This is a genomic window from Actinomadura physcomitrii (assembly GCF_008923205.2).
GTDB lineage: Bacteria > Actinomycetota > Actinomycetes > Streptosporangiales > Streptosporangiaceae > Spirillospora > Spirillospora physcomitrii.
This window is the reverse complement of record NZ_WBMS02000007.1, coordinates 227,450-279,188: the sequence shown is the minus strand read 5'-3', so window position 1 is coordinate 279,188 and position 51,739 is coordinate 227,450. Positions and strand designations below refer to the sequence as shown.

The 51,739-nt window shown below is 75.7% G+C and carries 40 protein-coding genes, 2 tRNA genes and 1 pseudogene (1 of these 43 only partly in view); 27 read left to right on the top strand and 16 right to left on the bottom strand.

Annotation, left to right across the window (positions count from 1 at the left end):
• From F8568_RS11785 to F8568_RS11765, 5 genes are all read left to right on the top strand, one after another.
• Window positions 1-461: alpha-glucosidase C-terminal domain-containing protein (locus tag F8568_RS11785; RefSeq protein WP_202124808.1), on the top strand; the 461-nt coding region annotated here is incomplete at its 5' end.
• A 2-nt stretch (window positions 462-463) separates the two neighbouring features.
• Complete coding sequence (locus F8568_RS11780; RefSeq protein ID WP_151593557.1) at window positions 464-1,882, top strand: maltokinase N-terminal cap-like domain-containing protein; 1,419 nt, start codon at window positions 464-466, stop codon at window positions 1,880-1,882.
• A 141-nt stretch (window positions 1,883-2,023) separates the two neighbouring features.
• Entirely contained in the window at window positions 2,024-3,130 is a 1,107-nt protein-coding gene (locus F8568_RS49515) for a C40 family peptidase (RefSeq protein ID WP_328600825.1), read from the top strand.
• A 137-nt stretch (window positions 3,131-3,267) separates the two neighbouring features.
• A complete protein-coding gene (locus F8568_RS11770) occupies window positions 3,268-4,254 on the top strand; it encodes an aldo/keto reductase (protein WP_151593556.1) in 987 nt (328 codons plus the stop codon).
• 181 nt (window positions 4,255-4,435) lie between these two features.
• Complete coding sequence (locus F8568_RS11765; RefSeq protein WP_151593555.1) at window positions 4,436-5,284, top strand: SAM-dependent methyltransferase; 849 nt, start codon at window positions 4,436-4,438, stop codon at window positions 5,282-5,284.
• 16 nt (window positions 5,285-5,300) lie between these two features.
• On the opposite strand, the gene F8568_RS11760 is transcribed toward F8568_RS11765, so the two are convergent.
• The gene (locus F8568_RS11760) at window positions 5,301-6,089 is read right to left on the bottom strand and encodes an SAM-dependent methyltransferase (RefSeq protein ID WP_151593554.1); all 789 of its coding nucleotides are present in this window, start codon (window positions 6,087-6,089) and stop codon (window positions 5,301-5,303) included.
• Window positions 6,090-6,381: 292 nt separating this feature from the next.
• Between F8568_RS11760 and F8568_RS11755 the strand changes: the two genes are divergently transcribed.
• From F8568_RS11755 to F8568_RS11710, 10 genes are all read left to right on the top strand, one after another.
• Window positions 6,382-7,440: a rod shape-determining protein gene (locus F8568_RS11755; RefSeq protein WP_151593553.1), complete on the top strand. Its 1,059-nt coding sequence runs from the start codon at window positions 6,382-6,384 to the stop codon at window positions 7,438-7,440.
• A gap of 43 nt (window positions 7,441-7,483) precedes the next feature.
• Window positions 7,484-7,554: transfer RNA gene (locus F8568_RS11750), tRNA-Cys, on the top strand.
• 26 nt (window positions 7,555-7,580) lie between these two features.
• Window positions 7,581-9,233 (top strand): ankyrin repeat domain-containing protein, encoded by a 1,653-nt coding sequence (locus F8568_RS50305; RefSeq protein WP_151593552.1) that lies wholly within the window; start codon window positions 7,581-7,583, stop codon window positions 9,231-9,233.
• A 55-nt stretch (window positions 9,234-9,288) separates the two neighbouring features.
• Window positions 9,289-9,361, top strand: a tRNA-Ala gene (locus F8568_RS11740).
• A 35-nt stretch (window positions 9,362-9,396) separates the two neighbouring features.
• Window positions 9,397-10,800 (top strand): SDR family NAD(P)-dependent oxidoreductase, encoded by a 1,404-nt coding sequence (locus F8568_RS48010; RefSeq protein WP_151593551.1) that lies wholly within the window; start codon window positions 9,397-9,399, stop codon window positions 10,798-10,800.
• Between the two features lie 5 nt (window positions 10,801-10,805).
• A complete protein-coding gene (locus F8568_RS11730; RefSeq protein ID WP_151593550.1) occupies window positions 10,806-11,939 on the top strand; it encodes a leucine-rich repeat domain-containing protein in 1,134 nt (377 codons plus the stop codon).
• The gene (locus F8568_RS11725; RefSeq protein WP_151593549.1) at window positions 11,936-13,624 is read left to right on the top strand and encodes an ankyrin repeat domain-containing protein; all 1,689 of its coding nucleotides are present in this window, start codon (window positions 11,936-11,938) and stop codon (window positions 13,622-13,624) included. The genes F8568_RS11730 and F8568_RS11725 overlap by 4 nt, the downstream gene beginning before the upstream one ends.
• Entirely contained in the window at window positions 13,621-14,811 is a 1,191-nt protein-coding gene (locus tag F8568_RS11720) for an AAA family ATPase (protein ID WP_328600824.1), read from the top strand. Before F8568_RS11725 ends, F8568_RS11720 begins: the two co-directional genes overlap by 4 nt.
• Window positions 14,808-15,983, top strand: coding sequence for a vWA domain-containing protein (locus F8568_RS11715; protein ID WP_151593548.1), 1,176 nt, complete (start codon window positions 14,808-14,810; stop codon window positions 15,981-15,983). The genes F8568_RS11720 and F8568_RS11715 overlap by 4 nt, the downstream gene beginning before the upstream one ends.
• Before the next feature lie 36 nt (window positions 15,984-16,019).
• Window positions 16,020-16,958 (top strand): MBL fold metallo-hydrolase, encoded by a 939-nt coding sequence (locus tag F8568_RS11710; RefSeq protein ID WP_151593547.1) that lies wholly within the window; start codon window positions 16,020-16,022, stop codon window positions 16,956-16,958.
• A 37-nt stretch (window positions 16,959-16,995) separates the two neighbouring features.
• On the opposite strand, the gene F8568_RS11705 is transcribed toward F8568_RS11710, so the two are convergent.
• The 6 genes from F8568_RS11705 to F8568_RS46725 form a co-directional block, all read right to left on the bottom strand.
• Window positions 16,996-18,984, bottom strand: coding sequence for a hypothetical protein (locus F8568_RS11705; protein ID WP_151593546.1), 1,989 nt, complete (start codon window positions 18,982-18,984; stop codon window positions 16,996-16,998).
• The gene (locus F8568_RS50300) at window positions 18,981-20,171 is read right to left on the bottom strand and encodes a VWA domain-containing protein (RefSeq protein ID WP_202124806.1); all 1,191 of its coding nucleotides are present in this window, start codon (window positions 20,169-20,171) and stop codon (window positions 18,981-18,983) included. Before F8568_RS50300 ends, F8568_RS11705 begins: the two co-directional genes overlap by 4 nt.
• Window positions 20,168-22,441 (bottom strand): DUF5682 family protein, encoded by a 2,274-nt coding sequence (locus tag F8568_RS11695; protein ID WP_151593545.1) that lies wholly within the window; start codon window positions 22,439-22,441, stop codon window positions 20,168-20,170. The genes F8568_RS50300 and F8568_RS11695 overlap by 4 nt, the downstream gene beginning before the upstream one ends.
• Window positions 22,441-23,493 carry an ATP-binding protein gene (locus F8568_RS11690; protein WP_328600823.1) on the bottom strand — a complete coding sequence of 351 codons (1,053 nt, stop codon included), beginning with the start codon at window positions 23,491-23,493 and terminating at the stop codon, window positions 22,441-22,443. Before F8568_RS11690 ends, F8568_RS11695 begins: the two co-directional genes overlap by 1 nt.
• Window positions 23,421-24,872 (bottom strand): DUF4132 domain-containing protein, encoded by a 1,452-nt coding sequence (locus F8568_RS11685; RefSeq protein ID WP_202124805.1) that lies wholly within the window; start codon window positions 24,870-24,872, stop codon window positions 23,421-23,423. The genes F8568_RS11690 and F8568_RS11685 overlap by 73 nt, the downstream gene beginning before the upstream one ends.
• Window positions 24,873-24,977: 105 nt before the next feature.
• A complete protein-coding gene (locus tag F8568_RS46725) occupies window positions 24,978-25,175 on the bottom strand; it encodes a hypothetical protein (RefSeq protein ID WP_202124804.1) in 198 nt (65 codons plus the stop codon).
• 201 nt (window positions 25,176-25,376) lie between these two features.
• Between F8568_RS46725 and F8568_RS11680 the strand changes: the two genes are divergently transcribed.
• Window positions 25,377-26,522: a cystathionine gamma-lyase gene (locus tag F8568_RS11680; RefSeq protein ID WP_151593542.1), complete on the top strand. Its 1,146-nt coding sequence runs from the start codon at window positions 25,377-25,379 to the stop codon at window positions 26,520-26,522.
• Here F8568_RS11680 and F8568_RS11675 read toward each other — a convergent pair.
• From F8568_RS11675 to F8568_RS11655, 5 genes and pseudogenes are all read right to left on the bottom strand, one after another.
• Window positions 26,487-27,209 (bottom strand): annotated as a pseudogene (locus tag F8568_RS11675) (DUF4132 domain-containing protein); the annotation flags it as partial. The gene F8568_RS11680 and the pseudogene F8568_RS11675 sit on opposite strands and share 36 nt — an antisense overlap.
• The gene (locus F8568_RS11670) at window positions 27,185-28,042 is read right to left on the bottom strand and encodes a hypothetical protein (protein WP_151593540.1); all 858 of its coding nucleotides are present in this window, start codon (window positions 28,040-28,042) and stop codon (window positions 27,185-27,187) included. The pseudogene F8568_RS11675 and the gene F8568_RS11670, both read right to left, overlap by 25 nt.
• 24 nt (window positions 28,043-28,066) lie before the next feature.
• Entirely contained in the window at window positions 28,067-31,441 is a 3,375-nt protein-coding gene (locus F8568_RS11665) for a DUF4132 domain-containing protein (protein WP_151593539.1), read from the bottom strand.
• 56 nt (window positions 31,442-31,497) lie between these two features.
• The gene (locus tag F8568_RS11660; protein ID WP_151593538.1) at window positions 31,498-32,886 is read right to left on the bottom strand and encodes an FAD-dependent oxidoreductase; all 1,389 of its coding nucleotides are present in this window, start codon (window positions 32,884-32,886) and stop codon (window positions 31,498-31,500) included.
• 62 nt (window positions 32,887-32,948) lie between these two features.
• Window positions 32,949-34,058, bottom strand: coding sequence for an amidohydrolase family protein (locus tag F8568_RS11655; protein ID WP_328600822.1), 1,110 nt, complete (start codon window positions 34,056-34,058; stop codon window positions 32,949-32,951).
• Window positions 34,059-34,183: 125 nt separating this feature from the next.
• Here F8568_RS11655 and F8568_RS11650 point away from each other — a divergent pair, with 125 nt between their 5' ends.
• The 3 genes from F8568_RS11650 (at window position 34,184) to F8568_RS11640 (ending at window position 37,662) form a co-directional block, all read left to right on the top strand.
• Window positions 34,184-35,596, top strand: coding sequence for a glutamine synthetase family protein (locus F8568_RS11650; RefSeq protein WP_202124803.1), 1,413 nt, complete (start codon window positions 34,184-34,186; stop codon window positions 35,594-35,596).
• Between the two features lie 119 nt (window positions 35,597-35,715).
• Window positions 35,716-36,249 carry a CGNR zinc finger domain-containing protein gene (locus tag F8568_RS11645; protein ID WP_151593535.1) on the top strand — a complete coding sequence of 178 codons (534 nt, stop codon included), beginning with the start codon at window positions 35,716-35,718 and terminating at the stop codon, window positions 36,247-36,249.
• Between the two features lie 90 nt (window positions 36,250-36,339).
• Complete coding sequence (locus tag F8568_RS11640) at window positions 36,340-37,662, top strand: FUSC family protein (RefSeq protein WP_160573589.1); 1,323 nt, start codon at window positions 36,340-36,342, stop codon at window positions 37,660-37,662.
• Here the strand turns inward: F8568_RS11640 and F8568_RS11635 are convergent.
• Window positions 37,653-38,426: an MFS transporter gene (locus F8568_RS11635; protein ID WP_151593533.1), complete on the bottom strand. Its 774-nt coding sequence runs from the start codon at window positions 38,424-38,426 to the stop codon at window positions 37,653-37,655. The two genes, F8568_RS11640 and F8568_RS11635, sit on opposite strands and share 10 nt — an antisense overlap.
• 60 nt (window positions 38,427-38,486) lie before the next feature.
• On the opposite strand from F8568_RS11635, the gene F8568_RS11630 reads away from it, so the two are divergent.
• Genes F8568_RS11630 through F8568_RS11620 form a run of 3 tightly spaced genes read left to right on the top strand, consistent with a single transcriptional unit; the run spans window position 38,487 to window position 40,516 of the window.
• On the top strand, window positions 38,487-39,104 hold the full coding sequence (locus F8568_RS11630) for a TetR/AcrR family transcriptional regulator (RefSeq protein WP_202124802.1): 618 nt from the start codon (window positions 38,487-38,489) through the stop codon (window positions 39,102-39,104).
• A 28-nt stretch (window positions 39,105-39,132) separates the two neighbouring features.
• Window positions 39,133-39,711 carry a TetR/AcrR family transcriptional regulator gene (locus tag F8568_RS50295; RefSeq protein ID WP_151593532.1) on the top strand — a complete coding sequence of 193 codons (579 nt, stop codon included), beginning with the start codon at window positions 39,133-39,135 and terminating at the stop codon, window positions 39,709-39,711.
• 13 nt (window positions 39,712-39,724) lie between these two features.
• A complete protein-coding gene (locus F8568_RS11620; protein WP_151593531.1) occupies window positions 39,725-40,516 on the top strand; it encodes an MBL fold metallo-hydrolase in 792 nt (263 codons plus the stop codon).
• Here F8568_RS11620 and recD2 read toward each other — a convergent pair.
• Together recD2 and F8568_RS11610 are read right to left on the bottom strand one after the other, a co-directional pair.
• Window positions 40,507-42,699 carry an SF1B family DNA helicase RecD2 gene (recD2, locus tag F8568_RS11615; protein WP_328600829.1) on the bottom strand — a complete coding sequence of 731 codons (2,193 nt, stop codon included), beginning with the start codon at window positions 42,697-42,699 and terminating at the stop codon, window positions 40,507-40,509. The two genes, F8568_RS11620 and recD2, sit on opposite strands and share 10 nt — an antisense overlap.
• A 464-nt stretch (window positions 42,700-43,163) precedes the next feature.
• Entirely contained in the window at window positions 43,164-43,322 is a 159-nt protein-coding gene (locus tag F8568_RS11610; RefSeq protein ID WP_160573588.1) for a hypothetical protein, read from the bottom strand.
• 113 nt (window positions 43,323-43,435) lie between these two features.
• On the opposite strand from F8568_RS11610, the gene F8568_RS11605 reads away from it, so the two are divergent.
• Window positions 43,436-43,717 carry a transferrin receptor-like dimerization domain-containing protein gene (locus F8568_RS11605; RefSeq protein WP_268896231.1) on the top strand — a complete coding sequence of 94 codons (282 nt, stop codon included), beginning with the start codon at window positions 43,436-43,438 and terminating at the stop codon, window positions 43,715-43,717.
• A gap of 25 nt (window positions 43,718-43,742) precedes the next feature.
• Here the strand turns inward: F8568_RS11605 and mtnA are convergent, their stop codons facing one another.
• Window positions 43,743-44,777: an S-methyl-5-thioribose-1-phosphate isomerase gene (gene mtnA, locus F8568_RS11600; protein ID WP_151593529.1), complete on the bottom strand. Its 1,035-nt coding sequence runs from the start codon at window positions 44,775-44,777 to the stop codon at window positions 43,743-43,745.
• 159 nt (window positions 44,778-44,936) lie between these two features.
• Between mtnA and F8568_RS11595 the strand changes: the two genes are divergently transcribed.
• The 4 genes from F8568_RS11595 to F8568_RS11580 all read left to right on the top strand — a co-directional run.
• A complete protein-coding gene (locus F8568_RS11595) occupies window positions 44,937-45,710 on the top strand; it encodes a hypothetical protein (protein ID WP_202124801.1) in 774 nt (257 codons plus the stop codon).
• Window positions 45,707-47,281 carry a DNA polymerase Y family protein gene (locus F8568_RS11590; RefSeq protein ID WP_151593528.1) on the top strand — a complete coding sequence of 525 codons (1,575 nt, stop codon included), beginning with the start codon at window positions 45,707-45,709 and terminating at the stop codon, window positions 47,279-47,281. The genes F8568_RS11595 and F8568_RS11590 overlap by 4 nt, the downstream gene beginning before the upstream one ends.
• Before the next feature lie 202 nt (window positions 47,282-47,483).
• Complete coding sequence (locus F8568_RS11585) at window positions 47,484-50,669, top strand: error-prone DNA polymerase (protein ID WP_328600821.1); 3,186 nt, start codon at window positions 47,484-47,486, stop codon at window positions 50,667-50,669.
• Between the two features lie 123 nt (window positions 50,670-50,792).
• On the top strand, window positions 50,793-51,739 hold the 5' end (the start) of the coding sequence (locus tag F8568_RS11580; protein ID WP_151593526.1) for a protein kinase domain-containing protein. Its footprint extends 1,144 nt past the window's final position; only the first 947 of its 2,091 coding nucleotides appear in the window; the start codon lies at window positions 50,793-50,795; its stop codon lies off the right edge, out of view.

Genomic DNA, 51,739 nt, shown 5'->3' with positions numbered 1-51,739 from the left:
CCGGATCCCTGCTGCACTGGACCCGCAAAATGATCGAGATCCGGCAGCGCCACCCCGTCTTCGGCGTCGGCAGCTACGTCGAACTGTCCGCCTCCAACCCCTCCGTCCTCGCCTTCACCCGCGAGATCGACGCGGCCGACGGGGACCGCTGGGGCGGCACCGACACGGTGCTGTGCGTGGCGAACCTGTCGCGCTTCCCGCAGCCGGTCGAGCTCGACATGCGGCGGTTCGAGGGCCACTCCCCCGTCGAGTGCATGGGCGGCGTGCAGTTCCCCGCCATCGGCGAGCTCCCCTACCTGCTCACCCTTCCCGGCCACGGGTTCTACTGGTTCCAGCTCACGCCACCGGATACTTCTCCCGCCGACCCGCCGGACGCCCCGTCCGCGACCGCGGACCCGGCGCACGACGCGAACGCGGGCGCGGCGGGCGAACCCGGCACCGGCGCGGAACGGGACGGCTGAAAGTGCTGCCACCCGAAGACGTCCTCACCCGGGACCTCGCGGAATGGCTGCCGCGGCAGCGGTGGTTCGGCGGCAAGGACAGCCCCATCGAGCACCTCGCGATCGGCACCGCCACCGAACTGCGGACCGGGGACCCGGGCCTGCACCACCTCGTCCTCGACGTCCGCCAGAACGGCGCCACCGAGCACTACCAGGTCCTCCTCGGCGTCCGCCGCGACCTGCCCGGACGCCTCGGTTACGCGCGGATCGGCCCGCCCGGGGGCGGCGCCGCGAAGCAGCAGACCTACGACGCCGCGCACGACCCGGACCTGACGCGGACCCTGCTGGAGCATCTCGCCTCAGGGGCGTCGGCCGGCCCGCTGCGCTTCCGGCACGTGCCCGGCGCCCGCATCCGGACGGACCTGACGAGCCTGCCCATCACGGCCGAGCAGAGCAACACCTCGCTGCTGTTCGGCGACGACTACATCTGCAAGCTGTTCCGGCGGCTGGGCGACGGCGTCAGCCTCGACCTGGAGGTCAACCTCGCGCTCACCCGCGCCGGCTGCGAGCACGTCCCCGCCGTGCACGGCTGGATCGAACTCGACCCCGGCGACGGCGGCGGCGAGCCCGTCACGCTCGCGCTGCTGTCGGACTACCTGCGCACGGGCGCGGACGGGTGGAGCCTGGCGATCGCGAGCGTCCGCGACTGGTTCGCGCACGCGACGCAGCCGGAGGACGACGAATGGGCGGAGCTGGACGCCAGCGCCGCCGGCGGCGACTTCGCCGCCGAGGCCGAACGGCTCGGCGCCGCCACCGCGGACGTGCACCGGGCGCTCGCGAACGCGTTCGGCGTGACGGTCGTGCCGGCGGACGAGGTCCGCGCGCTGGCCGCGCGGATGAACGGGGAGCTGACCGGGACGTGCCGCGCCGTGCCCGGCCTCGCCCCGCACGCCAAGGCGCTGACCGGCGCCTTCATCGATCTGGCCGCGCAGGCCGAGCCGCTGCCGGTGCAGCGCGTGCACGGCGACTACCACCTCGGGCAGGTGCTGCGCTCGGAGTCGGGCTGGTCGCTGCTGGACTTCGAGGGGGAGCCGGCCCGCACGCAGAGCGAGCGCCGCGCCCTGTCGCACCCGCTGCGCGACGTCGCGGGGATGCTGCGCTCGTTCGAGTACGCGGCGCGGTACCTCATCACCAGGTCCGGGACGGTGCCGCTGGAGTCGGGCGGCCATCTGGAGACGCGCGCGCACGCGTGGGCGGCCCGCAACCGGGCCGCGTTCTGCCGGGGCTACGCGGCGGCGGGCGGCGCCGACCCGGCCGCGCACGCGGTGCTGCTGCGCGCGTTCGAGTTCGAGAAGGCGGTGTACGAGGTGCGGTACGAGGCGCGGAACCGGCCGGCGTGGCTGCCGGTTCCGCTGAAGTCGCTCGCCCATCTGACCTCCTGATAAAAGACACCGAATTCCGGCATCAATTCCATTCCATGATCACGCAAAATCGGCCGGTTCTCCCCCATTCAAGGGCGGCCACCGGGTACCCGAGCTGTCGGCGGGATGATCAACTGACGAGGGAAAACGGGGAGCATGCCAATGTGCATCGCACATCGTTCACAGCGGGACGGCGCCGGCCGGACGGCCCGCACCGGCCGGTCCGCGCGCCATACCGGGCCGGCGGCCCGAAAACACCGGGCGATCGCCGTCGCCGTCACCGCGACGGCCGCGGGGTTCGCGCTGGCGGTCCCGATGAGCGCGCCGGCGAGCGCGCACCTCAACCCGACCGTGCTGAGGCGGCTCAACCTGGACGCCGCGACGCTGAGCAAGGTCAAGGCCTACGACCGGTACCGCACCGAGGTCGCCGAGCAGCGCAGCGACGCCCGGCGGGCGCTGGCGTTCGCGCGCGCGCAGATCGGCAAGCCGTACCGGTGGGGCGCGGCCGGGCCGTCCAGCTACGACTGCTCGGGCCTGGCGATGGCCGCCTGGCGCAGGGCGGGGGTGCGGCTGCCGCGGATCACCTACTCGCAGTACCGGTCGGTGAAGCGGAAGGTGGGGCTGCACGGGCTGAAGCCCGGCGACCTCGTCTTCTTCCACGGGCGAAGCCATGTCGGCATCTATGTCGGCCACGGCCGGTTCCTGCACGCGCCGCATACCGGTGCCCGGGTGCGGATCGACAAGCTGGGCCGGGCCCGAAAACGGCAGTTCGCCGGGGCGGTACGGCCCGGCGCTCCGGCGAAACAGAGTTTCTCCCCGTCCATCCGCGAACTCGTCGACAAGATAGACAGAATGGCGGCGCAGGATCGCGAGGCCCGGCGAAAGCCGCCAGATAAGCGGCGGACCCCCCATCTTCCGCCACCGGACGACAGGCCAGTCCAGCACCCAGGAAAGCCCCCGGCGAACACCCCCGCACATTCCGCGGCCCAGGCACCGCGAAGCGACGACGCGTCGAACCACATCAAGCCTGGCAGACCGGACAGAGATCCGGCCCCGCGGCCGAGGCACGTCAGGCCCGCCGCGCAACACCCGCACCACGCGGACGCGCACCACGCGCACCACGCGCACCCGCACCACACGAGACCTCACCACGCGAACCCACCGCACGGACGCGCCGGGGACGGCTCCCGGTCCGACTCCGACTGGCGGTCCTGGACACCGTTCGCGCACTCCGGGGCGATGACGGCGCCCGGCCACGTACCCGGCTGATCCCGGCCGCCCGCAGCACCATCGGTACCGCCCCGGCGCCGTCGGGGCGGTACCGCCCGCGTGCCGCCGTGGACGTCCGGACGTCATGGCGGCACGCCGGTTGATCTGGAGCGCACTCCAGGTGCTTGGCTTGGCCCATGAAGTACACGCAACTCGGCCGCACCGGCCTGAAGGTCAGCCGCCTCGTCCTCGGCACGATGAACTTCGGCCGCCACACCGAGGAGGCCGACGCCCACGCCATCATGGACTCCGCGCTCGACGCCGGCGTCAACTTCTTCGACACCGCGAACATCTACGGCGGCAAGGGCCGCACCGAGGAGATCATCGGCGCCTGGTTCGCCCAGGGCGGCGGGCGCCGGGAGAAGACCGTCCTCGCGACCAAGGTGTACGGCGACATGAGCCCCGAGGGCGACCCGTGGCCCAACCGGGACCGGCTCTCGGCGCTGAACATCCGCCGCGCGTGCGAGGCGTCGCTGAAGCGGCTCGGCACCGACCACATCGACCTGTACCAGTTCCACCACATCGACCGGACGACGCCGTGGGAGGAGATCTGGCAGGCCGTCGACGTCCTCGTCCAGCAGGGCAAGGTGCTGTACGCCGGGTCGTCGAACTTCCCCGGCTGGGGCATCGCGCGGGCGAACGAGGCGGCCGCGCGGCGCGGCTCGCTCGGCCTGGTCAGCGAGCAGTGCCTGTACAACCTGGTGGAGCGGCGCGCGGAGATGGAGGTGATCCCGGCGGCGCAGGCGTACGGTCTCGGCGTCGTCCCGTGGTCCCCGCTGCACGGCGGCATCCTGGGCGGCGTGCTGCGCAAGCAGAGCGAGGGCAGGACGGCCCGGTCCGGGTCGGGGCTGTGGGCGAAGATGCTGGAGGAGCCGGCGGAGCGCGCGCGGATCCAGGCGTACGAGGACCTCTGCGACAAGCACGGCGTCGAGGCCGGGGACGTCGGGCTCGCCTGGCTGCTGACGCGTCCCGGCGTCACCGGTCCGATCGTCGGTCCCCGCGTCCAGGACCAGTTCGACTCCGCGCTGCGCGCCGTCGAGCTGGAGCTGTCGGAGGAGTTCCTGGCGGCGCTGGAGGAGATCTTCCCCGGCCCGGGTCCCGCCCCGGAGGCCTTCGCCTGGTAGGACGGCGGACTCGGCGCCCGCGCCGGGCTCAGCGCGGCGCGGGGCCCGAGTCCGGCCGGGGCCGGCCGCGCCGGGCCGGGCCCGGCCGGAAGGCGGCGAACGATCAACGCGGGGCGGCGAAGCGGTATACCGTTTCCAACCGACACAGATCCCCACCTACTGCGCAGATGCGGAGCGGGCCGTGAACGACGACCAGCCCTCGATCGCCGACATCCCCAACGACGTGCCGACCTCGGCGCGCGCCTACGGGTGGCTGCTCGGCGGCAAGGACAACTACGAGGTCGACCGGCAGTTCATCCGGGGCCAGCTGGAGCACCACCCGGCCGGGCTGGACATCACCCGGCAGAACCGGCTGTTCCTCTACCGGGCCGTCCGCTACCTGACGGCCGAGGCCGGCATCCGGCAGTTCATCGACATGGGGTGCGGGCTGCCGACCGACGCCAACGTGCACCAGGTCGCCCGGCAGTTCGCGCCGGACGCCCGCGTCGTGTACGTCGACATCGACCCGATCGTGCTCGCGCACGGCCGCGCGCTGCTCGCCGGCGACGCGGCCACCACGGTGATCACCGCGGACATGCGCGACCAGGACGCCGTCCTGGAGCACGAGGACGTCAAGCGGCTCATCGACTTCTCCGAGCCGGTCGCGACGCTGTTCCTGTCCGTCGGCCACCACCTGCCGGACGCCGACGACCCGAAGCGGATCCTGCACGCCGTCATGGACCGAGCCGCGCCGGGCAGCCACCTGACGTTCTCGCAGGTCGCGTGCGACGACCCGGTGCGCAGCGCGGAGATGACCGCGCAGGTCACCGGCGCCGGCATCCCGTGGCAGACGCGGACGCCGGGCGAGATCGACGCGCTGCTCGCGGACTTCGACCCGGTCGAGCCGGGCCTGTGCAACCTGGTCGACTGGCGGCCGATGGACCTGCAGCCGCCGCTCGCGCCCGTCCCCGAGGAGCTGCGCAGGTACGAGGGCGCCTCGAAGCTGGACACCGGCATCTACGAGTACGGCGGCGTCGTCCGCAAGCGCTGACGCGCCCGCACCCGTCTCAGGGCTTGCGCGCCACTCCCCCGTAGGTCGTAACGGCCTGCGGGGGCCCGAACGGGCCGTCCTCCGGGCGCCACCGCGACACCGGCACCACGCCCGGCTCCAGCAGGTCGAGCCCGTCGAAGTAGCTCGCGATCCGCTCCGGCGACCGCAGGTGGTAGGGGACGGCGCCGGTGCCGGCGTACTGGTCGTGCGCCTGCGAGCGCTCCCGGCTGAGGTCGGTGCCGTCGCTGAGCACGAGGTGGCTGCCGGACGGCAGGCCCCGCATCAGCTCCGCCACGATCGAGCGCGGGTCCTCCTCGTCGGAGACGTGCCCCATGATGCCGAGCATCATCAGCGCCACCGGGCGGTCGAGGTCGAGCGTCGCCGCCGCGCGGCGCAGGATCCGCTCGGGGTCGCGGGCGTCGGCGTCGATGTAGTCGGTGGCGCCCTCGGGCGTGCTGGTGAGCAGCGCGCGGGCGTGCAGCAGGACGAGCGGGTCGTTGTCGACGTACACGATCCGCGCGTCCGGCGCGGCGCGCTGCGCGACCTCGTGGGTGTTGTCGACGGTGGGCAGGCCGGTGCCCACGTCGAGGAACTGGCGGATGCCGGCCTCGCCCGCCAGGTACCGGACGGTCCGCGCGAGGAAGTGCCGGACGGCCCGCGCGACGTCGGTCATGCCCGGATAGACCGTGAGGAACCGGTCGCCGGCCTCCCGGTCGACGGGGTAGTTGTCCTTGCCGCCGAGCCAGTAGTTCCAGATCCGCGCGGAGTGCGGAACGGTCGTGTCGATCCGGGGCTCTTCGCTCATGGGCGCCGTCTCCCGTCCGGGGGCTGTCGCGGTCAGCGGTCCGTCGTGATCAACGGTAGGCCGCCTTCCCCGGCGGCGCGACACCGTCCGCACATGATCTCTTGACGTCCGCTCGGCACTGGCGGCCGGGCGGGCGCGGGCCGCCGGCCGCCGTATCCGGAATTCCGGACCGCTGATCGCCGGGACGTTGCGATTCGCTTACCCGCCGATGGGCATCGCCGCAGGTCGGCAGGGCATCAGCACTCTGCGACCGCAGGGCGACAGCTGACAGGGCGACAGGGAAGGGGACGCGATGTGGGACTTCGCGGGCCGGGACACCGCCATCGACCTGGGGAGCGCGACGGTGCGGATGCATGTGCGGGACCGCGGGGTCGTCGCGCGCGAACCGTCGCTGCTGGCCCGCTGCCTGCACACCGGCAAGATCCTCGCGCTCGGCCTTCCCGCGCAGGAGATGGCCGGGCGCAACCCCGACGTGCGCCTCGTCCGGCCCATCCGCGAGGGCGCGCCCACCGAGACCGACGAGGCCGAGTACCTGATGCGCGCCCTTGTCCGCACCCACCACAAGCGCCGCTACACCGCGCGGCCGCGGCTGGTCGTGACGGTGCCGAGCGGCATGTCGTCGGTGCACTACCGGGCGCTGCAGTTCTCGGCGTTCCAGGCCGGCGCGCGCCGCCTCACCCTCGTGCCGACGCCGATCGCCGCCGCGGTCGGGATGGGGCTGACCTCCTCCGGGCGGCCGGAGATCGTGGTCGTCGCCGACATCGGCGCCGACATCACCGACATCGGCGTCATCTCCTTCGGCGGGCTGGTCACCTCGCACACCGCGCTGGTCGGCGGCTCGTCCCTGGACCGGGCGATCGTCGCGCTGGTCCGCCGCGAGCACAAGGTGCGGATCTCGCCGGCGAGCGCCGAGGCCGCGAAGCTGGAGGTCGGCGCGGTGCCGCCGATCGGCCGCCGCCCGCTGCGGCAGACCGTCGTGCACGGCCGCGACCTCACCACCGGCCTGCCGCGCGGGATCGTCCTCACCACCGCCGACGTGGCCCGCGCCATCGCCGCGCCGGTCGCGGAGATCGTCGCCGCGATCCAGCGGGGGCTGTCCGGCTGCGGGCCGGAGATCTCCGGGGAGCTGCTCGGCGTCGGCATCACCCTGACCGGCGGCACCGCCCGGCTGCCGGGCCTGGACCGGCTCATCCGGGAGCGCACCGGCCTGGCCGCGCGCATCGGCGACGACACCGGCGACGCCGCCGTCATCGGCGCGGCCGACGTGCTCCGCTCCGCCGGGTCGCAGGAGCCGCCGGCCCGCCGCAGCTCCCCGCGTCCGCACCTGCTCACCACCGTGCCCGAGCAGTGACGCCTCGTCCCGCCGCGCCGGGGCGGCTAGGCTGCCGCCCGGCAGGGCCGTAGCGCAGAGGTCGACGCACCGCCTGCACGGCGGAGGACGCCGGTTCGATTCCGGCCGGTCCTGCCCCTGATGCGGCGATGGGGGGACGGGTGGCGGACGACGCTCAGATCGTCCCGCCCGTGGTGCCCGTCGGATGGTACCGCGGCTATCTCCACGCCTGGCGGCGGACGCGCCGCCACCGGGTCCCCCGGTGGATGATCGAGCGGTCGGCCCGGCGCCGGCGGGCGGGCGACTGGCGCGGCGCCTGCGCCGCGGCGCACGTGGACGTCAGGTTCACGCTGGACGGCGTGGCGCGCGAGCACGGGTCCGCCGTGGCCCGCCGGCTCTCCGAGGATCTGCGGCACCTCGTGCCCGACCTGCTCCGCTGGCACCTGCCCCGCGGGTCCGGCGACCTGAGCGTCTTCGACGCGCATCTGCGATTCGTCCTCGCGCGGTACGGCGACGGCGGCCCGGTGCTCCAGGTGTTCGGCCCGCCGTCCCTGCGGGCGCCGCAACGGCTGCGGCTGGTGGTCTCCGCCGAGGCCGCCCGTTGGGCGCGCGACTGGACGGGCGCGCGCCGCCTGTTCGACGACCGGCACTGCGGCGAGCTGATCGACGACCTCGGCGGCGCCGGCCGCATCCCGTTCTTCCACGCCGACGGGACGCCGCTGGCCCCGGAGGACCGGCCCGTGTCCGATCCGGGCCCGGGCGACGCCGTGGCGCGCGCCGAATGGTCGATCCTGCGCTACGAGCGCGGCGACGTCGCCGGCGCCTTCTCCGCCGCGGGCTTCGACCTTCGGCCGCCGCCGGACCCGAACGGCCGGGACCGGTTCATGGACGGCGTCCGCGCGTACCTCGAACGGCCGCCGATGCTGGCCGGCCGGCTGGGCCGCCTGGTCACCGAGCGCGGCGGCGGCCCGGTCACCGTCGTCCTCGGAGCGCCGTACGACCCGAGCCGGACCGTGGCCGTGGAGGCGGGCGGCGGGCGCGCGCGCCCGCTGGTGCGACCGGGGGCGCGGGACGAGCTCCGGGACGCGCCGAAACCGGACCACTGGTGGATGCTCCCCGACGCCGACCTGCTGCTCACGGGGATGATCACCCCGGACGAACTGCATCCGCTGGTCCGGTCCGCGCTGTTCCCCGCAGCCGCGGGACCCGCCGGGCCGCCGGATCCGGAGCCGCCGGTGCCCGTACGGGTCCGCTGCCGGGGCGAGTGGCACGAGGTCCGCTGGTCCGGCGGCGCGCTGTCGGGGCCGCACACCGCGGAGGAGGACGGGCGCGAGCAGGCGCTGCGCGCGTTCGGCGGCGAGGTCTCCCGGTGCTTCGCGGTGCGGGAGGCGTGGCGGACGGGCCGCGGCCGGCTGCCGCGCGAGCTGCGGCGCCGGCGGAGCGAGCTGTTCCTGCGGGCGGTGCACGGCGACACTCCCGGCGTGCTCCAGCTGCTGGACGCGGGGATGGACCCCCATGCGCGCGACGGCGAGGGGCGCACGCTGCTGCACTTCCTGTACGCCATGGACCACCGCCTCGTCCTTCCCCGGCTGCTGGCGGCCGGGCTCGACGTCGACGCGCGCGACAGGTCGGGCCGGACACCGCTGTCCACGGCGGTCACCGAGCACGGCTCGGCGGACGCCGTCCGGGCCCTGCTGGAGGCCGGCGCGAGCAGGGACGCCGCGGCGGGCGCCATCGGCGCCCGGAGGACGTTCGCGCGGCTTGTCCGGGACCACGCGCGGACGGACCTCGAACCGCTGCTCGCCCGGTCGTGAAGATCGCCGAAATTCGGGTGGTTCGCCAGGATGGTTCCGTTACGCTGCCGGTGGTGGGGCTGTAGCGCAGTGGTCGGCGCACCAACCATGCAAGTTGGAGGACGCCGGTTCGAATCCGGCCAGCTCCACCCTTAGTCGTCTGACCGGGGGGCGAGGGAGTGCAGTGACGGCCGTTGCGCGAGCCGGGGAGCCGCGACCGCCGGTCGAGGACGAGGCGCCCCGCCCCGAGGAGGTCGAGGCCTGCCTCCGGCTGCTGGAGCGCGCGCGGGCCACCGATCCGGACGATCCGCGCTGGCGGGCCGTGCACGAGGCGGCGTCGCAACTGCACCGGTCCGGCAAGAAGGCGCGCAAAGCCGCCCGCAGGACGCGGCGGCGCGCCGAGGACCTCGACGCGATGGCCGCCGCCACCCGGTTCCAGGACCAGAACCCCGGCGCCGATCCCGAGCCCGCGCCGGCCGGGCCCGTGTCCGGGCGGGTGCTGTCGCGGGCGCGGACCTGCTACGTCTGCAAGGCGCCCTACCGGGACGTGCACCCCGACTACCACCTGATGTGCCCGCCGTGCGCGGCGGAGAACCTGGCGCGCCGGCACGCCCGCTGCGACCTGCGCGGGCGGCGCGCGCTGGTCACCGGCGGCCGGATCAAGATCGGCTTCCAGGTGGCGCTGAAGATGCTGCGGGACGGCGCGGAGGTGCTGGTCACCACCCGGTTCCCGCGCGACGCGGCGCGCCGGTTCGCGGCCGTGCCCGACTCCGCCGACTGGCTGCCGCGGCTGCACGTCCACGGCGTCGACCTGCTGGACCTGCCGGGCGTCGCGGGGCTGCTGGACGCGGTGCACGCCCGGTTCGACCACCTGGACGTCCTGGTGAACAACGCGGCGCAGACCGTCCGGCGGCCGCCCGCCTACCACCGCGAGGTCCGCGCGGCGGAGGCGCTGCCGCTGTCCGGCGCGGCGGCGCGCGTCGACATCGCCGAGGGCGGCCGGGCCGAGCTCGAGGCGGGCCCGGCGGCGGCGCTCGCGGTGCGGGACGACGCGCTGTTCCCCGCGGGGCTCACCGACGAGACCGGGCAGCCCCTCGACCTGCGCGACCGCAACAGCTGGACGCTGCGGCTGCACGAGGTCGACCCGGCCGAGTGGCTGGAGGTCCAGATGGTGAACGCGTTCGCGCCGTTCCTGCTGACCTCGCGGCTGCGCGGGCTGCTGGAGGCGTCGCCGTTCCCCGACCGGTACGTGGTGCAGGTGTCGGCGATGGAGGGCAGCTTCTCCCGCGAGCACAAGACCGTCCGCCACCCGCACACGAACATGGCGAAGGCGGCGCTCAACATGATGACCCGCACGTCCGCCGCCGACTACGCGGCGGCGGGCGTCCACATGACCAGCGTGGACACCGGCTGGGTGACCGACGAGCGGCCGCACCCCGGCAAGCTCGCGCAGTTCGCCGCCGGGTTCCGGCCGCCGCTGGACGTGATCGACGGCGCGGCCCGGGTGTACGACCCGGTCGTGCGGGGCGTCGGCGGCGAGCGGCTGTCCGGCGTGTTCCTGAAGGACTACCGACCGGTGGAGTGGTGAACAGCATGGAGCCGACCCCCGTACGCTGCCCGGCGATCGAGCACCCGGACGTGCCGCCCGCCGACCCGGCCGCGCTCGCACCGCTGCTGGCGCGGCTCGCCGACGCGGCGCCGGTCGGCGGCGACGAGGCGTTCCCGGTCGGGACGCTGCGCGGCGACGGCCGGGTGGACCTGTGCAAGCAGGGGCTGGGCGCGGCGGGCGTGGCGCGGCTCGTCCCGGCGGCGGTCGCGTCGCCGCACGCGGTGCACCTGCTGCTCGGGACGAACGCGATGGGCGTCGAGGGCGCGCGGACGATCGCCGCCGCGCTGGCGCCGGGCCACGGCGTCCGGACGCTCTACCTCGGCTGCAACCGCATCGACGGCGAGGGCGCGGCGGCGCTCGCGGACCGGCTCGCGTCCGACGGCGAGGTGCGGGCGCTGTGGCTGAAGCGCAACCCGGTCGGCGACGCGGGCGCGCGGGCGCTCGCCGCGATGCTGCGGCGCAACGCGGCGATCCGGACGCTCGACCTGGTCAACACCGGTCTCGGTAAGGAGGGTCTGCGGGCGCTGCTCGACGCGCTCGTCGCCCGGGACGCGCCGCTGGAGCGGCTGTTCCTCGGCGGGAACGGCATCGGGCCGGACGCGGCGGACCTGCTGGCCGCGCTGGTCCGCGACGCGGGCGTCCGCGAGCTGTACGCGCCCGCCAACCACCTCGGCGACGGCGGCGCCGCCGTCCTGGCGTCGGCGGCTGCGCGGGCGGGGCGGCCCGTCCGGTTCGGGCTCGGCGGGAACGGCGTCGGGCCGGCCGGCGCGCGGTCGCTGGCCGGGGCGCTGGACGCGATCGAGGCGCTCGACCTGAGCCGCCCGCCGTCGGAGCGGGCGCTCGGCGCGCCGCCGAACGCCACCGGCGACGAGGGCGCGGCGGCGCTCGCGGCGGCGCTGCCCGGCAGCCCGCTGCGCCGGCTCGGGCTGAGCCACACCGGTGTCACCGGGCGCGGCGCGAAGACGCTGCTGGCGGGCGTCGGCGCGGACAGCCGGCTGGAGTACGTGGGACTCGGCCCCGGCGTCCCGCGCAAGGTGAAGCGCGCGTTCGCGCAGCGGCTGCGTCCGGCGGGCCGCCCGCACCCCGACGTGCACGCGATCGCGAGCGTCTACCGTTGACGCGCCCACGCCGAGACCCGTCGTTCCCCTCGTCGCTGCGGGCATGGCGCCAGGTCCGCCGGCTCGCGGTCCCGCGCGGGTGGATCGAGCGCGCCGCCGAGCGGCGGGCGGCCGGGGACTGGCGGGGCGCCTGCGCGGCGGCGAACGTCGACGTCGCGTTCGATCTGGCTGACGCGGGCCGCGAGTTCGGCGCGGACGTCCGCGCGCGGCTCGAGAAGGATCTGCGCCACCTCGTCCCCGACCTGCTGCACTGGCACCTGCCCCGGGACGTGACCGACCGCGGCGGCCTCACCGCGCTCACCTCCGGGTTCCGGGTGGTCCTCGCGCGGTACGGGACGTCCCCGCGCGGCCCGGTCCCGGCGCTCAGCGTCACGGCGCCGCCCTCGCCGTCGGCACCGCAGCGGCTGACCCTGGAGTTCGGTGTCGCGGTCCGGGAGTGGGCGGACTGGTCGGTCGTGCCGTACCTGTTCGACGACCGGCACCACCGCGGGCTGCTCGGCCACTACGGGGGCGACGTCCGCGCGCCGTTCTTCGCCGCCGACGGCACGCCCCGCGACCCCGCCGACCTGCCCGCATCCGACCTGCCCCCATCCCACCTGGAGGCGGGTGACCGCGCGGCCCGCAGCGAGCGGTCCGCGCTGCTCGCCGAGCGGCCGGACGGCGGCGACGAGGCCATCGCCGCCGCGTTCGCCGCCGCCGGCATCGGCGTGATCGTGGAGCAGCGGCCCGGCGGGCGCCCGACCGAGCGGCAGACCTGGTCCCGGCTCGCCCTGCTGGCCGGCTGCGCGCCGATGCTCGCGCACCAGATCGAGCGCGTGACCGGCGGCGGCACCGCGTCGCTGTCGGTCCGCCTGCCCGATCACCGCTTCGGGCTGCACGTGGAGGCGGGCGGACGGCACCGGCGCCCGCTGCTGTGGGTGGCGACCCCCGAGGAGTCCAGGCGGCGCCGCCCGTCCCCGGGCTGCTGGCACGCCCTTCCCGACCTCGCCCTGCTGCGCGCCGGGCTGGTCGCGCCGGACGAGCTGCATCCGCTCGTGCGGTCGGCGCTGTTCCCGGCGCGCCCGGCCCCGGACCGTCCGGCCGGGCCGCCGGACGCGCGGCTGCCGCCGCCGGTCCGGGTGCGCTGCCAGGGCGAGTGGCACCTCGTCCGCTCCGGCGACGGCGGCCTGCGGATCCCGCACGCCGATGAGGAGCGGCGCCGCGAGCAGGCGCTCGGGGCGTTCGGCGGCACCGTGAACGGCTGTTTCGTCGCCCACCGGACCTGGCGAACGGGAACGGGGTGGCTGCCGCGCGCGCTCCGCGCGCACCGCCGGGAGGTGTTCCTGCGGGCGGCGCACGGCGACACCGAAGGCGTCCTGCGGCTGCTGGACGCGGGGCTCGACCCGCGCGTCCGCGACGGGCGCCGCTGGACGCTGCTGCACGCCCTCTACGCGATGGACCACGAGGTGCTGCTGCCGCGCCTGCTGGACGCCGGCCTGGATCTCGACGCGACCGACTGCGAGGGGCTCACGCCGGTCCTGGTCGCCGTGCTGAACCACGGCTCGCCCGCCTTCGTGCGGGCGCTGCTGGACGCGGGTGCGAGCCCGCGGACACCGGACGGCGCCGCGCGGGCGGCCGGGCGTCCGGACACCCTGCCGAAGGCGATCGAGCGAGCGAAACGCGAGGATCTGGAGTTCGTGCTGTGACCACCGAGACCGTGACGGGGCCGCTGGACGCGGCGGACGAGCTGAACCGGCGGGCCGCCGCATGGCGGGCCGAGCCGGCGCGCAGCGTGCAGCTGGAGGCGCTGGCGCTGGCGGTGTCGGCGAACATCCCGGTGCTGCTGTGGGGCGAGCCGGGCATCGGCAAGTCCGCGGGCATGGAGCGGCTCGCGGAGGGCCTCGGGGTGCCGCTGGAGACGGTGATCGCCAGCGTGCACGAGCCGTCCGACTTCGCCGGGCTGCCGGTCATCGGCGACGACCCGGCCGCGACCGGGGTGCCGATGGCGCCGCCGGACTGGGCGGTGCGGCTCGCGTCGGCGGGCCGCGGCATCGTGTTCTTCGACGAGCTGTCCTCGGCGCCGCCCGCGGTGCAGGCGGCGCTGCTGCGGGTCGTGCTGGAGCGGCGGGTCGGCAGCCTGCGGCTGCCGGAGCCGGTCCGGGTCGTCGCGGCGGCGAACCCGCCGGCGAGCGCGGCGGACGGCTGGCACCTGTCGCCGCCGCTGGCGAACCGGTTCGTCCACCTGCGCTGGACGCACGACCCGCGCACGGTGGCGCGCGGGATGGCGGGCACGTGGCCGGAGCTGACCGTCCCGGTGGTGGACGGGACGAAGGCGCCCGCCGCGATCGCCCGCGCGCGCGGCGCCGTGTCCGGTTTCCTCACGGCGCGTCCGGGCCTGGCGCACCACCTGCCGGAGGACGCCGAGGCGCGCGGCGGCGCGTGGCCGTCGCCGCGCAGCTGGGAGATGGCGCTGCGGCTGCTCGCCACCGGGTACGCGACGGGCGCCGGGCAGGACGCGGTGGCCGCCGCGGTGGTCGGCGCGATCGGCGACGGCGCGGGCATCGAGCTGCTCTCCTACCTGGAGGAGCTGGACCTGCCCGACCCCGACCGGGTGCTGGCCGACCCGAAGGCGTTCGCGCTGCCCGAGCGCGGCGACCGGCAGCTGGCGTTCCTGACCGCGGTGGTGTCCTCGGTGCAGAGCGACTGCACCCGCCGGCGGTGGGAGGCGGGCTGGGAGGTGCTGGCGAAGGCGGTCGACGCGGGCGTCCCGGACGTGGCGGCGCGCGCCGCGGCCGACCTCGCGGCGCTGCGGGACGTCCGCTGGCCGGTGCCGCCGGGGATCGACGCGTTCCTCGACATCCTGCGGCTGTCCGGCGCGCTGCCGAGCGCGTGACCGCCGTGCTGGACCGGACGAAGCTGCTCGCCGCCCGCTACAAGGCCGCCGGCGACCGGCCCTACCTGGCGTCCGCGCTGTACTCGCTGACGGTCGTGCCGAGCGACCGCGTGCCGACGATGGGCGTCGACCGGCACTGGCGGTGCTACGTCTCCCCCGCGTTCGTGGACGCCACGCCGGTCGAGGAGCTGGCGGGCGTGTGGATCCACGAGGCGGCGCACCTGCTGCGCGACCACCACGGCCGCGCGTCCCGGCTGCCGGCCGCCGACCAGCGCGACCACGGGCGGGTCAACATCGCGGAGGACTGCGAGATCAACGACGACCTGCTCGCCGACGGGCTGCCGCTGCCCGCCGGCCGGGTGCATCCCCGCGACTTCGGGCTGCCCGAGGGGCGGATGTTCGAGGAGTACCTGAAGGGCGTCCCGGCGCAGCCGCACCACGACTGCGGGTCGGGCGCGCACGGCGTGCCGATGCCGTGGGACCTGGACGGGGCGGGCGCGCCGTCGGTCCGCGCGACCGAGGCGGAGGCGCTGCGGCGCGCGACCGCGGAGGCGATGCGCGCGCACCAGCGGGCGCGCGGAAGCCTGCCGGGCGGGTGGCGGCGGTGGGCCGACCAGGTCCTCGAACCGGTCGTGGACTGGCGGCGGATGCTGGCGGGCGCGGTGCGGGAGGCGGTCGCGTGGGCGGGCGGCGCCGTCGACTACACCTACCGGCGGCCGTCGCGCCGCACCCCGGCACTGCGCGGGGCCGTGCTGCCGAGCCTGCGCCGCCCGCTGCCCCGCGTCGCGATCGTGATCGACACGTCCGGGTCGATGGGGGACGGCGAGCTCGCGGCGGCGCTCGCGGAGGTCACCGGGGTACTGCGGGAGGTCGGCGTCCGGGGGAACCGGGTGAGCGTCCTGGCCTGCGACGCCGACGTACAGGCGGTGTCGCGGGTGGCGTCCGCCGGGCAGGTCGAGCTCGGCGGGGGCGGCGGCACCGACATGCGGGTCGGGATCGAGCGGGCGCTCGCGGACCGCGACCGGCCGCAGGTCGTGATCGTCCTCACCGACGGGTACACGCCGTGGCCCGCCGAGTCGCCGTCGTGCCGGCTGATCGCCGCGCTGGTCGGCGACGGCGCGCCCGACCCGCCCCGGTGGATCGAGACGGTCCGCATCGACCGGGCCGCGTGAATCCTCGTAGGGTACGTCCGAGGACCTGGAGGACACATGAGCGACGTGCCCGGACGCGACGGCCCCGGCGAGCCCCGCCTCGAGGAGGTGTCGGACGGCGTGTTCGCCTACGTCCAGCCCGACGGCACCTGGTGGATCAACAACACCGGCTTCGTCGCCGCCGAGCGGGGCGTGATCAGCGTCGACGCGTGCTCGACCGAGCGCCGCACCCGCGCCTACCTGGACGCGATCCGGACCGTCACCGACCGGCCCGTCCGGACGCTGGTGAACACCCACCACCACGGCGACCACACCTTCGGCAACTACCTGTTCTCCGGCGCGACGATCGTCGGCCACGAACGGACCCGCGAGAGCGCGCTCGCGTGGGGCGAGCCGTTCGACGAGCCGTTCTGGACGAAGGTCGAGTGGGGCGGCGTCGAGGTCGAGCCGCCGTTCCTCACCTACACCGACGGCGTGACGCTGTGGGCCGGGAACCTGCGCTGCGAGGTCCGGCACGTCGGCACCGCCGCGCACACCACCAACGACTCGATCGTGTGGCTCCCGGAGCGCCGCGTGCTGTTCTGCGGCGACCTGCTGTTCAACGGCGGCACCCCGTTCGTCCTGCAGGGGTCGGTGGCGGGCGCGATCGCGGTGCTGGAGGAGGTCGTCGCGCCGCTGGACGCGGCGGTGATCGTCCCGGGCCACGGCCCCGTCGCGGGCCCGGAGCTGATCGGCCGCGTCCTCGGCTACCTGCGGTTCCTGCAGGCGACGGCGGCGGACGGCAAGGCCGCCGGGCTGTCGCCGCTGGAGGCGGCGCGGGAGGCCGACCTCGGCGCGTACGCGGAGCTGACCGACTCCGAGCGCATCGTCGGCAACCTGCACCGCGCCTACGCCGAGCTGGACGGCCTGGAGCCGGGCGGCGAGATCGACGCCGCCACGGCCCTGCAGGAGATGGTCGACTACAACGGCGGCCGTCCCCTGACCTGCCGGGCGTGACGGGCGCCGCCGCGCCCGCCCGGGCCCGTGCATCCCGTCAGCGGAGTTCGGCGGTCGCCAGCAGGCGGATGTGCGCGGTGGCCCAGGCCTCCGCGATGCGGTCCGGGTCGTCGGAGCCGACCGTCCCGGCGAGGTCGGCGAGCGTGGCGCCGGCGGCGCGCAGGCCGATGCGCGCCAGGTCCTCGCCGGTGCGGGCGATCCGGTCGCGCAGGCCGGGCGCGGCGTGCAGCAGGCCGCGGTGCGCGGCCTCGGCGCAGACGTCGAGCCCGGCCCGGACGGCGTCGCCGAGCGGGTCGGGCGCGGCGGCGGACGGGCCGTCCAGCACGGCGGCGCCGTCGCCCGGCGCCAGGTCGGGGACGACGGGTCCCGACGCCGTCAGCACGGCGAACGGGTCGATGACGAGCCCGCCCCGGTCGCGGCGGACGGCGCCGGCCACCATGCGGGGCGCGTCGGCCAGCGCCGCGGCGAGCGCGTCGAGCGCGCCCGGCCGGTACGCGCCGTGCTCGGCGGACACGACGGCCGTCGCGCCCGAAGCGTCCGCGACCAGCGCCTCGAGGCGCTGCGCGCCGGGGTGGTAGCCGACGTCCCGCACCTCGGCGATCTCGACCGCGCGCACCAGCTCGGCCTCCACCCGCGGCCGGATCAGCCGGGGCGGCAGCACGTCCAGCGCCCGCTCCTCGCGCTTCAGGTCGCGGACGAGCAGCCCGGCGGGCAGCCCCTCCCAGGCGTTGCCGAGCGGGGTGACGGTCGTCTTGGCGATCCGCCCGGCGGCGACGCGGACGACCCGTCCGGCGCTGCGGGAGGCGCTCTCGGACACCACGTTCGCGGCGGCGAGCGCGCGCAGCGGGGACCCGAGGATGCGGCGTCCGGCGAGGTCGGCGCCGGTGAGCGCCTCGCCGTCCGGGACGTTCCAGCGCCGCTTGAGCACCAGGACGACGCCGGTGCCGGCGTGCGCGAGGAACACGTCGGCGGTGCGGACCAGGTCCGTACCGCCGACGCGGCAGCCGAGCGCGGCGAGCCGGACGCGGCGCAGCGGCGTCTCGGCGGACTCGTCGGTGCCGAGCACCTGCGAGCGGGTGCCGCCGGCGGCGGACGCGCGGTGCCGCGCGTGCACCTCGGCGATGAGCGCGGCGAACCGCGCCGGGTCGTGCGCAGCGTCGCGGTCGTGGTAGGCGGCGAGCTGCCCGGCGAGGTCGTCGACGGCGCCGGCGGGCCAGTGCAGGTTCCGCGCGGCTAGCTCGGCGGCGGTGCGGCGCAGCGCGGTGGCGAGGACGGGCCCGGCGTGCACGGCGCCCTCCAGGAGCACCTGGTCCACGAGGCGGACGGCCGCGGCGAGCCCGCCGGAGGCGTTCCCGGCCTTTTCCTGCCCGCTCGTCCCGTCGCCGCCGACGTCGAGCCGGACGTCGGAGCCGGTCAGGCCGCGCTCGTCGGCGGCGCGGAACGCCCAGGCGGCCAGCACGGTCATCTCGCCGCGGACGGACGCGACCGCGTCGGTGTGCACGTAGCCGAGCTCGCCCGGCACCAGGAACCGGACGGTGCAGGTCTGCAGCTCGACGCGGGCGACGGGGTCGTCCGGCGTCGGCCGGTGGATCGCGGCGGAGTACCCGGCGCGGTGCGTGCGGCGGGCGGCGGTGAGGGCGCGGCGGCCGAGGACGGCGGCGAGCGCGTCGTCGTCGAGCGATCCGGGCGACCAGTCGGTGACCTCGGCGGGGGCGGGCTCGGCGGCGTCCGCGTCCGGGGCGGTGCCGGTGGCGGCGTCGCGCTGGTAGGCCAGGACGAGGCAGATCTGGTGGCGGCACGTCCCGGTCGCGGCGCAGGTGCAGGTCGCGGCCTCCAGTCCGGCGCCCGCGGGCAGCGCGGCCGTGACCCCGCCCGGGTAGCGGCCCTCGACGCCGCCGTCCGGCGCGACGGTGATCTCCGGGCCGTCGCCCGCGTCCAGGTCCTTCGCGGCGCGCTTGACCAACCCGCGGTTGGCGAGGGCGGCGAGCGCGTCCGGGGTCAGCGCGAGCAGGTCGGCGCGCGTCACGACCCGATCCTCTCCGCGACGAACTCGGCGAGCCGGCCGGGCGTCATCGCGCCGACGTGCGCGCCCACCGCGGCCAGCCGGCTCCCCATGTCGCGGTCGAACGCCGGGTTCGCCTCCTCGTCCAGCGCGGCGAGGCCGAGCACGCAGGTGCCCTGCTCGACGAGCTTCCGCACCTCCCGGACGAGCCGTCCGGGGTCGCCGCCCTCGTAGAAGTCGCTGATGACGGCGACGATCGCGCGGCGCGGGTTGTCGACCAGCCCGGCGCCGTAGGCGACCGCGCGGGCGATGTCGGTGCCGCCGCCGAGCTGCACCTTCATCAGCAGCTCCACCGGGTCGGTGACGTCGGACGTCAGGTCCACGACGGCGGTGTCGAACGCGACGAGGTGGGTCTTCAGGCCCGGCAGCCCCCACAGGCAGGCGGCGGTGACCGCCGAGTGGATCACCGAGTCGAGCATCGAGCCGGACTGGTCGACCAGCAGGATCATCTGCCACTGCTCGACGTGCCGCCGCGTCCGCGACACGAACCGCGGCTGCTCGATGTAGAGGCGGCGCTCGTCGGGGCGGTAGTGCGCGAGGTTGGCGCGGATCGTCGCGCGGAAGTCGAAGTTGCGGGAGTTGCGGATGCGACTGGGGCGCCGCGACCGGGTGCCGTGGAACGCCTGCCTGACCTCCGTCGCGAGCTTGTCCATCAGCTCCCGCACCACGGCCTCGACGATTCGCCGCGCGAGCGCGAGGACCTCCGGGTTCATCAGGTGCTTGGTGCGCATGACGGCACGCAGCAGCGACCGGTCCGGCTCGATCCGCTCCAGCACGGCCGGGTCGGTGACGATGTCGTGGATCTCGTAGCGCTCGACGGCGTCGCGTTCGAGCCGCTCGATGGTCTCCTTGGGGAACAGCCGGTGCACGTCGTCCAGCCAGTCGACGGTGGTGAGCGCGGACGGCCCGTCGCCGCCGGTCCGGTCGCCGGATCGGTCGCCGGTGCCGCCGGCCCCGGAGCCGGCGCCGCGGCGGACGCCGCGGCGCGCGAGGTCGGGGTCGCGGCCGTAGAGCCAGTCGAGGGCGCGGTCGCGGGCGGCGGCGTCGCCGCCGAGCGGCCCGGTGGCGCCGCCGGCGGGCGCGCCGAGGATCAGCCGCCAGCGCTCCAGGTCCCCGGCGGGCGTCTCGGGCGGGGTCCCGGGTGAGGTCACGGTCGTCCTCCGGTGAGTCCGGCGGCGTCGAGGGCGCGGTCGACGCGCTCCTCCAGGGCGCGCGCTTCGGCGATGACGAGGGGGTCGCGGGGGGCGCGCAGCAGCGAGCGCGCGGACCCGCGCAGGCCGCGGCGGGCCAGCAGCCGCTCGGCGATCGTCTCGCGCTCGCGCGGCGGGAAGTACTCGAACGCCTGCCGCAGCGCGGGCAGCGCGATGAGGAAGTCCTCGTCGGTGAGCGCGCCGACCATCTCGTCCAGGACGGCGAGGACGGTCCCGCCGGGGTCGAGGACCTCCTGCCTGGCCAGCGCGAACAGCCCGGCGAGCCAGTCGCCGAACACCCGCGGCCCGGCGGCGCCGCGCACCGCGCGGGCGGGGTCGGCGGTGTCGCCGAGCGCCCTCGCGAGGCCGAACCCGGCGCCGCGCAGGTCGGGCGGGACGTCGGGGGCGGCGGCGACGCGGCGGGCGACGCCGAGCGCCGCGTCCCGGTCGACGCGCAGCGTCCCGGCGGCGTGCAGCAGCGCGTCGCGGGCCGCCGCGAGCGCCCGCAGCCGGGCGCGGTCGGCGGGCGCCGGGCCGCCGCGGATCCCCTCGGCGAGCCACAGGATCCGCTGCGTGCACTCCTCGATGACGGTGCCGAACAGCGGGCTGCGGGCGGTGCCGAGCACGTGGTCGTGCCGCCACAGGCCGAGGACGACGTCCAGCGCGCGGCCGAGCGCGCCGAGGTCGGACGCGCCCGCGACCCCGGCGGCGAGGGACGCGGCGATGCGGCCGGACTGCCCGGCGCAGCCGCACAGCGCCGCGTCGAACAGCGACTCGGCGAGCCGCTCCATGTCGTCGCCCGCGGCGGCGGTCCGCTCGTCGAGGGCCGCTGCGGCGGCGTCGCCGAGGGTCGGCCCGTACGCGCCCGCCTCGATCAGCGCGGCGAGCCGGGCGCCGCCCGGGTCGGACGGGTCGAGGTGCCAGACCTCCTCCAGGACGGGGTCGGCGCCGGTCGCCGGGCCCGACTCGCGCGCGACGCCGGGGATGCCCAGCACGCGCAGCCGGTGCAGCGCGCGGCTGCGCTCCAGGCCCCGCGCGGTGGTCAGCTTCACCGCGATCCGGCCGCCGGCCGCGAGGCCGAGCCGCTCCAGTTCGGCGGCGGCGTCGTGGACGAGCGGCGGCGCGGGGGTGCCGGGGTGCAGGCGGCCGACGCGGTCCCCGCTCAGCGCCGCCACCATCTCGGCGACGGCGGGGTGCGCGCCCGGCGCGAGGGGGCCGCGCGCCGTCCACGGCAGCCGCTGGTCGAGGTCCTCGCCGACCAGCGCGGACACCAGGCCGTCGAGCAGGTCGGTGCGGGCGGGCGAGCGGTGCCCGCGCAGCCGGGTGAGGCCCTCGGTGAGGGTCCGCGCGGCGATCAGGTCGGCGGTCGACACCACCTGCCTGCGCTCGCGCAGCCGGGTCACGACCCTCTCGGTGAGCGCGGCGGCGGCGCCGTCCGGGCCGTCCTCCCAGAGCCGCTGGTAGTACTCCGGCGACGGCATCCCGGACTGGTAGCCGGTGAACGCGTCGAGCCGCCGGAACGAGTACGGGACGAGGAAGCTGCCGCCCATCGCGTCCGCGCCCGGCGCGGGGACCTCGGGCCACCCGGTGCCGCCGGTGCGGGCGAGGGCCTCCAGCGCGGGCTTGTGGAACCCGCCGGTCACCACGACGACCGGCCGGTCATCAGCGTCGGCGTGCGCCGCGCGGACCCACGCGGCCATGTACGCCTCGCGCGCGGAGTCGTCGGGGCCCGGCTCCGCCTCGCCGCGCACCAGGTCGAAGTACGCGTCGAGCCGGGCGGGCAGGTGGTCGGCGTCGATCTCGAAGAGGTGGTCCCACAGCACGTCGGTGTTGTCGACGGCGAACTCCCGGCACAGCCGCTCGGTCGCGTCGGCGTAGCGGCGCTCGGCGTCGGCGTACCGGTTGCCGCGCTCGGCGAACGCGGGATGCCAGGCGGGCAGGTCGATGAACCGCAGCTCCGCGCCGGCGGCCCGGCCCGCGTTGAGCGCCGTCCATTCCGGCGAGTAGTCGCAGAACGGCGACCACGAGGAGTGGACCCGCTCGCCGTCCCGGTAGAAGCTGTAGATCGCGATCGGCGGGGCGTGGCCGAGGAGCAGCTCGTCGAGCCGCCCGTTGACGTCGGCGGGGCCCTCGACCAGCACGTACGCGGGCCGCAGCCGCGCGATCGTGTCGCGGACGAGCCGCGCGCACGCCGGGCTGTGGTGCCGGACGCCGATGAACGTGACGGCCATCAGCCGGGCAGCCGGTGCCGGGCGGCGTGCAGCGCCCTCCACTGCTCGCCGTCGCGCCGCGGCGCCTGCTGCTCCAGGTAGCGGCGCAGCCGGGTCAGGTCGTCCGGGCTGTCCTTGGCGGCCGTCCCGGCGAGGCACTCGACGATGTCGGCGGCGCCGCCCGCCTCGCCGCGCAGGAACCAGCCCCGCACGCCGACGGCGTGCGCGACCGACACCGCCTCCGCGGTGCTCATCACGGCCGACAGCCGGTCCATCGGCCGACCCTCCTCGGTGGTGGCGTTCCGCAGCTCCCGGAACGTGGTGACCAGGACCTCCAGGACGTCCCGGCGCGGCGCGACGCCGACGCCGCTGCGCTCCAGCAGCCGCGCCGCCTCCCGCTCGACCAGGTCCAGCTCGGTCGCGAAGTCGGGGATGGGGAACACCGTCTCGAAGTTGAACCGCCGCTTCAGCGCGGCGCTCATCTCGTTGACGCCGCGGTCGCGGGTGTTCGCGGTCGCGATCACGTTGAACCCCTCGCGCGCGAACACCATCGACTCCGGCCCGGACAGCTCGGGGATCGCGAGGACGCGGTCGGACAGCGGCGACAGCAGCGAGTCCTGCACCTCCAGCGGGCAGCGGGTGATCTCCTCGAACCGGACGACCTTCCCCTCGGCCATCCCGGTCAGCAGCGGCGCCGGCACCAGCGACCGCGTCGACGGGCCCTCCGACACCAGCAGCGCGTAGTTCCACGAGTAGCGGATCTGGTCCTCGGTCGTGGCGGCGCCGCCCTGGATCGTCAGCGTGGACGCCCCGGACACCGCCGCCGCGATCAGCTCCGACAGCAGCGACTTCGCGGTGCCCGGCTCGCCGACCAGCATCAGGCCGCGGCTCGTGGCGAGGGTCACCAGGGCGCGGTCGATGAGCGCGGTGTCCCCGACGAACTTGCGGGCCACGCCGAGCGCGTCGTCACCGACGATGAACCGGCGCGCGCCGGTCAGGCTCAGCGCCCAGCCGGGCGGGCGCGGCCCGTCGTCGTGCTCGCGGAGCCGTTCCAGCTCGTCGGCGAATCGCACCTCGGCGGGCGGTCTCTGGTGGTCTGCGGTCGTGTCGGGCATGGTGTCCGTTCCGGGGTCAGACGGCGGCTTCGGTGAGGCGGGCGAGGTCGGCGAGGATCTCGGACGCGGTGACGTCGTCGAGGTCGCCGAAGCGCGGCGGGGCGTCCCCGGAGGAGCGGTACCGGTGGTCGGTGGCCTCCGCGCCGAGCCAGACGTACTCGAGGGTCTGGACATCGCCGGACGCGGCGAGCTCGCCGGCGTACAGGCCGGGGTCCAGGTCGATGACGACGTACCGGTCCCCGGGGGGCCCGGCGGGAGATCCACCGCTGGACGCCCCCGTCCTGCGGCGCACCGATCTCCCAGCCGCGGCCGGTGAGGCCCAGCACCGTGCCGAGCGGCACCTTCAGGTGCTCGAACCTCTCCAGCCGGTCGCCGTCGCGCTCGGCGTCCGCGAGCGCGTGGACGGCGCGGCCGAGCTGCGGGAACGGCTGGAGGATCTCGTAGTCGGCGAACACCTCGGACCACGCGCCGAGCGCGTCGCCGAGCCGGACGGGGTGCGCGAGGCCGATGGCGGCGTGCTCGGGCACGTCGACGAGGTCGTCGCCGACGTCGGCGTAGGTGCGGTCCTCGGCGATCCGGAACGGGGTGGCGGCGTCGCCGTCCTGCGCGAACCAGACGAGCCGGCGCGCGACGTGCCGGACGAGGGGGTGGCCGACGATGTGCTCGCCGAACTCGGCGGGAGTCCAGCGGCGCTGCGCGACCATCGCGTCCTCCAGGCGGCGCAGCAGGTCGGCGGCGACGGCGCGGACGTCCTTCTTCAGGTCGGCGAACGTCCGGTACGCGGCCGGCGCGAGGGCCGGGTCGTCCTTCGCGCCGGGCTTCGGCAGGGATTTGCGGGCCTTGCCGGCCTCGTCGGCGACGACCGGCCTGAGTGCCTCGTCGAAGCCGACGGTGAAGCGGCGCGGGCCGTAGTCGAGCGTCATGGTGCCGTCGCAGTCCAGCCCGAACGCCGGGACGATCCGGTCGGCGAGCTGGTCGGTGGACAGCCCGAGCCTGACCCAGGAGTCGATGAAGGTCTCGTAGGGGGCGTCGGCCCTCCGCAGCGTGAAGTCCAGGACGGCCACGGCCGCGGCGGCCGCCGCGCCCGCCGGGCCGGGCTCCCCGGCCAGGTGCCGCAGGGCGGCCTCCGCGAGGTCCGGGGCGCCGCTCTCGTCCGGGGCGATCGCCGCCACGGGGCCGCCGGGCTTCTCCACCAGCGCGCGCGCCCTCGCGGGTGCCGCTCCGTCGACCGGGAAGGCCGGGCCGGGGAGCCCGCCGCGTCTCGGGTGCAGCCTGCGGCGCCAGGCGGCCGGAAGCGTCAGGGCGTCCTCGTCCGGCAGCGGGGGGAGATCGTCCATGTCGCCTCACGGTAGAGGAGCGTCCCGGCGGGCCACCCCAAGATCGGAAATGTCGGCGCCGCCAGCGTAGGGCGGCGCTCCGACATTTCCGCGCGGCCGCCGCGGTCAGTTCGGCGCCCCCTCGAGCTCTCTGGCCGAGTCGCGCGCCGGGGCCGGCCGCGCGGCCACGGACACACCGCACACGCCGTCCGCGCACGAGCGTTCCAGCCGTCCCCGCGACAGGGTCTCCGCGAGCGCCATGAACCAGCAGGACGGGCAGCCCCGCAGCGCGACCAGGCCGACCGGCGCCAAGAGCAGCCCCACCGGCCCGACCAGCGGAACGAGCGCGACCGCACCGGCCAGCGCGCCGAACCGACGCCAGCCCCGCCCCCGCCTTCCGTTGAGTTGTGGGGGGGGGGGGGGGGGGGGGGGGGGGGGGCGGCCCCCGCCCCCCCCCCCCCCCCCCCCCCCCCCCCCCCCCCCCCCACAACTCAACGAGGATGGTGGCGGTGAAGAGGAGGACGTGTGACGCGTGAGGTTGGGGACGGGACGCTGGCGGTGGGGGCCGGGAGGCCGCCCGCGAGGAAGTACGCGCCGACCTTGCCGGGGCCGGTCTTCGCGGCGTATTTCCATCTGCCGGGCGAGGCGGTGGGGCCTTACACGTACGGGCGGGACACCAATCCGACGTGGACGCTGCTGGAAGCGGCGATCGGGGAGCTGGAGGATGGCGCCGAGGTCGTCTCGTTCTCGTCGGGAATGGCGGCGATCGCGGCGGTCCTGCTGTCGCAGGTGCGGTCCGGTGACGTGGTCGTGCTGCCGGACGACTGCTACCAGACGACGCGGGCGCTGAAGGAGCGGCTCGAATCGTACGGGGCGGTCGTGCGGATGGGGCCGACGGCGGGCGACGCGCAGATGGAGCTGCTCGACGGGGCCCGGCTGGTGTGGGTGGAGACGCCGTCCAATCCGAATCTGGACGTGTGCGACATCGCACGGCTGGTGGAGGCGGCGCACGAGGCGGGCGCGCTGGTCGCGGTCGACAACACGCTCGCGACACCGCTCGGGCAGCGTCCGCTGGACCTGGGCGCGGACTTCTCGGTGGCGAGCGACACCAAGGCGCTGACCGGGCACGGTGACCTGCTGCTCGGGCATGTCGCGACGCGGGACGCGGCGCTGGCGGAGAGCGTGCGGCTGTGGCGCAAGACGGTCGGCGCCATTCCGGGGCCGATGGAGGCGTGGCTGGCGCACCGTTCGTTGGCGACTCTGGAATTGCGGCTGGACCGGCAGGACGCCAATGCGCTGGCGCTGGCCGAGGCGTTGAGAAAGCGGCCGGAGGTCGCCGGGCTGCGGTATCCGGGATTGCCGGACGACCCGTCGCACGAGGTCGCGTCGAAGCAGATGCGGCGGTTCGGGTGCGTCGTCTCCTTCACGTTGCCGGACGAGGCGTTCGCGGAGCGTTTCCTCGGCGCGATGCGGCTGGTCAACCAGGCGACGAGTTTCGGTTCCGTGCACAGTTCCGCCGAGCGGCGGGGACGCTGGGGCGGCGACGCCGTCGCACCTGGGTTCGTGCGGTTCTCGGTCGGGGTGGAGAACCCCGGCGACCTCGTCTCCGACGTCCTCGCCGCCCTGGACGCGGCGTCAGCCGAGGCTCGCGAGGTCGGCGAGGATCTCTGACAGCAGGACCGGGTCGACGGCGGCGAAGCCGTTCTCGACCGGGGACGCGGCCCCGTACTCGCCGGGTGCGGGCGCGATCCGGACGTGCTCCACCGTCTGCTCGGGGTTCAGGTCGACGTAGCCGACCGCGATCCCGGGGTCGAGGTCGACCACGACGTGGTGGGGGCCGGCGGGGCGGGAGATCCAGTGCTGGACGCCGCCGTCGAGCGCGGCGCCGCGCTCCCAGCCCGTCCGGGTCAGGCCGAGGATCCTCCCCGTGGGCACGCGCGCCCCTTCGAAGCGGGCGAGGGTGCCGTCGCGGCCCGCGCCGTCGGCGAGGGTGAACACGGGCCGGGCGAGCTGCGGGAACGGCTGGACGATCTCATAGTCGGCGAACACCTCCGCCCAGGCGGCCACGGCGTCGCCGAGCAGTAGCGGGTGGGCGATCCGCACATCGTCCACGACGTCGAAGGCGTCGTCGTGGACGTCGGCGGGGGTGCGGTCCTCGGCGAGCCGGAACGCGGTGCCGCCGGACGTCCAGACCAGGCGGCGCGCGATGTGCCGCATCAGCGGGTGCCGGACGAGGAACGCCGCGAACTCGGCGGGCGTCCAGGTGCGGCCCTCGACCATCGCGGTCTCCAGCCGGGCGATCTGCACGGACGCGACGGCGCGGACGTCCTTCTTCAGCTCGGTGAACCGCCGGTGGGCGTCCGGCGCGAGGGCCGGGTCGTCCTTGGCGCCGGGCTTGGGGAGGGTCTTGCGGACCTTGCAGCCAGCGGGGAAGGTCCGGCGGCTTCTGCCGCTTGGGCGGGTTCGGCCTGCTCCGGCTCGTCCGCGAGCAGGGCCGCGACGGCATGCGCGGCCTCGTCGCCGTGCACGCGGGCCGCCTCCACGACGTCGCCCTCGATGGTCCGCAGCGCGTGGAGCGCGTTGCGGCGCGGGCCGACGCGCTTACCGAGCGCGTCCGGCACCAGGTACGGGACGGCCTCGAGACCGTGCCGGGCGAACCAGGTGCGGGCGAGATGCCGCGCCGACTTGAGCCGGTAGAGCCAGTCGGCCATCAGCCGGGCGACGTCCGCGCCGAGGAACGGCAGCAGGACGGGCCCGGTCCCGTGCGGGTTCGCCTTCGCCATGCGGACCGACACGTCCCACGCCGCGTCCTCGAAACGCGCGACGATCGGCTTCAGCGAATGGGCGAAATCCCAGGTCACCTTGCGGGGTTCCCAGGTGGCCAGCAGCGGGCGGGCGATGTGCTCGGGCGCGCTCGCCAGGAACCCCGCCTGGCTCGGCAGGTACATCGACCCGTCGCGGACCTCCTCGGCCTCCCGTTCCCAGTCGCCGTCCGCCCAGGGCCCGCCGTAGGGGCGGGCCGCCGCCCACTCCGCGCGCTCGCCGGGCGCCCAGACGACGCGCCGGCCGCCCGGCGGTTCGAGGCCGGGGACGACGGTGCCCCCGGCCGCGGCCCTCGGCGCGGCCGGCTTGCGCAGCCACGGCGGGTCGACCAGGTTCGCGGGCAGCGCGGCGGGCGGCGCGTCCTTCACGGCGTTTCCTCTCAAGGGGCCCGCTCAGCGGGCGTCGGCGGTGAGCGCGGTCAGATCGGCGATGACCTCGGACGCGGTGACCGGGTCGAGCTCGCCGAACGGCAGCGGGTTCCCGCGGCCCATCCACAGCTCGTCCTGGCGGCGGCACAGGCACACCTGCCGCAGCGTCTGGTCGCCGAGCGTGTCCGGGGCGCCGACGGCGATGCCCGGGTCGAGGTCGATGACGACGTGCCGGCCCGGCCCGGCGGGACGGGAGATCCAGCACTCCACGCCCGCGTCCTGCGGCGCTCCGCGCTCCCAGCCGCGCTTGGTCAGCCCGAGCATCCGGCCGGCCGGGACGGTCGCGCCCTCGAACCGGGCGAGGTGGCCGCTCTTGCCCTCCTCGTCGGTCAGCTCGTGCACCTGGCGTCCGAGCTGCGGGAACGGCTGCAGGATCTCGTAGTCGGCGAACACCTCCGACCACGCGGCGACCAGGTCCGTCCCGGCGAGGTGGACGGGGTGCACGACGCCGACCACGACCGTCTCGGGCAGGTCCAGGGCGGTGTCGTGCGCGTCCGCGAAGGTGCCGTCCTCGGCGACGCGGAACGTGATGCTCTTGTACTGGTCCTCCTCGACGGCGATCCACACCAGCCGCCGGACGAGGTGCCGGACCAGCGGGTGCCCGGCGAGCAGCTCCCGGAACTCGGTGAGGGTCCAGCGGCGGTTGCGCACCATCGCCGTCTCCAGGCGGGTGATCAGGTCGGCGGCGACGGTCCGGACGTCCTTCTTCAGCGCGGAGAACGCCTTGTACGCGGCGGGCGCGAGCTGCGGGTCGTCCTTGGCGCCGGGCTTGGGCAGGGCCTTGCGGCGCTTGCCGTCCTCGTCGGCGACGTAGGGCTTGAGCTGCTCGTCGAACCCGACGACGAAGCGGCGCGGGCCGTAGTCGAGCGTCATCGTCCCGGCGGCGTCGAGGCCGAAGTCGGGGACGAGCCGGTCGGCGAGCTGCTCGGCGGTCAGCTCCAGCCCGGCCGCGACCTCCGCGATCTTCTCCTGGGCGCGCGTCCGGAGCCCCTTGAACTTCACCTTCTGCGCGATCGAGTGCAGGTGCATCAGCGCGACGTCGGTGCCGATCTCGGCGAGGACCGCCAGGCCGGTCACCGCCTTGGCGTGGCCGCCGTCGCCGGGCCAGGCGCGGATGACGGGGGTGAGCCGGCGGACGGTGTCGTCGTCGCCGAGCCATCCGAGCTGCGTCAGCGCCCAGCCCTCCTTGGACGGCCCGCCCTCGGCCTCCCAGCGCCGGAGCAGCGCCCATCCGAACTCGGCCAGCGACGCCTCGTCGCACACCTCGCGGACGGCGTCGACGCCCGCGTAGACCTCGCCGGGCTTCGACATGGCCAGCATCGTCAGGACGTGCGCGGCCGCCGCGTCGGGAAGCGCGCGCTCGCGGCCGCGGAGCAGGATCTGCGGCAGCATCCGGACGTCCGCCCAGTCGCCCACCACCGGGATCTTCGCGGGCAGGATGTCCAGCGGGTCGACGGCGAGCAGCGCCTCGATCGCGTCGGCGGCCTTGTCGCCGTGCGCGCGCGCCGCGTCCACGATGCCGTCGGCGCCGTGCCGGGACGCGACGAACCGGAGCGCGGCCTCGGCGGCCCGCCGCTCCGCCCCCGCCTTGCCGAGCGCGCCGGGCAGCAGCGCCGGGACGGCCGCGACGCCGTGCCGGGTGAACCAGGCGCGCGCCGTGCGGCCCGCCTGCTTGAGGCGGACGAGCCAGTCCGCCATCAGCCGGGCGATCTCGTCGCCGACGAACGGCAGCAGGACCGTGCCGATGTTCGCCGGGTCCCGGCGCGCCGCGAGCAGGACGCCGTGAAGCGCGTCGAGCTCGAACCGGGCGACGACGACCCGCATCCACTCCTCCTGGACGTACCAGGGTTCCGGCGGCTCCCAGTCGGCCAGCAACGGCCGGACCAGCTCCTCCGGCGCCTCGGTGAACAGCATGGGGTGCAGGTGGCCGGGCAGCTCGCCGCTCCGGTACTTCGCGACCTGCGCGGGCCACTCCAGCCGCTCGGCCCACCGCCAGTGGTGGTGCAGGTCGACCGTCCACTCCTCGCGCTCCCCCGGCCGCCACGCGATCGCGCGGGTGCCGGGGGCGGGCAGGTCCTTGATGACGACCGGCTTGGCCTTCGTCCGGGGCCGGTTCCACGGCGGGTCCACCAGCAACGGCGGCAGCGACGCCGGATCGGCCTCCGGGACGCGCGCCTCCGCGGCGCGGACCTTCTCGACCGCCGCCCGCGAGTCCTCCGGCAGGCTCGGCAGCAGCTCGTCGACGAGCCCGGGATTGACTCGGACGTACGCCGGCAGCAGCTCCGCCACCGCCAGCCGGTTCGCCGCGGCGGCGAGCAGCCGGAGCGCCCGCGCCGGATACCGCCGCGCCGCCGCGAGGGCCGCCGGACTGACGTACTTGCGGTCGAGCCGGTCCAGCAACGCCTGGAACGCGCCGTCCAGCGGCAGGACGGCCAGCGCGTCGAGCAGCGTCCGCGCCGCGTCGCCGTCGAGGTAGGGCTCGTCGAGCGCGCCGGTCAGGAGGTCCAGTGCCGCGTCCGGCCCGATCCCGTCGACCAGGCTGGCGACGATGCTCGGGCTGCGGGTGTCGTAGTCGAGGGACAGCCTGAACAGGTCGAGGTGATCGCGTTTCCCGACCGTGCACAGGAGCAGCCACCGGTCCCCCTGCCCCACCGCGGACAGCGTCCCCTGCGGGTCGGCGCACAGGTCGGCGAACCACTCCGCCCGCTCGGGCATCAGGTGGGAGGCGACAGCCTTCTGCAGCGTGCTGCCGCGGTGGCGCGCCATCCGCTCCACGGCCTCGCCGTGCACGTCGTCATCGGCGACGGCGAGCATCGCCCGCAGCCGCTGCGCGGTGTCCTCCTGCAGCCACCAGCAGAATCCCTCGCCGGACGTCCGCTGCCGGACGCCTTTCCACTCCATGGCGGAACCGGAAATGGTGAAGTCGGCCCACAGCCCCGCGAGCGCGATGTAGGCGCAGGCGGCGAACGGCAGCCCGTGCTCCTCGATCCACACGTCGAGGTACGGGTTCTGCGCACCGTACCTGTGCTGCCCGTGCAGCGGGGCGGTGACGAGCGCGACCGCCGCCGCGCCGACCGCGTCGGCCTCGCCGCCCAGGTAGGCGCGCGCCGCTGCGGCCACCTCCGGCGGCGTGCCGGGCAGGCCGAGCACCTCCTCGACACCGGACCGGGCACCGTCCATCAGCTCCCGCGCCCGCGCCGCCGCCTTGCCGTCCACGCGCGCCTGCGGCCACGCGTGCGGCCGGTCGCGGCGGGGGTGCAGCCGGCGCAGCCACGCGTCCGGCATCACCAGGGTGTCCTCGTCGGGGCGGGCCTCGGCCGCGGTGTCCGTCGTGCTCATGACGGCACCGTAGGAGAGATCACCGACATTCCCCCACCGGATCGATCAAGCCGGCGTCACGGGGAGCGGCGCATGTCCTCCTCGACGAGTTCGGCGGCCTTGCGGGCGGCGACCAGCACCGGGTCCCAGACGGGCGAGAACGGCGGCGCGTAGCCGAGGTCCAGGCCGGTCATCTCCTCGACGGTCATCCGGTTCCACAGCGCGATGGCCAGGCCGTCGATCCGCTTGGCGGCGTTCTCCTCGCCGACGATCTGCCCGCCGAGCAGCCGCCCGGAGCGGCGCTCGGCGATCAGCTTGGTCTTCATCGGCGTGGCGCCCGGGTGGTAGCCGGCGCGGGTCGTGGACTCGACCACGACGCTCAGCGCGTCGAACCCGGCGGCGGCCGCCTCGCGCTCGTTCAGCCCGGTCCGCGCGACCTCGACGTGGCAGATCTTGGAGACGGCGGTGCCGACCACGCCGGGGTACGTGGCGTAGCCGCCGCCGAGGTTGATCCCCGCGACGCGGCCCTGCTTGTTGGCGTGCGTGCCGAGCGCGATCGCGACCGGCAGGCCGGAGACGAGATGGCGGGTCTCGACGCAGTCGCCCGCCGCCCACACCCGCTCGGTCCGGGTGCGCATCCGCCGGTCGGTGACGATGCCGCTGGTCGGGCCCGTCTCGATCCCGGCGGCGCGGGCGAGGTCGCTGCCGGGCCGGACGCCGAGGCCGAGGATCACCAGGTCGGCGGGGAGCGTGCGGCCCCCGGCGCGGACCGCCGCGACCCGCCCGTCCGGCCCGGTCTCGAACCCCTCGACCCGGTCGCCGAGGTGCAGGTCGACGCCGATCCCGCGGACGGCGTCCGCGACGAGCGCGCCCATGTCGGGGTCGAGCGTGCTCATCGGCTGCTCGGCTCCGTCCACGATCGCCACGTCCAGGCCGCGGGTCACCATCGCCTCGGCCATCTCCAGGCCGATGTAGCCGCCGCCCACGACGACGGCGCGGCGCGGCTTCTCGCGCTCCAGCACGCGGCGGATGCCGATCCCGTCGTCGAGGACCTGGACGCCGTGCACGCCGCCGGCGTCGGCGCCGGGCAGCTCCGGGCGGGTCGGCACCGCGCCCGTCGCGATCATGAGCTGGTCGTAGGGCTCCCAGGTCTCGGCGCCGCCGTCCACGTCCCGCACGCGCACCCGCGCCCCGCCGAGGTCGATCTCCGTCGCCTCGGTGCACAACCGCAGGTCGATGCCGCGGTCGCGGAACTCGGCGGGCGTCCTGGCGATCAGCTCCTCCGCGTCGTCGACCACGCCGCCGACGTAGTACGGGATGCCGCACGCCGAATAGGACGCGAAATGCCCGCGCTCGAGGACGGTGATGTCCAGGTCGCCGGGGCCGCGCCGCCGGCGCGCCTGCGACGCGGCGCTCATCCCCGCCGCGTCGCCGCCGATGACGAGCAGCCGCTCGCGTCCTGCCATGGGCACCTCCCGAAGATCGTCCCCGAGCGTACCCGCGCACGGCTGCCCGGCCCGGCGCGGTGTCACAGCCGGTAGACGCGGCGGGCGTTGCCGGACGCGACGAGCCCCGCGACCCGCTCGGCGTCGGCCGCCGCCCACGCGCCGTCCTCGACGCCGCCCGCGAGGAACCCCGCGAGCCCGCGCCGGAACAGCAGCGCGCCGAGGTGGTACAGCTCGGCCAGGCCGAACGCGTCCGAGGAGTACAGCACCTTCCCGAACGGGGCCAGCTCCAGCAGCTCGGCGATCAGCGCGGGCGCCCGGTGCCCGAGGTTGTGCGTGGCGAGGCCCGCGTCCACGTAGACGTTCGCGAGCACCTGCGCGAGGTACCCGGCGCGCCGGTGGAACGGGTAGTTGTGCAGCAGCAGGGCCGGGGCGCCCACCTCGGCCATCGCCCGCAGCAGCGGGACGAGCAGCAGCGGGTCGCCGCGGCGCAGGTCGGCGTCGACGTCCCCGTACCCGACGTGGAACTGCACCGGCAGCCCGAGATCGACCGCGCACCAGATGAGGAACCGGTGCAGGATCTCGTCGCAGACCCGCATCTCCTCCTGGCGCAGCAGGATCCCGGCCGCGCCCGTCACCTCCGCGTCCGACGGCCGCACCCCGGACAGCGCCAGCCCGGCGCGGTACGCGGCGATCGACTTGGCGCCCGCCATGCGCGGCGCGCAGGCCGCGAGCCGGGAGCGGACCTCGTCGGCGAAATCGTGCGCGTCCACGCCGTCCGCCGCGACCTGCTCGGCGACCGTCTCCAGCCGGACGATCTCGTGCGCCCGCGCGCCGGCGAGCCGGCCGAGGGCGGGCGGGTCCAGCAGGGCGCGCGGCGTGTAGCCGGTGTCCACGCACAGGGCCTCCAGCCCGGCGGCGGCGAGGAACCGGCGGTTCACCTCCGCCGCGCCCAGCTCGGCGCGGCGCGCGAGGTAGGCGTCCGGCTCGGCGTGCGCGTCCAGGTCCAGGACGGGCGCGCACCAGCGCCGCAGCGCGAACCCGACCTGCGTGTCGAACAGGCTCACTCCGGGCGGCCCGGCCGTGTCCGCCTCGGTGAGCATCGCCTCGAACGCCGGGCGGTCCAGGTCGTCGTCGAGCACGCCGTGGCAGTGGTGGTCGATCAGCGGCAGCGACTCCAGATATTCGAGCACGCTGTGTACGTCCCCGGAAACGCAGCGTCTTCCCGCAAATCGCGGGGCGTTCTTCCTACGATGCATTCTGCGGGCACCGCCCCTGCCGAAGGCCCGCGTCCGATGCCATGACCGGGAGCCGCACCGTGGAACAGACCTTCGACACCGTTCTGGACGGCCAGGAGCGCGCCCGGCTGGGCGCGCGGGCGGCCGAGGCCGCCCGCCGGCTGGCCGGGGAGGACGTCGCCGCCGTCGCGCTGACCTGGGTGGACGTCAGCGGGATCACCCGCACCAAGACCGTCCCGGTCGGGCGGCTGGAGCACGCGGCGACGTGGGGCGTCGGGATGCCGCCGGTGTTCGACGTGTTCCTGCTGGACGACTCGATCGTGTCCGGCCGGCACATCGGCGGCCCGGTCGGCGACCTGCGGCTGCACCCCGACCTGGACCGGCTCGTCCCGCTGGCGGCGCTGCCGGGGTGGGCGCACGCCCCCGCGAACCGGTACGCCCAGGACGGCGCCGTCCACCCCCTCGACTCCCGGGCGCTGCTGCGCCGCGAGACGGCCCGGCTCGCCGCCGCCGGCTGGACGGTCCGGACGGCGTTCGAGATCGAGTGGACGGTGTCGACCACCCCAGGGGAGTTCACGCCCGCCTGCTACGGCCCGGCGTACGGGATGACCCGCGTCAGCGAGCTGGCCGGCTACCTGCGCGCGCTGCTCGTCGCGCTGGAGCGGACGGGCGTCTCGGTCGAGCAGCTGCATCCCGAGTACGCGGCCGGGCAGTACGAGGTGTCAGTGGCGCCCGAGGACCCGGTCGGCGCGGCCGACACCGCCGTGCTGGTCCGGGAGACGATCCGGGCGGTGACGCTGGAGCACGGCATGCACGCCTCGTTCTCCCCGAATGTGGTGCCGGGCGCGGTCGGCAACGGCGGGCACGTCCACCTGAGCCTGTGGCGGGAGGGCACCGGGGACGGCCCGGCGAACGCGATGACGGGCGGCACCGGGCCCTGCGGGATGACCGTCGAGGGGCAGGCGTTCGCGGCCGGGATCCTGGACCGGCTGCCCGCGCTGCTGGCGATCGGGGCGCCGTCGGTGGCGAGCTACCTGCGGCTCGTCCCGTCGCACTGGTCGGGTGCGTTCGCGTGCTGGGGGCATGAGAACCGGGAGGCGGCGCTCCGGTTCGTCACCGGCGCGCAGGGCGAGCGGGACCGCGCCGCGAACATGGAGATCAAGTGCTTCGACGCCGCAGCGAACCCGTATCTCGTGCTCGCGGCGCTGCTGGTGGCGGGACGGGCCGGGCTGGACGCGGGGCTCGCCCTGCCGGACCCGGTCGAGACCGACCCGGCCGAGCTGCCGGAGGACGAGCGCGCGGCGCGCGGCGTGCGGCCGCTGCCGGGCACGCTCGCCGAGGCGGTGGCGGTGTTCGAGGAGGACGCGGTGCTGCGGGACGCGCTGGGCGAGGCGGTGACGGACACGGTCGCGGCCGTCCGGCGCGGCGAGATCGCGCTGTTCGACGGCGCCGCCCCGGAGGAGATCGCCGCCGCGACCCGCTGGCGGCACTAGCGGCCGTGCTCGGGCGGTTCGGCGGTGCCGGCGACGACGGAGCCGGGCGCGAACGGCCCCCGTAAGGGTTAAAATCGTGATGCCAGTTACAGGATGGCACGGGATCGGGAGCCGGGGCAATGCGGATCACCGGGTACAAAAGCCACGGGGTGGCGGCGGCCGTCGCCCTCGTCAACGCCGCGACCAGCGCCGACGGCGACGACTCGGCCGACGCGCTGCGGGAGATGCTGCGCGAGAACGGGTTCTTCTGGCACGAGTTCGAGCCGGCCGACGCCGACGAGTTCCGCCGGTGGGGCAGGACGCTGCGCCGGTTCTTCGCCGCCCCCGACCTCGACGAGGCGATGCGCCTGCTGAACGGGCTGATGCTCGAGCTGCCGCTGCATCCGCACCTCGCCGAGCACGACCCGCACGGCGTGCACATGCACTACGCGCCGCCCTCGTCCCGGCTCCCGGACCGGTTCCGCGCGACGACCCTGATGCATCTCGCGGAGCTGGTCGTCGAGCACGGCATCGACCGGACGGGCGTCTGCGACGCCGAGGGATGCGACCGCGTGTACGCCGACACCTCCCGGGCCGGACGGCGCCGGTTCTGCTCGGAGGGATGCGCCAACCGGACGAACGTCGCGGCGTTCCGCGCCCGCCGCCGCGGCTGAAAGGGAGGCGGATCGGCGTCCCCTTGAGTATCGGGTGCCTGAAAGGGCATGCCGACCGACGTACCGCTGATCCCTACCCACCGTGCACCGATGCCTCAAGCGTTCTTCCGCCGTCCGGGCCTCCTCGACCGCGAGGGCCGCGCCATCCGCTCGCCGATCCAGGTGGCGACGGAGGCCCCCTCGGCGGTGTACCGGGTCGCCCGGCTGACGCTGACCGCCGTCGCCGCGTACCTGATCGCGCTGACCCTGCTGCCGCCCGGCCCGAAACCGCTGCTGGCGCCGCTGACCGCGCTGCTGGTCGTCCAGCACTCGGTCTACGAGACGGTCAAGCACAGCCTGCTGCGGGTCGGCGCGGTCACCTCCGGGGTGATGATCGCGGTCCTGTTCTCCAACGGGGTGGGGTTCTCCTGGTGGAGCCTCGGCCTGTCGATCCTCGCCGCCCTGATCATCGGGCACGTGCTGCGGCTCGGCGACCAGATGCTGGAGGTGCCGATCAGCGCGATGCTGATCTTCGCGCTGGGCGCGTCCAGCGGCGCCGGCGCCGCCGACCGGATCCTGGAGACGCTGGTCGGCGCCGCCACCGGGCTGGTCGCCACGTTCCTGGTGCCCTCGGTGCGGGTGCGGCCCGCCGAGGAGGCCGTCCAGGACGTCGCCGAGCAGCTCCGCGAGCTGATCCAGAAGATCGCCGACGGGCTGCAGGGCGACCCCGTCGAGGGCGAGGCGGCCCGCTGGCAGGAGGACGCCGAGCGGTTCGCCCGCGAGATCGGCCGCACCGACCAGGATCTGCGGGACGCCGAGGAGAGCGTCCGGCTCAACCCCCGCACGCAGGCGCGGCGGCTGGTCGACGCGGGCGTCGCGCTGCGCAACGCCGTCGAGACGATGGAGCACTTCACGCTGTCGCTGCGCGGGCTGACCCGGTCGCTGGCCGACGACGAGCGGCTCGGCCCGCGCGGCCGGCTGCTGACCGACCCGACGCTGCGCCGCCAGCTCGGCGACGCGCTGGCGGGAATCGCCGCGAGCGTCGCCGCCTACGGCCGGCTGGCCCGCTCCGACCTCGCCACCGACGCCCGCCCGTACCTGGCGGAGAACGAGCTGGAGGTGCGGGTCGACATCGCCCGCGAGCGGCGCGCCCGGCTCACCCGCAGCCTGCACGAGCGGGCCGCGGCCGGCGACCTGTGGCCGCTGTACGGCGAGGTGTCCATGGACATCGACCGGCTGATCGAGAACCTGCGCGTCGAGCACCGGGCCCGCGCCCGCGAGCACTGGCGGCGGCACCGCGGCGCGACCCGGCACCTGCCGGAGCGGCCGGTCCGGGTCGTCCAGCAGGCGGGTCACCAGCTGCGCCGCGCCGCCGCGTCCGCCGCCGCGGCGGCCGAGCGGACCGCCCGCGACTCCGACGACTTCTACCGCTGACCGCGTGGCGGCGCCGGGACCGGGACGCGGCGGACGGCGAGACCGGCGGCCCCGGCGCACGCGGCGGCGAGCGCGAGCAGCACGCCGGGCGCGCCCCAGCCGAGGTGCGGCCCCTCGATCAGCGCCCACATCAGCCCGCCGAGCGCCGCGGTCAGGCAGCCGGTCGCCACCGGGTCGAACGGGCGGGGCCGCGGGTCCTTCGACTCGGGCACCGCCCGGAAGGCGGCGGCGAGCGCGGCCAGCCCGATCGGGACGTTCAGCAGGAAGATCGCGCGCCAGCCGAACAGCCCGGTGAGCGCTCCCCCGGCCAGCGGCCCGGTGGCGATGGCGGCGCCGGACGCGGCGGCGAAGACCCCGATCGCGCGGTTGCGGGCGCGTCCGGCCGGGTAGGCGGCGGCGAGCAGGGGCGAGGCCGTCCCGTAGAGCACGGCGGCGCCGCAGCCCTGCACGGCCCGCAGCGCGTCCAGGACCGCCGCGGACGGGGCGAGCGCGCAGGCCAGGGACGCGGAGGTGAACGCGCCGAGGCCGGACAGGAACATCCGGCGGCGGCCGAGCCGGTCGGCGAGGGCGCCCGCCGGCACCAGCAGGACGGCGAGCGCGAGGGCGTAGGCGTCCACGGCCCACTGCACCTCGGCGAGGTCCGCGCCGAGCCGGTGGCGCATGTCGAGCAGCGCCATGTTGACCCCGACGAGGTCGAGGACGAGCAGGTAGCCGGCCGCCGAGGCGACGGCCGTGGTCCACGCCGGACGGTGCGCGCCGCGCATGGCACCTCCTTAATATACACCGTAGATATACGGCGTATATTAAGGGCTAGACTGCGCCCCGTGAAGACCCCGGATCGGCGCGGGCGCGGCACCCGCGGTCTCACCAGGGACGAAGTGCTCGACGCCACCGTCGACCTCGCCGAAGAGCGCGGCCTCGGCGCGGTGAGCATGCGCGCCGTCGCCGAACGGCTCGCCGTCACCCCGATGGCCCTGTACCGCTACGTCGGCGACAAGCAGGGGTTGCTGGACGGCCTGGTCGAGCGGCTGCTGCGCGACATGCCCGACGACGACCCCGGCCTGCCATGGCAGGACCGGCTGCGCGCGTTCGGGTCCGGCATCCGCGCCGTCGCGCGCCGGCATCCCGACCTGTTCATGCTGCTGCTGACCCGGCCGACCGTCACCGAGGAGTCGCGCCGGCCGCGCAACGCGATCCAGGCGATGCTGCGCGACGCGGGGGTGCCGGAGGAGGTCGTCCGGCCGCTGCAGCGGCTGCTCGACACGGTCGGCATGGGGCTGGCCGCGTCCGAGGCGAGCGACCGCTTCAGCGGCGACCCGGAGGGCGTCGAGGAGGTGTACGACCTCGCGGAGGAGATCTTCATCGCCGCCATCGAGCGGTACGCCGCCCGCGGCCGGCACGCCGCCGCGTCCCCGAAACAGGGCGACCGGTCCATTGAATAGCTAGACCAGTCGGTCTAGAGTGTTCGGCATGGCACCACGGGGCGAGACGAGAGAGCGGGTCCTGCGGACCGCGGCGGAGCTTTTCCAGCGGCAGGGCTACCACGGCACCGGACTGAACCAGGTGCTGGCCGAGAGCCGGGCACCGAAGGGATCGCTGTACTTCCACTTCCCGGAGGGCAAGGAGCAGCTGGCGTCGGAGTCGGTGGCGCTCAGCGGCCACGAGGTCGGCGACGCCCTCGCGCAGGCGGTCATCGCCGCCGGGGATGCGCGCTCCGGCCTGGCCGCGATGGGCGAGTACTTCGCCCGCGGCCTCCGCGAATCGGACTTCGCGAAGGGGTGCCCGGTCGCGACCGTCGCCCTGGAGTCCGCCGCGGAGAGCGAGCCGATCCGCGCGGCGTGCGACACCGTCTACGGGGAGTGGCGGGCGGGCATCGCGGCGGCGCTGCGCGGCTGGGGCGTCCCGGACGACCGCGCAGAGCCGCTGGCCGCGACGGTCCTGTCGTCCCTGCAGGGCGCCATCATGCTCGCCCGCGTGCAGAAGGACACCGCCGTCATCGGCACGGTCACCGCCCACCTCGCCGACCTGGTCGAATCCACCACTCGTTGATCACGGGGCCCATATGCGCGTTCATCATGTCGACTGCGCCCGGATGCTGGAGATCGAGCCCGCCGACGGGCCGGACAGCCCGCTGGAACCCGCCCATGCCGTCAGCCACGTCCTGATCGTGGAGACGGACTCCTCCGGGCTCGTCCTGGTCGACGCGGGCATCGGCGCCGGCGACATCGCGGACCCGTCCGGGCGGCTGCTGGACGACTGGGTGGAGATGACCCGCCCGGCGCTCGACCCCGCCACGACCGCCGCGGCGCGGATCGAGGCGCTCGGCCTGTCCCCCTCGGACGTCCGGCACATCGTGGTGACGCACCTGCACCGCGACCACGCGGGCGGGCTCAGCGACTTCCCGGACGCGGCGGTGCACCTGTTCGAGGCGGAGCGGGCGGACGGCGGCAAGACCCCGGCGCAGCTCGCGCACGGCCCGAAGTGGGTGACCTACGACGGCGGGCCCGGCGAGCACTGGAACGGGTTCGACGGCGTGCGGCCCCTCGACGGTGTCGCCGAGGACATCCTGCTGGTCCCGCTGCACGGGCACACGCCCGGGCACGCCGGGGTCGCGGTGCGGGACGGGGACCGCTGGCTGCTGCACGCGGGCGACGCGTACATGTACCACGGCGAGGTCGACCGGCCCGAGCCCGTCGGGCATCCGCTGATGGACCTCGTCCAGGCGGGCGGCGAGGTCGACCGGGAGCAGCGGCTCGCGGGCGTCGCGCGGCTGCGCGAGCTGGTCCTCGATCCGGGCAGCGGCGTCGAGGTGTTCTCCGCGCACGACCCCTGGGAGTTCGCCCGCTACGCGTGATTGATGCGGTGGGCGAGGGCCGTGTGGCGGCGGCCCGCGCCCGCCGTGCGGACGGCCGCGGCGAGCGCCCGCCGCGAACCCACGAGGACGACCAGCTTCTTCGCGCGGGTGATGCCGGTGTAGAGCAGGTTGCGGCGCAGCATCATCCACGCGCCGGTCGTCAGCGGGATCACGACGGCCGGGTACTCGCTGCCCTGCGACCGGTGGATCGTGATGGCGTAGGCGTGGGCGAGCTCGTCCAGCTCGTCGAAGGCGTAGTCGATGCTCTCGTCCTCGTCGGTGAGGACGGTCAGCGACTGCTCCTCCAGGGACACGGCGGTGACGACGCCGACCGTCCCGTTGAAGACGCCCGCCTCGCCCTTGTCGTAGTTGTTGCGCAGCTGGGTGACCTTGTCGCCGACGCGGAACACGCGCCCGCCGTAGCGGCGTTCGGGGCGGTCGTCGCGGTGCGGGGTCAGGGCCTCCTGGAGCTGGGCGTTCAGGGCTCCCGCGCCGGCGACGCCGCGGTGCATCGGCGCGAGCACCTGGACGTCGCGGCGCGGGTCCAGGCCGAACTTGCGCGGGATCCGGTTGGCGACGACGTCGACGGTCAGCTCGGCGGCCTCCTCCTGCTCGTCGCAGGCGAACAGGAAGAAGTCGGGGTAGCCGCGGGTGTGCGGGTGCTCGCCGGTGTTGACGCGGTGCGCGTTCACCACGATGCCGGACTGCTGCGCCTGCCGGAAGATCTTCGTCAGCCGGACGCGCGGGATCGCCTCGGCGCCGAGCAGGTCGGCGAGCACCTCGCCGGCGCCGACGGACGGGAGCTGGTCGACGTCGCCGACCAGCAGCAGGTGCGCGCCGCGCGGGACGGCCTTGACCAGCTTGTTCATCAGGATCAGGTCGACCATGGAGCTCTCGTCGACCACGACGAGGTCGGCGTCCAGCGGGCTGTCCTGGTCGTACTTGGCGTCGCCGCCGGGCTGCAGCTGCAGCAGCCGGTGGACGGTCGCGGCCTCGTGCCCGGTCAGCTCGGCGAGCCGCTTGGCGGCGCGCCCGGTCGGCGCGACCAGCACGATCTTCGCCCTCTTCGCGGCGGCCAGCTCCACGACGGACCGGACGGTGAAGCTCTTGCCGCAGCCGGGCCCGCCGGTGAGGACGGCGACCTTGGACGTCAGCGCGAGCTTGACGGCCTGCTCCTGCTCGGCCGCGAGGGCCTGGCCGGTGCGCTTCTTCAGCCACGGCAGCGCCTTGTCCCAGTCGACGTCCGCGAACGCGGCGAGCCGGTCCTCCTTCGCGTCGAGCAGCTCGCGCAGGCCGCGCGCGACCGACCGCTCGGCCCGGTGGAACGGGACGAGGTAGACGGCCGGGATCGTCGCGGCGTCCTCGCCCTCCCCCGGGATCGGCTCGCGGACGACGCCCTCGTCGCGGGCCAGCTCGTCCAGCGCCGGGACGATCAGGTCCCGTTCCACGCCGAGGATCTTCTCCGCCGCCGTGACGAGGTTCGGCTCGGGCAGGAAGCAGTGCCCGTCGTCGGCGGCCTCCGACAGCGTGTACTGCAGGCCCGCCTTGATGCGCTCGGGGCTGTCGTGCGGGATGCCGACGGCCTGCGCGATCGTGTCGGCCGTCTTGAAGCCGATGCCCCACACGTCCGCCGCGAGCCGGTAGGGCTCCTTCTGGACGGTCTCCACCGACCGGTCGCCGTACTGCTTGTAGATGCGGACGGCCAGCGACGTCGAGACGCCGACGCCCTGCAGGAAGACCATCACCTCCTTGATGGCCTTCTGCTCCTCCCACGCCTCGCCGATCCGCCTGGTGCGCTTCGGGCCGAGCCCGGGGACCTCGACGAGCCGCTCCGGTTCCTCCTCGATGACGCGCAGGATGTCGGTGCCGAAGTGGCCGACCATCCGGTCCGCCATCACCGGCCCGATGCCCTTGATCATGCCGGAGCCGAGGTAGCGGCGGATGCCCTGGATCGTCGCCGGCAGGACGGTGGTGTAGGAGTCGACCTCGAACTGCTTGCCGTACTTCGGGTGCGACCGCCACCGGCCGGTCAGCTTCAGGCTCTCCCCCACCTGCGCGCCGAGCAGCGCGCCGACCACGGTGAGCAGGTCGGCGCCGGTCCGCTCCGTCGCGACGCGCGCGACGGTGTAGCCGGTGTCCTCGTTGGCGTAGGTGACGCGCTCCAGCACGGCCTCCAGGACCACCGGGCGCGGCGGCGACGGCTGCGCCGGGTTCGCGGGCCGGCCCGGGGGCGGGTGCGCGGGTGGATTCGCGGGCGGGTTCGCGGGTGGAGGCGTCACAAACATCATGATGTCGGATCCGTGTGGCGGCGCCGCCCCGAGTACGCCGAGCAGCAGGGCGAGCGGCTCCGCGACGCCGTCGCGTACGTGAACGTGGACGGCGCGGGCGGCTCCCAGTTCGGCGCCGAGGCGACGCCCGCGCTGGACCAGTCCGTCATCGACGCGGCCAAGGAGGTCGCCTGGCCCGGCACGAGCGGGACGGCCTACGACGCATGGAAGGCGCAGAACGGCGGGAAGACGCCGATCGGCCGCATCGGCGGCGGTTCGGACTTCCAGGCGTTCTTCCAGCGCTACGGCGTGCCCGCGATGAACCTCGGCTCGTCGTCGCCGGGCTCGTCCGGGAACTACCACTGCTCGTGCGACGACTTCTACTGGATGTCGCACTTCGGCGACCCGACGTGGGAGTACCACGCGGCGATGTCGCGGCTCGTCGGCATCGCGACGCTCCGGCTGGCGGACGCGGACGTGGTCGCGATGCGGTACGCGCCGTACGCCGCGGAGACCGCCCAGTACCTGACCGCGTTCACCGAGCAGCAGCGCAAGCAACTCGGCAAGGTGGTCGTGGACGTGTCCCGCGACATCGACCAGGCCAAGGCGTGGCAGAAGGCCGCCGACGCGTTGCAGGCGCGCGCAGCAGGCCCTGGGCAAGGGCGACACGGCGGCGTTCCGGCGGCTGAACGCCCAGCTCATGCAGGACGAGCGCGATCTGCTGTCGCGGGCGGGCCTTCCGGGCCGTCCCTGGTACCGGCACCAGATCTACGCCCCGGGCATGGACACCGGCTACGCCACGCAGCGGCTCCCTGGCCTCAACGACGCCCTGTTCCTGCAGAACGATCCGGCGACCGCGAAGGCCTACGAGGCGCGCCTGTACTCCTCCTTGCGCGCCGCCACCCGCACCCTCGCCCCTGGGAGCGACGGCTGAGATCCGGCTTCGGGCCGCGCGGGTGTCAGGGCCGCGCGGCCCGGCCGCCGGGCGTCTCGCCGTTGGCGACCTCCAGGACGCCGGTCTCGGTGACCAGCGCCGTCACCAGGCGGGCGGGGGTGACGTCGAACGCCGGGTTGAACGCGCCGGCGCCGTCCGGGGCCGTCCGGACGCCGCCCCATCCGAGCACCTCGCCGGTGTCGCGTTCCTCGATCGGGATGCCGTCGCCGGAGGCGAGCGCCAGGTCCACGGTGCTCCACGGCGCGGCGACCACGAAGGGGACGCCCGCCGCCGCGCACGCCAGCGCCACGCCCACCGAGCCGACCTTGTTGGCGGTGTCGCCGTTGGCGGCGATCCGGTCGGCGCCGATGACGGCGACGTCCACCAGCCCGCGCAGGATCGCGCCCGGCGCGGCGCCGTCCGCCTGCACCAGGCACGGGATCCCGGCCCGGACCAGCTCCCAGGCCGTGAGGCGGGAGCCCTGCAGCAGCGGGCGGGTCTCGTCGGCGTAGACCTTCTCGACCCGGCCCCGGTCGTGCAGCTCGCGGACGACGCCGAGGGCGGTGCCCCAGCCGGCGGTCGCGAGCGCGCCCGCGTTGCAGTGGGTGAGGATCCGCAGCGGGCGGTCCGGGGTGCGGCCGGTGATCCAGTCGGCGCCGAACGCCCCGATGGCTCGGTTGCCCCGGACGTCCTCGTCCAGCACCGCTTGCGCCTCGGCGAGCACGGCGTACAGGCCTTTCGGGACCAGCGGGACGCACCGGTCGACGCCCGCCGCCAGGTTGACCGCGGTGGGGCGCGCCTCCCGGACACGGGCGATCGCCGCGTCGCGCGCCGCGGCGTCCCAGCCCTCGCGCTCGGCCTGGAGCATCGCGACGGCGACGCCGAACGCGCCGGTCACGCCGAGCGCGGGCGCGCCGCGCACCACGAGCCTGCGGATCGCGTCCACGAGCGCCTCGACGTCCCGGACGACGACGTGCTCGACGCGCCCGGGCAGCACGGTCTGGTCAAGCAGCCGCAGCCCGTCCCCGGCCCATCGCACCGTCCGCACGTCGTCTCTCATATCGCCCATTCTGCCCGCCGGGCGCCCTGAGGCCGCACCCGGCAAGGCTTTTCGCCGCCCCGGGCCGCCCCGGACATCCATACCGTGACCTGCGGCAACTTGACACAGGTCGAACTTGTGTTCGAAATTAGGCGGAGGGGTGCGAGAGGAGGGACGACCGTGCCGGAGGCGGCGCTGCGGGACCTGGCACGATCGCTGGAGCACGCGTCCGCGCCGCCCGCCCGCGCGGTCCCCGTGCTGCCCGCGCTGCGCCCGGTGATCCCCGGCGGACTGCGGCCCGGCTCGGCCGCCCGGCTGGGCGGGCCCGGCGCCGCCTCGCTGGCCCTCGCGCTCGTCGCGGGCGTCTCGCGGCACGGCGGCGAGGACGGCGCGGGCGGCTGGTGCGGGATCGTCGGCGTCCCGTCGTTCGGCGTCGTCGCCGCCGCCGGGATGGGCGCCGAGCCCGAGCGGCTGCTGCTCGTCGACGACCCCGGCGACCGCTGGCCGGACGTCGTCGCCGCGCTGGCCGAGGCGGTCGAGCTGGTGCTGCTGTGCCCGCCGGAGCGGCCCGGCGCCGCCGCCGTCCGCCGGCTGTCCGCCCTCGCCCGCAAGCACGGCAGCGTCCTCGCCCTGACCGGCCCGTTCGCCCGCGACTGGCCGGGCGTCCGGCTGGACCTGCGGATCGACGGCGCCGCGTGGGAGGGCGTCGGCGACGGCCACGGGCGGCTGCGCGGCCGACGGGTCCGGGTGGTCGCCGAGGGACGCGACGCCCCGGGCCGGGGCCGCCGCGCGGACCTGTGGCTGCCCGCCGCCGACGGCACCGTCCGGCCCGCCGTCCCGGTGCGGCCGCCGCTGGAGATCGTCCCGCCGCCCGCGGTGAAGGACGGCGCGCCCGTGCACACCCGCCGCGACGGCGAAGCGGCCGTCGTGCGCATCCGGGAGGGGATCGCGTGACGCGGGTGCTGGCGGTGTGGTGCCCGGACTGGCCCGTGACGGCCGTCGGCGTGGACGCCGGGACGGCCGGGGCCGTGGTGGCGCAGGGGCGGATCGCGGCGTGCTCGGCGGCGGCGCGGGCCGAGGGCGTCCGGCGCGGGCAGCGGCTGCGGGACGCGCAGCGGCGCTGCCCCGACCTGGTGGTGCGCGAGCGCGACACCGACGCGGAGGGGCGGCTGTTCGAGGCGGTCGTCGAGGCGGTCGCGGGGCTGACGCCGCGGGTCGAGGTGGTCCGTCCCGGGCTGTGCGCGATCGCGGCGCACGGGCCGGCGCGGTTCTACGGCGGTGAGGAGGCGCTGCGCGTCCTGGTGCAGGACACGGTCGTCGAGGCCGGGTACGACTGCGGGTCCGGCATCGCGGACGGCCTGTTCGCCGCCGAGCTGGCCGCGCGCGCCGGGCAGGGCGGCGTGGTGGTGCCTGAGGGCGGCGCGGCGGCGTTCCTCGCGCCGTACCCGCTGTCGGTGCTGGACCGCCCGGAGCTCGCCGACCTGCTGGCGCGCCTCGGGATCAGGACGCTGGGCGCGTTCGCGGAGCTGCCGTCCGGGCACGTCGCGGGGCGGTTCGGCACGGACGGGGCGCTGGCGCACCGGCTGGCGCGGGGCGAGGAGCCGCGCCCGATCGCACCGGTCCGCGCGGCGGCGGACCTGTCGGTGCGCGCGGCGTTCGACCCGCCCGCCGGGCACGCCGAGCAGGTGGTGTTCGCGGCGAAGCGGCTGGCCGACGAGCTGCACGCGGGACTCGCGGCGGCCGGGCTGGCGTGCGTGCGGCTGGAGGTCGAGGCCGGGTTCGCCGACGGGCACGTCGTTCGGCGGCTGTGGCGGCACGACGGGCGGCTGTCGGCGCTCGCGGTCGCCGAGCGGGTGCGCTGGCAGCTGTCGGCGTGGCGGGACGGGCGCCCGGCGGCGGGCACCGACCCGGAGGGCATCGAGGCGCCCGCCGGAGAGGAGGCCGCGCAGGAGGCGGCCGTGTGGGGCGGCGTGACATGGCTGGCGCTGGCGCCCGACCAGCTCGTCCCGGACGGCGGGCGGCAGGAGGCGCTGTGGGGCCGCACGGCCGTCACCGACCGCGTCGCGCGCGCCGCCGACCGCATCCAGGGGCTGCTCGGGCACGGCGCGATCACCCGTCCGGTGCTCGCGGGCGGGCGCGGGCCGGGCGAGCAGGTCGTCCGGGTCCCCGTCGGCGACCTGCCGCCCGGGAACCTGCCGGACGGCCCGTGGCCGGGACGGCTGGCCGCGCCCGCGCCCGCCGTGGTGCCGGTCGCGGCGCCGGAGGCGGAGCTCGTCGACGCGGACGGGGCGCCGGTGGTCGTGTCGGCGCGCTGCGCGGTGTCGGCGCCGCCGGCCGCGCTGGTGGTCGGCGGCCGTCCGGCGGCGGTGACCGGATGGACGGGGCCGTGGCCGGCCGACGAGCGGTGGTGGGACCCGGCGCAAGCCCGCCGCCGCGCCCGCTTCCAGGTCGTCACCGACGACGGCGCCGCCCACCTCCTGACCGTCGAGCACGGCCACTGGCACGTGGAGGCCACCTATGACTAGCTCCGTTGAGTTGTGGGGGGGGGGGGGGGGGGGGGGGGGGGGGGGGCCGCGCCGGCCCCCCCCCCCCCCCCCCCCCCCCCCCCCCCCCCCCACAACTCAACGTGGTCGGGGGTGGGCTGTGGGGTGGTTTAATCCGGCGATCTCCTGGGGGGAGTTCGAGGAGAGGCTGTCTTGGCGGTCTGGTGGGCGCGCGGCGGAGGAGGTGCCGGACGAGGCCGAGGCGCCGCGGCGCGCGGAGGTCGGCGTGCCGTGGGCGGAGCTGCACGTCCACTCGTCGTTCAGCTTCCTCGACGGCGCCAGCTCCCCGGACGCGCTGGTCGCGGAGGCCGCGCGGCTGGGCGTCGAGACGATGGCGGTCACCGACCACGACGGGATGTACGGCGCGGTCCAGTTCGCGCAGGCGGCGCGCGAGTCGGGCATCGGGACGGTGTTCGGCGCGGAGCTGAGCCTCGGACTGCCGGGACCGCAGACCGGGGAGCCCGACCCGGCGGGCCGGCACCTGCTCGTCCTGGCCAGAGGACCGGAGGGGTACGGGCGGCTCTGCTCGGCGATCACCGGGGCGCAGCTCGCGGGCGGGCGCAAGGGCCGTCCGGTGTACGACCTGGACGCGCTCGCCGGCGCGCACGGCGGGCAGTGGGCGGTGCTGACCGGGTGCCGCAAGGGCCCGGTCCCGGCGGCGCTGGAGTCCGGCGGCCCGGACGCGGCGGAGCGGGAACTGCGGCGGATGATCGAGATGTTCGGCCGCGAGAACGTGTTCGTCGAGCTGGTCGACCACGACCAGCCGGACGACGACGAGCGCAACGACGCCCTGTTCGCGCTGGCCGCCCGGGTCGGGGCGGGCGTCGTCGCGTCCAACAACGTGCACTTCGCCGCGCCCGGCGGCGACGCGCGCCTCGCGCAGGCGATGGCGGCGGTGCGGGCGCGCCGCAGCATGGACGACATGGTCGGCTGGCTGCCCGCGAGCGGCACCGCGCACCTGCGCAGCGGCGCGGAGATGGCGGCGCGGCTGGCGCGCTTCCCCGGCGTGCTGGAGCGCACGGTGGAGCTGGGACGCGAATGCCGGTTCGGGTTCGGCGTCGTCGCGCCCCGGCTGCCCGACTGGCCCGTCCCGGACGGCCACAACGAGGCGAGTTGGCTGCGGCACCTGGTGAAGGAGGGCGCGCTCAAGCGGTATGGGCCGCCGGACCGCGAGCGGGTGTCGGGCGCGTACGCGCAGATCGCGAAAGAGCTCGACGTCATCGAGCAGCTGAACTTCCCCGGCTACTTCCTGATCGTCCACGACATCGTGGAGTTCTGCCGGAGCAAGGGAATCCTGTGCCAGGGGCGCGGGTCGGCGGCGAACTCCGCGGTCTGCTACGCGCTCGGCATCACCGGCGTCGACGCCGTCCGGCACGGGCTGCTGTTCGAGCGGTTCCTGTCCCCCGGCCGCGACGGCCCGCCCGACATCGACCTCGACATCGAGCACAAGCGCCGCGAGGAGGCCATCCAGTACGTCTACCGCAAGTACGGGCGGGAGTGCACCGCGCAGGTCGCGAACGTCATCAGCTACCGGCCGCGCATGGCCGTCCGGGACGCGGCGCGCGCGCTCGGGTTCTCCCCCGGCCAGCAGGACGCGTGGTCCAAGAGCATCGACCCGCGCGACCCGGTCGGGTCGGAGACCGGCATCCCGGCGCCCGTCATGGAGCTGGCGGGCCGGATGCTGACGCTGCCGCGCCACCTCGGCATCCACTCCGGCGGCATGGTCATCGCGGACCGCCCCGTCGGCGAGGTCTGCCCGATCGAGTGGGCGACGATGCCGGGCCGCAGCGTCCTGCAGTGGGACAAGGACGACTGCGCGGCGGCCGGCCTGGTGAAGTTCGACCTGCTCGGCCTCGGCATGCTCGCGGCGCTGCACGACTGCTTCGACCTCGTCGCCGAGCACCACGGGCAGCGGCACGACCTCCAGTCGATCCCGCCGGAGGACCCCGAGGTCTACGACATGCTGTGCGACGCCGACACCGTCGGGGTGTTCCAGGTCGAGTCCCGCGCGCAGATGGCGACGCTGCCCAGGCTGCGGCCCCGCGAGTTCTACGACCTGGTGGTGGAGGTCGCGCTGATCCGGCCGGGCCCGATCCAGGGCGGGTCCGTCCACCCGTACCTGCGGCGCCGCAAGGGCCTCGAACCGGCGACGTGCCCGCATCCGCTGATGGAGCCCGCGCTGCGCCGGACGCTCGGCGTCCCGCTGTTCCAGGAGCAGATGATGCAGCTCGCCGTGGACTGCGCCGGCTTCACCCCGAACGAGGCCGACCAGCTGCGGCAAGCGATGGGCGCCAAGCGCGCGCCCGAACGCGTCGAACGGCTCCGCGCGCGGCTGCTCGCCGGGATGGCCGAGCGCGGCATCCCCGCCGGCACCGCCGAGAGCGTCTACGAGAAGATCCTCGGCTTCACCGGGTTCGGGTTCCCCGAGTCGCACGCGCAGAGCTTCGCGCACCTGGTGTACGCGAGCGCCTGGCTGAAGCGGCACTTCCCCGCCGCGTTCACCGCGGCGCTCGTCCGCAACCAGCCGATGGGGTTCTACAGCTCGCAGTCGCTGCTGGCGGACGCACGGCGGCACGGCGTCGTCGTCCGCGGCGTCGACATCAACGCCAGCGGCGTCCACCCCACGCTGGAAGAGCCCATCGAGGTGGCGTCGGACCATCCGCACGCGCCCGCCGCGCCGCAGCCCGCGATCCGCGCCGGCCTCGCCGGCATCCGCAACCTCGGCGAGGACACCGCCGAGCTGATCGCCGCCGGACGCCCCTACACCAGCATGGAGGACCTGGCCCGGCGCGTCCCGCTTCCGGCGGCGGCGCTGGAGGCGCTCGCGACCGCCGGGGCGTTCGGCTGCCTCGGCATGACGCGGCGCGAGGCGCTGTGGGCGGCGGGCGCGCTCGCCGGCACCGGCCCCGGGCGGCTCGAAGGCGTCACGCCCGGCGCGGCGGCCCCCGCGCTGCCGCCGATGACGCCGATCGAGGAGACCCTCGCCGACCTGTGGGCCACCGGCGTCTCGCACACCCATCCCGTCGCGCACGTCCGGGACGCCCTCGACGAGCTCGGCGCCCTGTCCTCGCGGCGCCTCGCCGCGACGCCGTCCGGCACCAACGTCCTCGTCGCGGGCCTGGTCACCCACCGGCAGCGCCCGCCGACCGCCGGCGGCATCGTGTTCATGACGCTGGAGGACGAGACCGGCATCATCAACGTCGTCTGCCCGCCGCAGGTGTTCCAGCGGCACCGCGGCCTCGCCGTCGACTCGCAGGCGCTGCTGGTCGGCGGGCGCCTCGAACGCGCCGACGGCGTCACCAACGTGCGCGCCGCCCGGCTGCGCCGCCTCCCCGTCCCCGGCAAGGTCCGCGCCCGCAACTTCCACTGACGCGAGTCCGAACCCGAGCCCTGCCCGGCGCGTCCGATGTGTGTCATCGTTGTACGGAGAGGGTCGCGTGCCGCCGTCGGGGGCGGCCGCCAAGGCGCGGCTCCTGCGAAAGGCTGATCGCCGATGGAGAGCCCACTGTCGCGTCCGCGGGCCGCCGCGCCGGCACCCCGCGAGCTCGGGCCGGACGATCCGACGCGGGTCGGCCGGTACCGCATCGAGGCGCGGATCGGCGAGGGCGGGATGGGCGCGGTGTACCTCGGCCGCGACCCCGGCGGCCGGGCCGTCGCGGTGAAGGTCGTCCGCCCGGACCTCGCGGGCAACAAGGTGTTCCTCGCCCGCTTCCACGACGAGGCCGCGAACGCCGAGCGGGTCGCGTCGTTCTGCACCGCGCAGGTCCTGGAGCACGGCGAGGACCTCGGCCTGGCCTACATGGTCACCGAGTACATCGAGGGCCCTTCGCTGCTCGACCACGTCACCGGCACCGGGCCGCTGTCGCCCGGCATGCTGCACGGCGTCGCGGTGGGCGTCGCCGCCGCGCTCGTCGCGATCCACAGCGCGGGCCTCGTGCACCGCGACCTCAAGCCCAGCAACGTGCTGCTGTCCATCTCCGGCCCCCGCGTGATCGACTTCGGCATCGCGCGGGCGCTGGACGCGGCGTCCTCGCACACCCGGACGGGGCAGGTCGTCGGCACCCCCGGCTGGTTCGCTCCCGAGCAGATCACCGCGAACCGGATCACCACGGCGGTGGACGTGTTCGCGTGGGGCTGCCTGGTCGCCTTCGCCGCGTCGGGGCGCAACCCGTTCGGGCAGGGCTCCTTCGAGTTGCTGGCGGCGCGCGCCGTGCACGCCGAACCGGAGCTCGGCGAGCTGCCGGAGCCGCTGTCGCGGCTGGTGCGGTCCGCGCTGCGCAAGGACCCCGAGCAGCGGCCGAGCGCCCGCGACCTGCTGCTCGCCCTGGTCGGCGGGGCCGGAGACGCCGACGTGTCGCACACCCTCGGCGCGTCGTGGACGACGCCGCCGGTGCCGCGCCCGGACGTGACGTCCCGCGACGCGGGCGGCGCGGCGCCGAT

What these genes read in the sequence shown, in the direction of transcription:
- F8568_RS11685 (WP_202124805.1), bottom strand. Translation starts at nt 24,872, where the DNA reads ATGGACGATCTCCCCCCGCTGCCGGACGAGGACGCCCTGACGCTTCCG.
- F8568_RS11770 (WP_151593556.1), top strand. Translation starts at nt 3,268, where the DNA reads ATGAAGTACACGCAACTCGGCCGCACCGGCCTGAAGGTCAGCCGCCTC.
- F8568_RS11760 (WP_151593554.1), bottom strand. Translation starts at nt 6,089, where the DNA reads ATGAGCGAAGAGCCCCGGATCGACACGACCGTTCCGCACTCCGCGCGG.
- F8568_RS11620 (WP_151593531.1), top strand. Translation starts at nt 39,725, where the DNA reads ATGCGCGTTCATCATGTCGACTGCGCCCGGATGCTGGAGATCGAGCCC.
- F8568_RS11640 (WP_160573589.1), top strand. Translation starts at nt 36,340, where the DNA reads ATGCCTCAAGCGTTCTTCCGCCGTCCGGGCCTCCTCGACCGCGAGGGC.
- F8568_RS11755 (WP_151593553.1), top strand. Translation starts at nt 6,382, where the DNA reads ATGTGGGACTTCGCGGGCCGGGACACCGCCATCGACCTGGGGAGCGCG.
- F8568_RS11660 (WP_151593538.1), bottom strand. Translation starts at nt 32,886, where the DNA reads ATGGCAGGACGCGAGCGGCTGCTCGTCATCGGCGGCGACGCGGCGGGG.
- F8568_RS11710 (WP_151593547.1), top strand. Translation starts at nt 16,020, where the DNA reads ATGAGCGACGTGCCCGGACGCGACGGCCCCGGCGAGCCCCGCCTCGAG.
- F8568_RS11635 (WP_151593533.1), bottom strand. Translation starts at nt 38,426, where the DNA reads ATGCGCGGCGCGCACCGTCCGGCGTGGACCACGGCCGTCGCCTCGGCG.
- F8568_RS11645 (WP_151593535.1), top strand. Translation starts at nt 35,716, where the DNA reads ATGCGGATCACCGGGTACAAAAGCCACGGGGTGGCGGCGGCCGTCGCC.
- F8568_RS50295 (WP_151593532.1), top strand. Translation starts at nt 39,133, where the DNA reads ATGGCACCACGGGGCGAGACGAGAGAGCGGGTCCTGCGGACCGCGGCG.
- mtnA (WP_151593529.1), bottom strand. Translation starts at nt 44,777, where the DNA reads ATGAGAGACGACGTGCGGACGGTGCGATGGGCCGGGGACGGGCTGCGG.
- F8568_RS11695 (WP_151593545.1), bottom strand. Translation starts at nt 22,441, where the DNA reads ATGGCCGTCACGTTCATCGGCGTCCGGCACCACAGCCCGGCGTGCGCG.
- F8568_RS11730 (WP_151593550.1), top strand. Translation starts at nt 10,806, where the DNA reads ATGGAGCCGACCCCCGTACGCTGCCCGGCGATCGAGCACCCGGACGTG.
- F8568_RS11665 (WP_151593539.1), bottom strand. Translation starts at nt 31,441, where the DNA reads ATGAGCACGACGGACACCGCGGCCGAGGCCCGCCCCGACGAGGACACC.
- F8568_RS49515 (WP_328600825.1), top strand. Translation starts at nt 2,024, where the DNA reads ATGTGCATCGCACATCGTTCACAGCGGGACGGCGCCGGCCGGACGGCC.